This is a genomic window from Luteimonas deserti (assembly GCF_013425765.1).
Taxonomy (GTDB): domain Bacteria; phylum Pseudomonadota; class Gammaproteobacteria; order Xanthomonadales; family Xanthomonadaceae; genus Luteimonas; species Luteimonas deserti.
Genome location: NZ_JACCJZ010000010.1, coordinates 1 through 57,033, shown reverse-complemented (window position 1 = coordinate 57,033; position 57,033 = coordinate 1). Strand labels below are relative to the sequence as shown.

52 protein-coding genes (1 of these 52 only partly in view) are annotated in these 57,033 nt (G+C 70.5%); 22 read left to right on the top strand and 30 right to left on the bottom strand.

The window, feature by feature from the left end; all coding sequences use genetic code 11:
* Positions 1-626, bottom strand: partial view of a LysR family transcriptional regulator gene (locus H0E82_RS03790; protein ID WP_180543960.1) — the 5' portion only. Its footprint begins 430 nt before the window's first position; 626 of the gene's 1,056 nt are visible here — the first part of the coding sequence; its start codon is at positions 624-626; the stop codon falls past the left edge of the window.
* A gap of 277 nt (positions 627-903) precedes the next feature.
* On the opposite strand from H0E82_RS03790, the gene H0E82_RS03785 reads away from it, so the two are divergent.
* From H0E82_RS03785 to H0E82_RS03765, 5 genes are all read left to right on the top strand, one after another.
* On the top strand, positions 904-1,833 hold the full coding sequence (locus tag H0E82_RS03785; protein ID WP_180543957.1) for an SDR family NAD(P)-dependent oxidoreductase: 930 nt from the start codon (positions 904-906) through the stop codon (positions 1,831-1,833).
* Positions 1,830-3,014 carry an efflux RND transporter periplasmic adaptor subunit gene (locus H0E82_RS03780; RefSeq protein ID WP_180543954.1) on the top strand — a complete coding sequence of 395 codons (1,185 nt, stop codon included), beginning with the start codon at positions 1,830-1,832 and terminating at the stop codon, positions 3,012-3,014. The genes H0E82_RS03785 and H0E82_RS03780 overlap by 4 nt, the downstream gene beginning before the upstream one ends.
* A gap of 239 nt (positions 3,015-3,253) precedes the next feature.
* Positions 3,254-6,439, top strand: coding sequence for an efflux RND transporter permease subunit (locus H0E82_RS03775; RefSeq protein WP_180543951.1), 3,186 nt, complete (start codon positions 3,254-3,256; stop codon positions 6,437-6,439).
* 129 nt (positions 6,440-6,568) lie between these two features.
* A complete protein-coding gene (locus H0E82_RS03770) occupies positions 6,569-7,318 on the top strand; it encodes an SDR family oxidoreductase (protein ID WP_180543949.1) in 750 nt (249 codons plus the stop codon).
* Entirely contained in the window at positions 7,318-8,757 is a 1,440-nt protein-coding gene (locus H0E82_RS03765; protein ID WP_180544329.1) for an efflux transporter outer membrane subunit, read from the top strand. Before H0E82_RS03770 ends, H0E82_RS03765 begins: the two co-directional genes overlap by 1 nt.
* A 160-nt stretch (positions 8,758-8,917) precedes the next feature.
* On the opposite strand, the gene htpG is transcribed toward H0E82_RS03765, so the two are convergent.
* The 6 genes from htpG to H0E82_RS03735 form a co-directional block, all read right to left on the bottom strand.
* Entirely contained in the window at positions 8,918-10,816 is a 1,899-nt protein-coding gene (gene htpG / locus H0E82_RS03760; protein WP_180544328.1) for a molecular chaperone HtpG, read from the bottom strand.
* A 579-nt stretch (positions 10,817-11,395) separates the two neighbouring features.
* Positions 11,396-13,300, bottom strand: coding sequence for an SLC13 family permease (locus H0E82_RS03755; RefSeq protein ID WP_180543946.1), 1,905 nt, complete (start codon positions 13,298-13,300; stop codon positions 11,396-11,398).
* Positions 13,301-13,418: 118 nt separating this feature from the next.
* Positions 13,419-13,985, bottom strand: a complete 567-nt coding sequence (locus H0E82_RS03750; RefSeq protein ID WP_180543943.1) for a cytochrome b — start codon at positions 13,983-13,985, stop codon at positions 13,419-13,421.
* A gap of 41 nt (positions 13,986-14,026) precedes the next feature.
* On the bottom strand, positions 14,027-15,112 hold the full coding sequence (locus H0E82_RS03745) for a catalase family peroxidase (protein ID WP_180543940.1): 1,086 nt from the start codon (positions 15,110-15,112) through the stop codon (positions 14,027-14,029).
* Positions 15,113-15,330: 218 nt separating this feature from the next.
* Entirely contained in the window at positions 15,331-15,765 is a 435-nt protein-coding gene (locus H0E82_RS03740) for a hypothetical protein (RefSeq protein WP_219338392.1), read from the bottom strand.
* Positions 15,766-15,972: 207 nt separating this feature from the next.
* On the bottom strand, positions 15,973-16,380 hold the full coding sequence (locus H0E82_RS03735) for a hypothetical protein (RefSeq protein WP_180543937.1): 408 nt from the start codon (positions 16,378-16,380) through the stop codon (positions 15,973-15,975).
* Between the two features lie 1,019 nt (positions 16,381-17,399).
* Here H0E82_RS03735 and H0E82_RS03730 point away from each other — a divergent pair.
* The 7 genes from H0E82_RS03730 (at position 17,400) to H0E82_RS03700 (ending at position 26,796) form a co-directional block, all read left to right on the top strand.
* On the top strand, positions 17,400-20,225 hold the full coding sequence (locus H0E82_RS03730; protein WP_180543934.1) for an ATP-binding protein: 2,826 nt from the start codon (positions 17,400-17,402) through the stop codon (positions 20,223-20,225).
* The gene (locus tag H0E82_RS03725) at positions 20,222-20,608 is read left to right on the top strand and encodes a response regulator transcription factor (RefSeq protein WP_180543932.1); all 387 of its coding nucleotides are present in this window, start codon (positions 20,222-20,224) and stop codon (positions 20,606-20,608) included. Before H0E82_RS03730 ends, H0E82_RS03725 begins: the two co-directional genes overlap by 4 nt.
* Positions 20,605-21,735: a YaiO family outer membrane beta-barrel protein gene (locus H0E82_RS03720; protein WP_180543929.1), complete on the top strand. Its 1,131-nt coding sequence runs from the start codon at positions 20,605-20,607 to the stop codon at positions 21,733-21,735. Before H0E82_RS03725 ends, H0E82_RS03720 begins: the two co-directional genes overlap by 4 nt.
* Positions 21,736-21,738: 3 nt before the next feature.
* Complete coding sequence (locus tag H0E82_RS16980) at positions 21,739-22,815, top strand: HEAT repeat domain-containing protein (RefSeq protein ID WP_180543926.1); 1,077 nt, start codon at positions 21,739-21,741, stop codon at positions 22,813-22,815.
* On the top strand, positions 22,812-24,212 hold the full coding sequence (locus tag H0E82_RS03710; protein WP_180543923.1) for a glycosyltransferase family 2 protein: 1,401 nt from the start codon (positions 22,812-22,814) through the stop codon (positions 24,210-24,212). The genes H0E82_RS16980 and H0E82_RS03710 overlap by 4 nt, the downstream gene beginning before the upstream one ends.
* A gap of 101 nt (positions 24,213-24,313) precedes the next feature.
* Positions 24,314-25,984 carry a GGDEF domain-containing protein gene (locus tag H0E82_RS03705; RefSeq protein ID WP_180543920.1) on the top strand — a complete coding sequence of 557 codons (1,671 nt, stop codon included), beginning with the start codon at positions 24,314-24,316 and terminating at the stop codon, positions 25,982-25,984.
* Complete coding sequence (locus H0E82_RS03700; protein ID WP_180543917.1) at positions 25,981-26,796, top strand: C40 family peptidase; 816 nt, start codon at positions 25,981-25,983, stop codon at positions 26,794-26,796. The genes H0E82_RS03705 and H0E82_RS03700 overlap by 4 nt, the downstream gene beginning before the upstream one ends.
* 188 nt (positions 26,797-26,984) lie before the next feature.
* On the opposite strand, the gene H0E82_RS03695 is transcribed toward H0E82_RS03700, so the two are convergent.
* From H0E82_RS03695 to arfB, 16 genes are all read right to left on the bottom strand, one after another.
* Positions 26,985-27,890 (bottom strand): SDR family oxidoreductase, encoded by a 906-nt coding sequence (locus tag H0E82_RS03695; protein ID WP_180543914.1) that lies wholly within the window; start codon positions 27,888-27,890, stop codon positions 26,985-26,987.
* Between the two features lie 176 nt (positions 27,891-28,066).
* Positions 28,067-28,504: an arsenic resistance N-acetyltransferase ArsN2 gene (arsN2, locus tag H0E82_RS03690; protein ID WP_180543912.1), complete on the bottom strand. Its 438-nt coding sequence runs from the start codon at positions 28,502-28,504 to the stop codon at positions 28,067-28,069.
* 154 nt (positions 28,505-28,658) lie between these two features.
* On the bottom strand, positions 28,659-29,237 hold the full coding sequence (locus H0E82_RS03685; protein WP_180543909.1) for an NAD(P)H-dependent oxidoreductase: 579 nt from the start codon (positions 29,235-29,237) through the stop codon (positions 28,659-28,661).
* 167 nt (positions 29,238-29,404) lie between these two features.
* On the bottom strand, positions 29,405-29,623 hold the full coding sequence (locus H0E82_RS03680; protein WP_180543906.1) for a polyprenyl synthetase: 219 nt from the start codon (positions 29,621-29,623) through the stop codon (positions 29,405-29,407).
* Positions 29,624-29,751: 128 nt separating this feature from the next.
* Complete coding sequence (locus tag H0E82_RS03675; protein ID WP_180543903.1) at positions 29,752-30,102, bottom strand: VOC family protein; 351 nt, start codon at positions 30,100-30,102, stop codon at positions 29,752-29,754.
* A gap of 87 nt (positions 30,103-30,189) precedes the next feature.
* Positions 30,190-30,924 (bottom strand): AraC family transcriptional regulator, encoded by a 735-nt coding sequence (locus tag H0E82_RS03670; protein WP_180543900.1) that lies wholly within the window; start codon positions 30,922-30,924, stop codon positions 30,190-30,192.
* Between the two features lie 283 nt (positions 30,925-31,207).
* Positions 31,208-31,453 carry a hypothetical protein gene (locus tag H0E82_RS03665; RefSeq protein ID WP_180543898.1) on the bottom strand — a complete coding sequence of 82 codons (246 nt, stop codon included), beginning with the start codon at positions 31,451-31,453 and terminating at the stop codon, positions 31,208-31,210.
* Between the two features lie 544 nt (positions 31,454-31,997).
* On the bottom strand, positions 31,998-32,558 hold the full coding sequence (locus H0E82_RS03660) for a YdeI/OmpD-associated family protein (protein WP_180543895.1): 561 nt from the start codon (positions 32,556-32,558) through the stop codon (positions 31,998-32,000).
* Positions 32,559-32,595: 37 nt separating this feature from the next.
* Positions 32,596-33,429, bottom strand: a complete 834-nt coding sequence (locus H0E82_RS03655; protein WP_180543892.1) for a S1 family peptidase — start codon at positions 33,427-33,429, stop codon at positions 32,596-32,598.
* Positions 33,430-33,571: 142 nt separating this feature from the next.
* The gene (locus tag H0E82_RS03650; RefSeq protein ID WP_180543889.1) at positions 33,572-33,913 is read right to left on the bottom strand and encodes a YciI family protein; all 342 of its coding nucleotides are present in this window, start codon (positions 33,911-33,913) and stop codon (positions 33,572-33,574) included.
* 102 nt (positions 33,914-34,015) lie between these two features.
* Positions 34,016-34,303 carry a hypothetical protein gene (locus H0E82_RS03645; RefSeq protein ID WP_180543886.1) on the bottom strand — a complete coding sequence of 96 codons (288 nt, stop codon included), beginning with the start codon at positions 34,301-34,303 and terminating at the stop codon, positions 34,016-34,018.
* Between the two features lie 66 nt (positions 34,304-34,369).
* Entirely contained in the window at positions 34,370-35,059 is a 690-nt protein-coding gene (locus tag H0E82_RS03640; protein ID WP_180543883.1) for a DUF5677 domain-containing protein, read from the bottom strand.
* 283 nt (positions 35,060-35,342) lie between these two features.
* Positions 35,343-37,493 (bottom strand): peptidyl-dipeptidase Dcp, encoded by a 2,151-nt coding sequence (dcp, locus tag H0E82_RS03635; protein WP_180543880.1) that lies wholly within the window; start codon positions 37,491-37,493, stop codon positions 35,343-35,345.
* A 145-nt stretch (positions 37,494-37,638) separates the two neighbouring features.
* On the bottom strand, positions 37,639-38,700 hold the full coding sequence (locus H0E82_RS03630) for a hypothetical protein (RefSeq protein ID WP_180543877.1): 1,062 nt from the start codon (positions 38,698-38,700) through the stop codon (positions 37,639-37,641).
* Entirely contained in the window at positions 38,697-39,305 is a 609-nt protein-coding gene (locus H0E82_RS03625; protein WP_180543874.1) for a lysophospholipid acyltransferase family protein, read from the bottom strand. Before H0E82_RS03625 ends, H0E82_RS03630 begins: the two co-directional genes overlap by 4 nt.
* Positions 39,306-39,339: 34 nt before the next feature.
* Positions 39,340-39,750, bottom strand: a complete 411-nt coding sequence (arfB, locus tag H0E82_RS03620; RefSeq protein WP_180543871.1) for an alternative ribosome rescue aminoacyl-tRNA hydrolase ArfB — start codon at positions 39,748-39,750, stop codon at positions 39,340-39,342.
* A 96-nt stretch (positions 39,751-39,846) separates the two neighbouring features.
* On the opposite strand from arfB, the gene H0E82_RS03615 reads away from it, so the two are divergent.
* Positions 39,847-40,353 (top strand): DUF2059 domain-containing protein, encoded by a 507-nt coding sequence (locus H0E82_RS03615; protein ID WP_180543867.1) that lies wholly within the window; start codon positions 39,847-39,849, stop codon positions 40,351-40,353.
* An 18-nt stretch (positions 40,354-40,371) separates the two neighbouring features.
* Here the strand turns inward: H0E82_RS03615 and H0E82_RS03610 are convergent, their stop codons facing one another.
* Positions 40,372-41,064, bottom strand: a complete 693-nt coding sequence (locus tag H0E82_RS03610) for a pseudouridine synthase (RefSeq protein ID WP_180543864.1) — start codon at positions 41,062-41,064, stop codon at positions 40,372-40,374.
* 91 nt (positions 41,065-41,155) lie between these two features.
* Here H0E82_RS03610 and H0E82_RS03605 point away from each other — a divergent pair, with 91 nt between their 5' ends.
* Together H0E82_RS03605 and H0E82_RS16740 are read left to right on the top strand one after the other, a co-directional pair.
* Complete coding sequence (locus H0E82_RS03605) at positions 41,156-43,906, top strand: M16 family metallopeptidase (RefSeq protein WP_180543861.1); 2,751 nt, start codon at positions 41,156-41,158, stop codon at positions 43,904-43,906.
* A gap of 107 nt (positions 43,907-44,013) precedes the next feature.
* Positions 44,014-44,340, top strand: a complete 327-nt coding sequence (locus tag H0E82_RS16740) for a hypothetical protein (RefSeq protein ID WP_235974160.1) — start codon at positions 44,014-44,016, stop codon at positions 44,338-44,340.
* Positions 44,341-44,466: 126 nt separating this feature from the next.
* On the opposite strand, the gene H0E82_RS03595 is transcribed toward H0E82_RS16740, so the two are convergent.
* The 5 genes from H0E82_RS03595 to H0E82_RS03575 form a co-directional block, all read right to left on the bottom strand.
* Positions 44,467-45,003, bottom strand: coding sequence for a hypothetical protein (locus H0E82_RS03595; RefSeq protein WP_180543859.1), 537 nt, complete (start codon positions 45,001-45,003; stop codon positions 44,467-44,469).
* A 73-nt stretch (positions 45,004-45,076) separates the two neighbouring features.
* Positions 45,077-46,033 carry a 2-dehydropantoate 2-reductase gene (gene panE, locus H0E82_RS03590; protein WP_180543856.1) on the bottom strand — a complete coding sequence of 319 codons (957 nt, stop codon included), beginning with the start codon at positions 46,031-46,033 and terminating at the stop codon, positions 45,077-45,079.
* Positions 46,034-46,661: 628 nt separating this feature from the next.
* The gene (locus tag H0E82_RS03585) at positions 46,662-48,074 is read right to left on the bottom strand and encodes a YfcC family protein (protein ID WP_180543853.1); all 1,413 of its coding nucleotides are present in this window, start codon (positions 48,072-48,074) and stop codon (positions 46,662-46,664) included.
* A gap of 52 nt (positions 48,075-48,126) precedes the next feature.
* Positions 48,127-48,942: an ABC transporter permease gene (locus tag H0E82_RS03580; protein WP_180543850.1), complete on the bottom strand. Its 816-nt coding sequence runs from the start codon at positions 48,940-48,942 to the stop codon at positions 48,127-48,129.
* Positions 48,939-49,910, bottom strand: coding sequence for an ABC transporter ATP-binding protein (locus H0E82_RS03575; protein WP_180543848.1), 972 nt, complete (start codon positions 49,908-49,910; stop codon positions 48,939-48,941). Before H0E82_RS03575 ends, H0E82_RS03580 begins: the two co-directional genes overlap by 4 nt.
* 84 nt (positions 49,911-49,994) lie before the next feature.
* Here H0E82_RS03575 and H0E82_RS03570 point away from each other — a divergent pair, with 84 nt between their 5' ends.
* The 7 genes from H0E82_RS03570 to H0E82_RS03540 all read left to right on the top strand — a co-directional run bounded on the left by H0E82_RS03570 (position 49,995) and on the right by H0E82_RS03540 (position 56,543).
* A complete protein-coding gene (locus H0E82_RS03570) occupies positions 49,995-50,804 on the top strand; it encodes a ferredoxin--NADP reductase (RefSeq protein ID WP_180543845.1) in 810 nt (269 codons plus the stop codon).
* Complete coding sequence (locus H0E82_RS03565; RefSeq protein WP_180543842.1) at positions 50,779-52,020, top strand: site-2 protease family protein; 1,242 nt, start codon at positions 50,779-50,781, stop codon at positions 52,018-52,020. Before H0E82_RS03570 ends, H0E82_RS03565 begins: the two co-directional genes overlap by 26 nt.
* Before the next feature lie 177 nt (positions 52,021-52,197).
* Complete coding sequence (locus tag H0E82_RS03560) at positions 52,198-52,770, top strand: hypothetical protein (RefSeq protein ID WP_180543839.1); 573 nt, start codon at positions 52,198-52,200, stop codon at positions 52,768-52,770.
* Positions 52,771-52,780: 10 nt separating this feature from the next.
* Entirely contained in the window at positions 52,781-52,981 is a 201-nt protein-coding gene (locus H0E82_RS03555; protein ID WP_180543836.1) for a helix-turn-helix transcriptional regulator, read from the top strand.
* Positions 52,978-54,504, top strand: coding sequence for an alpha/beta hydrolase (locus tag H0E82_RS03550; protein WP_180543833.1), 1,527 nt, complete (start codon positions 52,978-52,980; stop codon positions 54,502-54,504). Before H0E82_RS03555 ends, H0E82_RS03550 begins: the two co-directional genes overlap by 4 nt.
* A gap of 111 nt (positions 54,505-54,615) precedes the next feature.
* Positions 54,616-55,362 (top strand): ABC transporter ATP-binding protein, encoded by a 747-nt coding sequence (locus H0E82_RS03545; RefSeq protein ID WP_180543830.1) that lies wholly within the window; start codon positions 54,616-54,618, stop codon positions 55,360-55,362.
* Entirely contained in the window at positions 55,359-56,543 is a 1,185-nt protein-coding gene (locus tag H0E82_RS03540) for an ABC transporter permease (protein WP_180543827.1), read from the top strand. The genes H0E82_RS03545 and H0E82_RS03540 overlap by 4 nt, the downstream gene beginning before the upstream one ends.
* A gap of 184 nt (positions 56,544-56,727) precedes the next feature.
* Here the strand turns inward: H0E82_RS03540 and H0E82_RS03535 are convergent.
* The coding region (locus H0E82_RS03535) for an energy transducer TonB (protein WP_180543824.1) at positions 56,728-57,033 on the bottom strand (306 nt) is incomplete at its 5' end.

The window sequence follows — 57,033 nt, the reverse complement described above, 5'->3', positions numbered from 1 at the left end:
TCGGTGAGCGACCAGACGTAGCGGTTCTGCGGATTGCGGCTCTTGCGCATCACCAGGGTGCGGTGGTGCTGGAGGTCGTCGGGATGCAGCGGCTCGCCGTGCTTCTCGATGTAGGCGGGGCTGGCGAAGACCTGGGTGCGCAGACTGCCCAGCTTGCGCGCGACGAAATTGGAATCGGGCAGCGTCCCGACGCGCAATGCGAGGTCCACCTCGCCGGCGATCAGGTCCAGCTGCTCGTTGCCCATGTGCATGTCGAGCAGGATTTCCGGGTACTGCGCCTGGAAATCACCCAGCAATGGCGCGATCCAGGTGATGCCGATCGAGTAGGGCACGGTGAAGCGCAGCCAGCCACGCGGGCCGCCCTGCAGCTGGCCGACCGCGCTCTCGGCCTCTTCGAGTTCGCGCGCGATGCGCTGGCAGTGCTCGTGATAGATGCTGCCGGCCTCGGTGAGCCCCAGACGCCGCGTGGTCCGGTGCAGCAGGCGCGCACCGAGCCGCTGTTCCAGCTCCTGCACCTTGCGGCTGACGGTGGTCTTGGGCAGGCCCAGCGCGTTCGCGGCTGCGATGAAGCTGCCCTGCTCCACCACCTTGACGAAGATCAGGGTGTCGTTGAGATCGTGCGCCATCGAAGGCCTCCTCGGAGCGCCGGTTCGCGATTGGACCGGACGAGGGACAATTATTCCCTTGAAAGCGGACTAATCAAGTCCGGGTTCGAAGCCTATCGTCTGCGGCCTGTTCCTGATGGACGTCGCCGATGGCTCTCCCCCGCTACCGCCTGCCCGCGCCTGGTCCAGCATCGACACGCCCTGTGCCGAAGCGCCGAGCGCGCATGGAAATCCCTGAAAACCAGTCGAATCGCGCAGCGGCAGGGGCGCGTCGGAAGGTCGCTGGCGGGGCGCCCGCATGGGGCTGGCTCTGGGCCTGGCTGCCGCGGTCATTGGGCGCCGAACGCGGTCCGGACACGGTCGAATCCCGGTTTTCGGGAGAAACAATCCCATGATCGGGACAATTTCTTCGCCCTTGGTCGTCCTCGGGGCGACCGGCACCCTGGGCGAACGCGTCGTTGCGCAGGCCGTGGCGGAACGCCGCCCGGTCATCGCCGTCGCCCGTGACGCTGGGGCCCTGGAGCATCTCGCGGCGCGGCACGCCGGCCTGGCGACCCTCGTCGCCGATATCGCCACCGAGGCCGATGCCGCGGCGTTGGCGGCGCGTCTGCACGCATGGCCGGACGGCCCGCCGGGTGCGGTCGTCGCGGCCATCCGCGGCGCGGCGCAAGGCGGACGCGTGCTCGCCGCCCCGGCCGACTTCCTGCGCAGGCGGCTCGACGAGGATCTGATTCCGCACCTGGTCGCGGCGCGGCACCTGCTGCCGGTGCTGGCACGCCAGGCGCGGGCCAGCTACGTGCTCATCGGCGGGCCCGGCGCGGAGCAGCCCTGGGCCGGCTACGGCCACCATTCGATCGGCGCGGCCGCGCTGCGGATGCTGGCCCGCGTGCTGCACGAAGAGGCGCGCACGCTGCCGGTGCGCGTGCAGATGCTGGCCGTCGACACGCCGGCGCGCAGCGCCGCGAACGCCGGCCACGCCTGCATGCAATGGCCGGACGCCGACGCGATCGCCAGCCATGCCCTGCGTCTTGTCGCCGGCGCTGTGGCCGGCCATGCGGCGCTCGTGCGCTTTCCGCTCGGTGCGCTGAGCCGCCCGCCCGGACTGTCGGACGACCTCGACGTCGGTCCGCCGCCCTGTCCGTCCGACACGAACCACACCGACGATGCCCGCGCGCTGTTGCGGCGGATCAGCGTCGACGTTCCCGCCCCCCAGGAGTTCCGCCCATGACCGTCCATGTTTCCGCGCCCGCTGCGCGCCGCGCCCTCGTCGCGCTCGGCCTCGCCGTCGCGATCACCCTCGTCGTCGCCGGCTGCGACAGCCGCGCCGAGTCCACGAGCGCGCCTCCGCCGCCGGATGTGGGCGTGGCTCCGGTGCTGGTGGAACCGGTGCGCGACTGGAGCGACGCCACCGGCCGCATCGCCGCGGTCGAGAGCGTCGAGCTGCGGCCGCGGGTCAGCGGCTACGTGCAGCGGGTGGCCTATGCCGAGGGCGACGAGGTCGCGAAGGGCGATCTGCTCTTCGTCATCGACCCGCGCCCGTATCGCGCGGCGTTGCAGCGGGCGGAAGCGGAACTGGCCCGCGCCCGCGCCGACGCCCAGCTGGCCACGACGCGTCACACGCGCGCACAGCAACTGATCGATGCCAGTGCGATCTCGCGCGACGATTTCGAGGCACGCAGCGCCGGTCGCGCCGAGGCCGAGGCCGCCGTGCGCGGTGCCCAGGCGGCGGTCGAAACGGCGCGGCTGGATCTCGCCTTCACCGAAGTGCGGGCACCCGTGGCCGGACGCGCCGGTCGCGCGATGCTGACCACCGGAAACCTGGCGCAGGCCGACACCTCGCTGCTGACCACCGTGGTCTCGCAGGATCCGGTCCACGTGTACTTCGAGACCGACGAGCGCACGTTTCTCCGCCACCAGGCGATGACCCGTGACGGCGCCCGCGCGAACGGTCGCAACGCGGTGCGCGTCGGCCTGGCCGACGAGACCGGCCATCCGCACGCCGGCACGGTCGACTTCCTCGACAACCAGGTCGACCCGGCGACCGGGACCGTGCGAGCACGCGCCGTGCTGCCGAATCCCGATCGCCGCTTCACCCCCGGCCTGTTCGCCCGCGTGCAGCTGGAAGGGGCCTCCCAGCGCGAGGCCGTGCTGATCGACGACAAGGCCGTGATCACCGATCAGGACCGCAAGTACGTCTACGTCGTCGGCGATGACAACACCGCGCAGCGTCGCGACATCGTGCCGGGCCGTGTCGTCGACGGTCTGCGTGTGGTCGAGTCCGGGCTTGCGACCGGCGACCGGGTGATCGTCAACGGCGTGCAGAAGGTGTTCATGCCCGGCATGCCGGTCTCGCCGCAGCCGGTCGCGATGCGCGGTGGCCAGCCCGTCGAGGCGGTCGCCGGGCGCTGAGCGATCAGGTGACGCACGCCGCCGGCGCTGGCGTGCGTCAACGACCCGATCCCGCAGCGCCGCCTCCGGCAGCGCGCGGCGCGCCCCGACAGGCGCTGCGCCGGCCCCGTCACCGCTCCTGGAGGGCACCCGCTCCAGCCCGTCCGCCCGCGTGAACCGTCGTCCGTCCGTGGCGGAGCGACGGCCCTGTTCGCACCTGATCCCACCGCGGCCCCCGCGCCGCCCACAAGGATTTTCCCGTGGACTTCTCCCGCTTCTTCATCGACCGGCCGATCTTCGCCGCGGTGCTGTCGATCCTGATCTTCGCCGGTGGCCTGATCGCCATCCCGCTGCTGCCGATCGGCGAATACCCCGAGGTCGTGCCGCCGTCGGTGGTCGTGCGCACCGTGTATCCCGGTGCCAATCCGAAGGTGATCGCCGAAACCGTGGCGACACCGCTCGAGGAGGCCATCAACGGCGTCGAGGACATGATGTACATCAAGTCCGTCGCCGGCTCCGACGGCGTGCTGCAGCTCACCGTGACCTTCAAGCCCGGCACCGATGCCGACGAGGCAGCGGTGCGCGTGCAGAACCGCGTCGCCCAGGCGCAGGCGCGCTTGCCCGAGGACGTCCGACGGCAGGGCGTGACCACGCAGAAGCAGTCGCCGGTGTTCCTGATGGTCGTGCATCTGACGTCGAGCGACGGCCGCTACGACTCGCTGTACCTGCGCAACTACATGCGTCTGCACGTCAAGGACGAGCTGGCCAAGATCACCGGCGTCGGCGATGCGCAGCTGTTCGGCGGCGGCGATTACGCGATGCGGTTGTGGCTCGATCCCGACAGGATCGCCGCGCGCGGCATGACCGCGAGCGACGTGGTGCGCGCGGTGCGAGAGCAGAACGTGCAGGTCTCCGCCGGCCAGCTCGGCGCCGAACCGATGCCCAACGGCAGCGACTTCCTGCTGCCGATCAACGCCAAAGGTCGGCTGGAGACCGTCGAGGAATTCGGCGACATCGTGCTGAAGTCCGGCCCCGACGGTGAGCTCGTGCGCCTGGCCGATGTCGCGCGCATCGAACTCGCCGCCGGCGACTACACGCTGCGTGCGCGCCTCGACGGCAAGAACGCGGCCGCGATCGGTATCTTCCAGGCGCCGGGCGCGAACGCGCTCGACATCCGCGACGGCGTGGTCGCGAAGATGGACGAGCTGCGCCCGCAGCTGCCGCCCGGGGTCGAGATCCAGTCGATTTACGACACCACGATCTTCGTCCGCGACTCGATCAAGTCGGTCGTCGTCACCCTACTGGAAGCGACGCTGCTGGTGGTGCTGGTGGTGATCCTGTTCCTGCAGACCTGGCGCGCGTCGATCATCCCGTTGATCGCGGTCCCGGTCTCCATCGTCGGCACGTTCGCGGTGCTGTACCTGCTGGGCTACTCGATCAATACGCTGACCCTGTTCGGTCTTGTTCTTGCGATCGGCATTGTGGTCGACGATGCGATCGTCGTGGTCGAGAACGTCGAGCGCCACATCGAACTGGGCGCGGCGCCGCTCGAGGCCGCGCACCGGGCCATGCGCGAAGTGTCGGGGCCGATCATCGCGATCACCCTGGTGCTGTGCGCAGTGTTCGTACCGATGGCGTTCCTGACCGGCGTGACCGGCCAGTTCTACAAGCAGTTCGCGGTCACCATCGCGATCGCCACGGCGATCTCCGGCCTCAACTCGCTGACCCTGTCGCCGGCGCTCGCGGCGATCCTGCTGCGCTCGCACGACGCGCCGAAGGACCGCGCCTCGCGGTTGATCGACCGGGCGTTCGGCTGGGCGTTCAGGCCGTTCAACCGCTTCTTCAACCGCAGCTCGCAGCGCTACGAAGCTGGGGTGTCGCGCGTGCTCGGTCGCCGCGGCGCGGTGTTCCTGGTCTACGCGGTGCTGCTGGTCGGCGCGGGCCTGATGTTCAAGGTGGTGCCGGCCGGGTTCATTCCGGTGCAGGACAAGCTGTACGTGATCGCCGGCGTGAAGATGCCGGAGGGCGCATCGATCGAGCGCACCGATGCGGTGCTGAAGAAGATGGCGGCGCTCGCCAGTGAAGTGGACGGCGTCGCCAGCGAGATCGCGTTCCCCGGCCTCAACCCGCTGCAGTTCACCAACACGCCCAACAACGGCGTGATCTTCTTCACCCTCGATCCCTTCAGCGAGCGCGCGCGCAGTGCCGAGGAGATCACCGCCGAGCTCAACCAGAAGTTCTCGACGATCCAGGAAGGGTTTACGTTCGCCTTCATGCCGCCGCCGATCCAGGGCCTCGGCAACGGGTCGGGCTGGTCGCTGTTCGTCGAGGACCGCACGCGTCTGGGCTACGGCGAGCTGCAGGCCGCGGTGCAGGCGTTCCAGGGCGCGGCCGCGCAGACGCCCGGGCTCGGCTACCCGATCAGCAGCTACCAGGCCAATGTGCCGCAGCTCAACGCCGAGGTGGACCGGGCCAAGGCCAAGGCCCAGGGCGTGCCGCTGACCGAACTGTTCGACACGCTGCAGACCTATCTCGGTTCGGCCTACGTCAACGACTTCAACATGTTCGGCCGCACCTGGCAGGTCATCGCCCAGGCCGACGGCCAGTTCCGCGACGAGGTGGGCGACATCGCCAACCTGCGCACGCGCAATGCGGCGGGCGAGATGGTGCCGGTGGGTTCGATGGTGAACGTGCGCCAGACCTATGGGCCGGACCCGGTGATTCGCTTCAACGGCTATCCCGCCGCCGATCTGCTGGGCGATGCCGACCCGCGCGTGCTGTCGTCGGGCGAGGCCATGGCCAAGGTCACCGAGCTCGCCGGTCAGGTGCTGCCGGCCGGCATGGGCATCGGCTGGAGCGACCTCAGCTACCAGCAGTCGAACCAGAGCGGTGCGGCCATGGTGGTGTTTCCCCTCGCGGTGCTGCTCGCGTTCCTCGTGCTCGCGGCCTTGTACGAGAGCTGGTCGCTGCCGCTGGCGGTGATTCTGATCGTGCCGATGACGCTGCTGTCCGCCCTGTTCGGCGTCTGGCTGGCGGGCGGCGACAACAACGTGTTCGTGCAGGTGGGTCTGGTCGTGCTGATGGGCCTGGCGTGCAAGAACGCGATCCTGATCGTCGAGTTCGCCCGCGAGCTGGAGATCCAGGGTCGGAGCATCGTCGATGCCGCGCTCGAAGCGAGCCGGCTTCGCCTGCGCCCGATCGTCATGACCTCCGTCGCCTTCATCGCCGGCACCGTGCCGCTGGTGCTGTCGACGGGTGCGGGCGCCGAAGTGCGCTCGATCACCGGCATCACCGTCTTTGCCGGAATGCTGGGCGTGACCCTGTTCGGCCTGTTCCTGACGCCTGTGTTCTACGTCGCATTGCGCAAGCTCGCGAACGCGCCGGTGGTGTCGCACAAGCAGGCCGTGCCCGCACATGCCGCACCGGACCCGGGGCTGCACGCATGACGCTCCCGGCTGCGACGTCCGGAATCGGCGCGTCACGCCGCGCCGCGCGCACCACACTCCGGGCCGCGCGACCTGCCCCACCGCGTATCGCCCAGGCGTCTTCCTTCCCCACCGATTGAGATCTGACCCATGAACGCAAGCTCCCGAATCGCCCTCGTCACCGGCGCCACCCGCGGCATCGGCCTTGAAACCGTACGCCAGCTGGCCGAGACCGGCGTGCATACCCTGCTGGCCGGTCGCGACCGCGACCGCGCCGTCGCCGCGGCCTTGAAACTGCAGGCCGACGGCCTGCCGGTCGAGGCGATCGCACTCGACGTCACCGATGCCGCGAGCATCGCCGAGGCCGCACGCACCATCGAACAACGCCACGGCCACCTCGACATCCTGATCAACAATGCCGGCATCGTGGTCGACGATGCGCAGCTCGGCGCGGCAGGCCAGTCGCTCCAGACCTGGCGGACGACGTTCGAGACCAACCTCTTCGGCCTCATCGCCACCACCCAGGCGCTGCTGCCGCTGCTGCGCAAGTCGGCGGCCGGCCGCATCGTCAACGTCTCCAGCCTGCTCGGCTCGATCAGCGAGCACCGCAACCCGGACTCCTTCATCTACGACTTCAAGGGCATCCCGGCCTACAACGTCTCCAAGAGCGCGGTGAACGCGTGGACGGTGCATCTGGCCCACGTGCTCGAGGACGCCGGCATCAAGGTCAACACGATCCATCCGGGCTACGTGCGCACCGACATGAACAAGGCCGGCGACGAGCAGAACGGCGAGCTCGAAGTCGCCGACGGTGCGCGCACCAGCGTGCGCCTGGCACTGATCGACGATGCCGGCCCGACCGGCGGCTACTTCTACATGGACCAGGTGCTGCCGTGGTGATGCGCCCGCTGGTGACCGTGCTCGCGGCTGCGCTGCTCGCCGCCTGCGCCGTGGGCCCGGAGCATGTGCGGCCGTCGATGGCCGTGCCCGCGGCGTTTTCCGCCGCACCTGCGGCGGCCGCGCCCGCATCCGTCGACGTCGCCTTCTGGCAGGGCTTCGGCGATCCCCGCCTCACCGCGCTGGTCGCGGAGTCGCTCGCGGCCAATCACGACCTGCGCATCGCGATGGCACGGGTCGACCGGGCCAGTGCCCTGCTGCGCGGCACGCGGCTGGACCGCTGGCCGACCGTGGACGCCAGCGCGCGCGGTGCAAGCAGCCGGGCCAGTGCGGACGAGGCGCCGGGCCTGTCGCGCGACGCCCGCGACAGCGATACGTATGAAGCGGCGATCGGCGCGAGCTGGGAACTCGATCTGTTCGGTCGCGTCCGACGCGGCGTGGAAGCGGGCGAGGCCGACCTCGGCGCCAGCATCGACGACCTGCGCGCCCTGCAGGTGGTCATCGTCGGCGAGGTCGCCACCGCGTACTTCGAGCTGCGCGGCCTGCAGGAGCGGCTGCGCGTGGCGACCGAGAACGCCGGCAACCAGCAGCACACGCTGGCGCTGGTGGACGCCCGGCGCAATGCCGGCCAGGACAGCGACTTCGACAGCGCGCGCGCGTCCGCCCAGGCGGCGTCGACGGCGGCGCGGATCCCCGCGCTGGAAGCGGAGATCCGGGTCGCGGCACATCGCATCGGGGTCCTGACCGGCCGCATGCCCGAAGCCCTGCTACCTGCGCTGTCGACGGCGGTGGCGCTGCCCGAGGTGCCGCGGACGATCGATCCCGGCACCCCGGCGGACGTGCTGCGGGCCCGGCCGGATGTCGCGGCCGCCGAACACCGGCTGCATGCCGCCACCGCGCGCGTCGGCGTGGCCACCGCGGACCTGTTCCCGCGGTTCACCCTCGGCGGGCTGATCGGAAGCCAGGCAGGCGACCTGGGTGATCTGTTCGCGCGCGGGAGCGAAACCCGGCTGGTCGCACTCGGTATCGACTGGTCGTTCCTCGATGTCGGCAGGGTACGTGCACGCATCCTCGCCGCCGATGCGGACGCCGAGCTGGAACTGGCCCGCTACCAGCAGACGGTGCTGCGCGCGCTGGAAGACACGGCGAACGCACTGGCCCGGTTCAACCGGGCGCACGACGAGGACGTGGAACTGGAACGGGCCGCGCGTGACAGTGGGCGGGCCGCGCGACTGGCGCGGCTGCGCTTCGACGCGGGCGCGACGGGCCTGCTCGAAGTGCTGGACGCCGAGCGCACCCAGCTGCAGGCCGAGGATGCCTTCGCCGCCAGCCGCACCCGCACCGTCACCGGCGCCGTGTCGCTGTATCGGGCACTGTCGGGCGGGTGGCCGCAGGTCGTGCCCGAGCGGGAGATGCTCGAGGGCCACGTGTCCGGGCTCTGAGGCCCGGAACGGGACGCGGCTGGACGGTTCGCACCGCTGACGCGCAGCCGGGCACGTGGACCATCCCGGGCCCGGCCTTCCAGTGCGGACCCAGGATACCCTGCGTGCCGGCGCACGCAGAATGTCGGAGGCACACCGGGACAGTGCGGCGCCGCGTAGCTCAGGCGCCCAGCAGCACCCGGTTCATGCGCTGCACGAACGCTGCGGGATCCGGCAGCGGGGCGCCTGCGGCGATCTCCGCCTGTTCCAGCAGCAGCGTGGCCAGGTCGGTCGCCTTCGCATCATCGATCTCGCCGTCGATGCGTTGCAGCAGGGCGTGCTGCGGGTTGATCTCGAGCGTGGGCTTGCTGTCGGGCACGGCCTGGCCGGCCTCGCGCAGCAGGCGGGCCAGATGCGGGGCCATTTCGTAGTCGGCCAGGGCCAGACACGACGGCGAATCGGTCAGGCGCGCGGACACGCGTACATCGCCGACGCGCTCACCGAGCAGACGCTTGATCTTCTCGACCAGCGGCGCGGCGGCGGTCGCGGCTTCGGCCTGCTTCGCCTTGTCCGCCTCGTCGAGCGGCAGTTCGCCCTTGGCGACGTTCTTCATCGACTTGCCGGCGTACTCGTGCAGGCTGCCGAGCATCCACTCGTCGATGCGGTCGAACATCAGCAGCACCTCGATGTCCTTCGCGCGGAAGGCCTCGAGCTGCGGGCTGCCGGCGGCGGCCTTGTAGCCGTCGGCGGTGATGTACCAGATGGTGTCCTGGCCGACCGGCATGCGGCCGACGTAGTCGTCCAGCGACACGGTCTGCGCGGCGCCGTCGCCCTTGGTCGAGGCGAAGCGCAGGATTTTCGCGATGCGCTCGCGGTTGCTCGCGTCCTCGACGATGCCCTCTTTGAGCGTATTGCCGAAGGCCTTGTGGAACGCGGCGAACGTCTCGGCGTCGTCGCGCGCGAGCTTCTCGATCATGTCGAGCACGCGCTTCACGCACGCGCCCTTGATGCGGTCGAGCTGGCGGTTCTGCTGCAGGAGCTCGCGGCTGACGTTGAGCGGCAGATCGTCGGCATCGACGACACCGCGCACGAAACGCAGATAGTTCGGCAGCAGCTCCTCGGCGGCGTCCATGACGAACACGCGCTTGATGTAGAGCTTGAGGCCCTTGCGCTCGTCGCGGCCGCCCATCATCAGGTCGAACGGCGGCTGCGAGGGCAGGTACAGCAGCGTGGTGAAGCTCTGGCTGCCTTCGACGCGGTTGTGGGTCCACGCCGCGGCATCGTTGAAATCGTGGCCGAGCGACTTGTAGAACCCCTGATAGTCCTGGTCGGAGATGTCGGACTTGGACTTGGTCCACAGCGCCGACGCATCGTTCGCGGTCTCCCATTCGGGCGCGGCGTCGGTTTTCTCGTCCTCGCCTTCGGCCGGCATCGGCGCGTCCTTGGGCATGCGGATCGGAAAGGCCACGTGGTCGGAGTACTTGCGCACCAGCGAGCGCAGCTTCCAGCCGTCGAGGAATTCGTCCTCGTCGGCCTTGAGGTGCAGCACGACGGTGGTGCCGCGCTCGGGCAGGGTGACGTCCTCCAGCGAGTACTCGCCGCGACCGTCGCTCTCCCACTTCACGCCGGCCTCGGGCGCGGCGCCGGCATGGCGGGTCAGCACGGTCACGCGGTCGGCGACGACGAAGGCCGAATAGAAACCCACGCCGAACTGGCCGATCAGGCGCGCGTCCGCCTTCTGCTCGCCGCTCATCGCTTCGAGGAACCGGCGTGTGCCGGAGCTGGCGATGGTGCCGATGTTGGCGACCACGTCTTCGCGCGACATGCCGATGCCGGTGTCGCGGATGGTGACCGTGCGCGCGGCCTTGTCCCAGCTCACGTCGATATGCAGGTCGCCGGCGCCGGCCAGCAGGTCGGGACTCGCGATCGACTCGAAGCGCAACTTGTCGCAGGCGTCGGAGGCGTTGGAGATCAGCTCGCGCAGGAAGATCTCCTTGTGCGAGTACAGCGAATGGGTCACCAGGTGGAGGACCTGGGCGACTTCGGCTTCGAACTTGCGGGTTTCGGCGGTCGTGGTCATTGGCGGTTTCAGCAGGGCCTTGGACAGGCGCTGGACATGCGGCGCCCGGCCGCCGTTTTCAAGCGCGGCCGCAGCCCCGCCCCGACCGGACGTGGCCATCCACTGCCGCAGCAGCGCCCGCACGGCGGCGACACGGGCATCCACCTCGGCGCGGTCGGCGGACGCGATCAGCAACGAGGATCGGGAGACTGTTGCCTGCCCGGTCCGGGCGCGCCGGTCCGGCGGCAGTCCTGTGGGGTCTACGAGCGCCGGGCCGTCCACGGGCATGGCGCGGGCGCGCGCGCCACGATGGAACACCCGGCAGAGGCCGCGCCTGGCGCGCGGACGGTGGTGGCGGAGTACCCTGTCGAGCGCCGGCTGCGCGCATTCCATCGGATGCCCTCGCCCACCGCAGGATCGACACCGAGGACGCGCGCGCGCCGGCGCTCCCCGGCGTCGTGGCGCGGGTGATCGAGCGCGGCCAACCAGGGGTCGACGGCCGCCGAGGCATCGGCCGGCGTGGACTGGACAGACCGGATGGCGGACAGCGCGGGCATCCGCAGCCGACGCTCCGGCGGGCCCGGATCGTGCCGGCGTGACCTACAGCGGCCATACCAGCAGCAGCATCGGCAGCGACACCACCAGCACCAGGGCCTGCACGGGCAGCCCGAGCCGCCAGTAGTCGCCGAAGCGGAAGCCGCCGGGGCCCAGGATCAGCGTGTTGTTCTGGTGCCCGATCGGGGTCAGGAACGCGCACGAGGCGCCCACCGCCACCGCCATCAGGTAGGGGTCGGCGCTGACCCCGAGCGTGCCCGCAGCGCCGATCGCGATCGGGCACATCACAGCGGCGGTCGCCGCATTGTTCATCAGGTCGGACAGGGTCATCGTCACCACGAGAATCAGGGCCAGACCGACCACCGGCTGGCCCTGGCCGACGGTCTCGATCAAGACGCGCGCGATCAGGGCCGCGGTGCCGGTCGATTCCATGGCGCCGGCCACCGGGATCAGCGCGGCCAGCAGCACGACAACCGGCCAGTCGATCGCGTTGTAGACCTCACGCGGCGGGACCGTGCGCAACACCATCGACATGATCACGCCGATCGCGAACGCCACCGCCACCGGCACGAGGCCCACGGCCGTGGCGACGATCGCGCCGAGCAGAATGGCCGACGAGATGATCGCCTTGCGACGGTCGGGAATGCGCAGCGCGCGTTCGGCCAGCGGCACGCCGCCGAACTCGGAGGCGAAGCCCGAGATCGCCGCCTGGGTGCCCTGCACCAGCAGCAGGTCGCCATCCTGGAACGGCTGCGAGCGCAGCCGGCTGCGCGAACGGTTGCCCGCGCGCGAGATCGCCAGAACATTGATGCTGTAGCGCGTACGCAGGCCGAGATCGCTGGACGAGCGGCCGGCCAGACTGGAGCCGGGCAGCACCGCGATCTCCTGCAGCACGATGTCGGCGTGGGGCGTCCGCGCGGCATCGGCGCGCTCATCGTCCTCGCCTTCGCCGTCTCCAGTGTCCGACGCCGGCGTGGCCGGCGCGGCGTTGGCGCGTCTGCGGCCCTGGGCATCGTCGGCCTGGGCCGGCGCGTCGGCGTCGTCCTCGACCGCGGCCTCGCGCACATCCTCTTCGAGCTTGGCACCGAGCCGCGACAAGACCTCGTTGAGCACGTCGGCATCCACCTCCACCACCAGCACGTCACCGGCACGCACCTTGCGCGTGGGATTCGGGGCGTGCACGCGGAACTCGGCCTGGACCATGCCGATCACCTGGGCGTCGTACTCGTCGAGCATCGCCTCGATCTCGCGCACGGACTTGCCCACCGCGCGCGCGCCCTCGGGCACCCGCAGCTCGGTGAGGTAGGCGCCCGGATCGAAGCCTTCGACGGCAGCTTCGCGGCGTACGGGCACCAGCTTCCAGCCGCCGAGAACCAGCAGCAGCACGCCCGCCACCGCCACGGTGGCGCCGACCGGGGTGTAGTCGAACATCGCGAAAGGCGCACCGCCCGCCTGCGCGCGGAAGCCGGCGACGATCAGATTGGGCGGCGTGCCGATCAGCGTGGTCATGCCGCCGAGAATCGAGCCGAAGGCCAGCGGCATCAGCACCTGCCCGGGCGCGAGCTCCTGCTTGCGCGCGATCTGGATCGCGACCGGCATCAACAGGGCCAGTGCGCCGACATTGTTCATGAAGGCCGAGAGCAGCGCGGCAAGCCCGGTCAGCGCCGCGATCGACAGCATCGGCCCGGCCTTGCCGGGCAGCACCGCGCGGGTGAGCGCGTCGACGGCGCCGGAGGTCTGCAGGCCGCGGCTGAGCACCAGCACGCAGGCGACCGTGATCACCGCGGGATGGCCGAATCCCGCGAAGGCCTGATCGGCACCGACCAGACCCGCGAGGACACAGGCCAGCAGCGAAGCGCCCGCCACCATGTCGTGGCGCCAGCGGCCCCACAGGAACATGCCCACCGTGCCGGCGAGGATGAGGAGGATCAGGATCTGGTCGATCTGCATGGACGGTGCGGGACGGAAACGGCCTCCAGCCTACGGAGGTGGCGGTCGCGGTGTCATCACGTCCGCAGCCGGGCGCTTGCCCAGGCCGCATGGCCGCGCGCGCGACCGGCACACCGTCTCAGGTCGGCGACGAGCCGCGCCCCGGCGCCATGCTGCGGAAGACCCCGTCGCGGCGCACCCAGGCGTGCATCAAGGCGGCTGCCAGATGCAGCAGTACGAGCGCGAACAATGCGCGCGCCAGCCAGGCGTGCGATGCACGCAGCAGGCTGTACACCAGCGGATCCGGCGGCGCGATCGGCGGCAGGACCAGACCGCCCCACAGCGTGACCGGGTTGCCCGCCGCGGAGACCATCGCCCAGCCGACCAGCGGCATCGCCAGCATCAGCGCGTAGAGCGCCACGTGCGACACCTGCGCGGCCAGGCGTTGCCAGCGCGGGAGATCTGCCGGCAGCGGCGGCACGCGCCGGCGCACACGATGGAGGAGGCGCAGCACCGCGAGCAGCAGCAGGGCGATGCCGATCGGCCGATGCAGGGCCAGCAGGGACGGACGCAGCGTGACCGAAGCGACCATCGCGACGCCGACGAACAGCATTGCCAGGATCAGCGCCGCCATGCTCCAGTGCAGCGCGCGGGCGAACGCGTCGTGGCGCGTCGGACCCGTCCCGGTCGCGGGAGTTCCGGACATGGGGTCGACGGTCACGGACGCGTCCGTCGCCTCGACGCGGCTCATCGGGCGGTCTCCGTCGGCGGGACCGCACCCACGTCGGCGCCGCGCGCCGTCTCGCGTGTGCGCCGGTCGAACGACTGCGCATACACCGCCGCGCGCGCGGCGAGGATCGGATCGTCGGACAGCGCCACACCCGGCGGGACCACGGTCGGATCGAAGTTGAGGTCGCGGCAGGGGCCGTCGGCCTGGTCCTGGGCGCTGTCCAGCACCACGCTGCCCAGCACGACCTGCTCGCGATCATCCGGCCACGGCGTACTCGGATCCGCCGGGTCGTCGCCGGGACCGGCCAGCGTGGCGACCATGTCCCAGCGCAGCGCACCCTCGGCGAGCCGGCGCCGCAGCTCGGTCTGCAGGTAGTCGCCCTCGGCGGCCGCGCGCTGGTCGGGGGTCATTTCGACGAACGGGGCCCGTGGATGCATCGCCCAGCGCACGATGCGCGCCTGGCCGTCGGCGGCGACGAAGCGATAGGCATGGACGCCGTGATAGCGGGTATTGGCGAAACTGTCCGACCAGGGCGCCGATTTCGCCCAGGCCGCGAAGCGCTGCGCGGCCGGGTGCGCGGCGACGAAGGCGGCGACACGTTCCGGATCGGCCTTGCCCGTGGCCGGGTCGGCTGCCGAGGCGCGTGTCTGCTCGAAGAACGCCTCGGCCGACGTGGCACCGAAGAACGGAAAACTGTTCATCGCCATGCGCCACTCGCTGCCGTCGCCGGCGTGCAGGACCAGGGCCATGCTGCGGACCCGCGCCTGTGCGTCGAGCCCGTAGGGCGAGCCGCCGCCGATCGACATGCGACCGACCAGTGGCGTGGTGGGGTCGGCGAAGACCCGCGCCCGGCTCAACATCGCGCCGCCAGGCGCCGCCTCGAACCGCCCGGCCACGCAGACACCCTTGGCGTGCGCGCGGCGGAAGCCGGGATAGGCCGTGGCCGCGGTGGCCTCGATGGCATCGGTCATCCGCGGCGCCGTGAGCCGCTGCGGCGTCAGCCAGCCGGCGGTCCAGGCGAACGCCCCCACGATGGCCGCGACGATGGCCGCGATGGCGAGATAGGCGCCGGCATGCGGCGGCAGGACAGGACGACGGGGCATGGGCGCGACGCGAGCGGGAGCAGACGCGAGGGTACGCCCTCGCCGCCGCGGCCGCTTCCGCGCAGGCGCCGGGCGGCTTCGATCCGCGGCGGCGGCGCCGCGCGGCATGCGACCACGCCACGCGGCCCCGGTATCGTGCGCACTCCGGGACCGCCATGCGGATCCGGTGACCGCAGCACGAGGCCGCGGGTGCGCTCCGCCTGCCCGTCGCGGGTGGCCTACTGCACGGTGATCTGCTCGGCGCGGGTCACCCGCACCTGGGTCTGGTAGTAGTACTTGTCCGTGGCCACGCCGTCGGCGTAGAACACGATCGTGGTGCGCCTGGCCTCGCCGTCGACCAGGATGCGGCGGCCCTTCAAGGCCTCCAGGGGGTCCGCGCCGAGACGCTCGCCGAGCTGGCGCACGGCCTGCGGTTCGAGCGCGATGCTCAGGTTGCGCTGGTCCCGGTAATCGGTCTCTGAGTTGAGATAGGCCATCTCGCCCTGGCGGCCGGTGGCCCGCACCTGCAGCGCGAATACGCCCTTGACCCCGCGCGGCGCGGCGTCCGCGGCCAGCTGCACGGCCTGCGCCGGCGCGAGCCAGCGCGCGTCGACCGGTGCGGTGCCCGATGTGGCGCAGCCGGCGAACGCGATCGCGCCAAGTGCGGCGAGCATGCATGCAAATCCTGTGGTCTTCATCCTGTCGTCCCTGGTCCTGTCATGGGAGGCACGGCGCACGATGCCCGTGCCACGTGGGTTTAGCCGCATCCGCGTTGCCTCACGCGCGTCGCAACCCGCGATCGCGGTCCCCTGTCCCGGCGCGGAACCGCGATGCATCGATCACGCCGGCGACGCACCGCCGACGCACACGCAGGCCGGCGATCAGGGCTGGTAGCACGCGCCCGACGGATCGACCTCGATCTGGATCAGGTCGCCGCCGGCGCCGCCCCAGACGTTGCCACCGGTGAAGATCAGACAGCCCTCGCCGCGGAACAGCGCCTGCAGACGGGTCGCGTCGTTGCCGAAATAGAACGGGATCCATCGCTTGCCCGACTCGTAGGTATGGAAGCGGTCGGGCGCGCGGTCGAGGATCTCCTGCACGTCCTGCATGCTCATGCCGATCTGCAGCTGGGCGAACTTGCTGCCGTCCTCGGGCGTACCGACGATTTCGCCGGTGAACGAACCGTCCTGCGATTTCACTTCGCGGGTCTGCCCGTCATTGGCGGCGGTCGTTCCCGCCACGCCGAACGCCAGCGCCAGTGCGGCGCCGAATCCCAGGCTCTTGCGCATCCACATTCCCCTTCCATTCCGTGGTCGCCGGGTTGGCGACGGCGCGGCGATGCTAGCAGTCCGGCGGGCGTCGGGCGCGTGCCGGGCGGCACGAACGGGCGCCATCGATGGCCACGTCGCCACCGCATGGCCCGCGCCGAGCGTGCGTGGCCCGGTGCCTCGATGTTCCGGCACCCGGCGATCGTGCCCTGCGCGCCTGGCGACGGCAGGCCGTCCGGCCCGACGCGCAACGCGTGCAGGTGATCGTCTCAGGGTGGCGCCACGGCGCGCGCCACGGACCGATGCAGGTGATGCGCAACGAATACTGCGAGCGCGTCCGCGGTGTGGAGTCGGAGGTCGCCGACAGCGCGGCGGTCGCGATCGGCGCGCCGCCGCGCGCGCGAGGCCAGCGCCGGTACGGCATCTACGACGGCGGGTCTCCGGCCCGTCGGCAATGCGCGAAGCAGGCGACGCAGCCCGCCGATGTCGTAACCCGCACACGCGCTGGCAGCCACACCCCGAGAACGGGCCTCGACGGCACCACGGGCCCCGGTGCGCACAGACCGAGGCGGCTCCAGTCGCATCGCCGTGCACGTGCTCGGGATGCCGTTCTTCCGCATCGAGCAGCACTGGCAGCGGCGAGGGCCGCACCGGCGAGCAGCGCGGTCGTCGCGCCGGCGCGCCGGCGCGATCGTTCCAAAGGTCGACATCAGGTCTACGCCCGCGACAGATGCAGCGCTGCGGGTGATCCGCCTGGCCCAGTGCGCGGCGGCGGCGACGGTCGACGATGCATGCGGAGTGCGACTCACGGTCGGCCGGCTGCAGCGGGCGTTTCTTCCATGCCTGTCGCGCTCCATCGGTGGTGCGGGGGCATTGCAGCGTCCGCACCGCGGCATTGCGTGCAACGCATCGCCAGCGCATCCGCGGCCGACGCGGTGATGTGATGCACGTGACCGCGGTCGCAACTGGCGATGCGATCTCACGATCTCTTGCCTGTATGCGACTAGCATCGCAGGCTCATCCATGCTGCGAGGTCGTCCTTGCGCCTGTCCGGCACGACGCTGCACAACCTGGGATTCGCCGCCGCGCTGGGGTTGCTGGTGCTGCTGGCCTGGCAGGGCAAGCGCAGTCAGGAGGTGCTGCTCGATGCCAATGCAGCGGTGACCGAAAGCCTCGAGGTCATCAACCTCGCGCAGGGGATGTTCTCGGTGCTGCAGGACATCGAGAGCGGCTCGCGCGGCTACGTGCTCACCGCCGACGCCGCCTATCTCGCGCCTTACGACAGCGGCCGGGCCGAGCTCGTGCGGCTGCGCGGGGAGCTCGGCCGCACACTCGCCCGGCGCGACCGCGCCGCGTGGCTTGCAGCGCTCGATGCGGGGATCGCCCGCCGCGTCGAGATCGCCAGCGCCAATATCGAGCGCCGCGACCGCCTCGGCCTGCAGCGGGCTGCGGACGTGATGGCGCAGGCCGGCGGCAAGGAGGCGATGGATGCGCTGCGCGCGCAACTCGCGGAACTCGAGACCGACGAGCGCGCACGGCTCGCCGCCGAATCCGCGCGGGTGGATTCGGTGCTGGAGCGCGGGCGCTTCGAAGTGGTCGCCGGCAGCGGCGTCATCGCGCTCTTGATGCTGTGGTTCCTGCTGGCCATGAACCGCGCCCTGCACCGCCAGGCGCGGCTCGCGGATGCGGCGCGTGCGGGCGAGGCACGGCAGTCCGCGCTGCTGCGCGCGGTTCCGGACGATCTCTACGAGGTCCACGCCGACGGCCGCGTCGACGTGCTGTCACGCGGCGCTGCGGCCCGCAGCGATCCCGACGCCGGTCTGTGCGCGGCGTTGACCCAGCGGATCGCGCGGCAGCCGGACCACACCCTGCTCACCTTCGACTGGAGCGACGCCCAGGGACGCGACTTCGAGGTGCGCATCGCCCGGGCCGACGACGGCGACAGCCTGGCCATGGTCCGCGACGTCAGCGAGGCCGTGCAGGCACGCCGGCGGTTGCGCGACCAGCAGGCCTTCCTGCGCAGCGTGGTGGATGCCGACGAGAACCTGATCTTCGTGCGCGACGCCGGCGGGCGCGTGCTGCTGTGCAACGAGGCCTTCTCGGCGCTGTTCGACCTGCGTCCCGGCCAGGTCGAGGGTCAGCGCGCGGAGGACATCGCCGGCGGCGACGGTATCGCGCCGCTGCTCGAGGGTGACACCGCGCTGCTGCGCGAGTTGCCCGAGCTGCGCCGCAACCAGCTGGCGGTCACCGACGTGCGCGGCCGGGAACGCTGGCTCCAGCTGCTCAAGCGGCCGCTGACGCTCTCGGATGGCCAGCGGCTGGTACTCGCGGTGGCCGTGGACGTCTCGGCGCGTCGCCAGGTCGAGCGCATGAAGTCGGAGTTCATCTCCACGGTGAGCCACGAGCTGCGCACACCGCTCACCGCGATCCGCGGCGGCCTGTCGATCCTCACCGGCGATCACGCGGGCGAGATTCCCGAGCCGCTGCGCCCGCTGATCGCGATCGCCTACAAGAACAGCGAGCGGCTGGTACGACTGATCAACGACATCCTCGATGCCGAGAAGCTCGAGAGCGGCCGCCTGGTCATGCACCTGCAGGTGATGGCGCTGCGGCCGCTGGTGGCCCAGGCGATCGAACAGATCGCAGGGTATGCACGCGAGTTCGACGTCCGTCTCGCCTTCGCCCCCGGCGACGACGCCGACGTGGAGATCGACAGCGACCGTTTCGCCCAGATCATGGCCAACCTGCTCTCGAACGCGATCAAGCACTCGCCGCCCGGGGAACGGGTGGATGTGGTGCTGGCGGTGCGCGAGGCCCACGCCGAGGTGACGGTCGCGGACTACGGCGCCGGCATTCCGCAGGCCTTCCGCAGCCGCGTGTTCGAGCGCTTCGCGCAGGCCGATTCGTCCGACGTGCGCACGCGCGGCGGTACCGGGCTCGGCCTGGCGATCACCCGTTCGCTGGTCGAGCAGCTGGGCGGCGAGATCGGCTTCCTGACCGAGACCGACCAGGGCACGCGCTTCTTCGTGCGGCTTCCGCTGGCGACTCGCCGGGCGACCACCACCACCGTGTCGGACGAGCGCGCGCGCGTGCTGATCGTCGACAGCGACACGACCGCAGCCGCGCAGCTGGCCGCACTGCTCGACGCCGACGGCTACGCCAGCGTGGTGGCGGACTCGGCAGCCCAGGCGCGGCGCGTGCTCGCGGGCACGACCGTGCATGCGCTGACCCTCAACCTCGCACTCGCCGACGAAGACGGCCTGGGCTTCCTGCATGCACTGCGCAGCCAGCCCGCCCATCGCCATCTGCCGGTGCTCGCGCTCGGGGTCGAGCCGGCCTCCACGGGCCGCGACGCCGTGATCGGCGGTGCGGTCGGCCTGGTCGACTGGCTGCCCAAGCCGCTCGAGACCGGGCGCGTGGTGGAGGCCGTGCGCGCCTGTCTGCATGGCCGTACCGGGCCGGCCCGTGTGCTGCACGTCGAGGACGACCCGGACCTGCGCACGCTCGTCGGCACGCTGCTCGCGGGCGAACCGCTTCAATTGCACGGCGCCGGCAGTCTGGCCGAGGCCCGCGGCGAGCTCGCGCAGCGCCACCACGACCTGGTGATCCTCGATCTGATGCTGCCCGACGGCGACGGCAGCGAGCTGCTGGCCGAACTGGCCGCGGCCAGTCCGCCGACCCTGGCGATCATCTTCTCCGCACTCGACACCGGCAGTGGCAGCAGCGCCATCGCCCACGACAGCAACGTGGTGTTGCGTCGCCTGGTGAAGTCGCGCCACAGCGGCGCGACGCTGGCGACGGTGATCGCCGACTACCTGCGCAACTGGCCCACGCGCCCCTTTCCCCAGGGAGACCTCCCCCGATGAACACCCAAGCCGCGCCCACCGTCCTGATCGTGGAGGACGAGGAGGACATCGCCTACATCCTGCGCTTCATGTTCGAGCGCGAAGGCTTCTCCGTGGTTCACGCGGCGGACGGACGCCAGGCGATGGCACGGCTCGAGGAGGCGCCGCCGCAGGGCGTCGTGCTCGACATCATGCTGCCGTACCACGACGGCATCGAGATCGTGGAACGGCTGCGCGCCCGGCCCGGCTGGGGCGCGGTGCCGGTGCTGATGCTCACCGCGAAGGCGCGCGAGGTGGATATCGTGCGTGCGCTGGATCTGGGCGCCGACGATTACGTGACCAAGCCCTTCCAGCCCGACGAAGTGGTCGCGCGGATGCGGCGCCTGCTGCGGAAGGCCGCATGAGCGCCGGACGCCTCCTGCTTCCTCTGCTGCTCGCGGTGATGGTCACCCGGGTGTCGGCCCAGGAGACGGACCCGGTGGAGGCGCGGATCGTCGCCGAGGACTACGCCGGTGCCGAGACGCTGCTGCGGGCGCGGCTCGTCGAGGCGCCGGGCGACGACCGGACGCGCTTCCAGCTCGCCCGGGTCCTCGCCTGGCAGCAGCGCGCGGACGAGGCCGTGCCGCTGTACCAGGCCCTGCTCGAGCGCGAGCCTGACAACGCCGACTATCTGTTCGGCCTGGCCCAGGCCCAGCTGTGGTCGGGGGACAGCGCCGGCGGCCGGGCCGGTGTGACGCGCCTGGAACGTCTGGCGCCCGCACATCCGGGGCTGGACGGGCTTCGCCGGCAGGCGGCACCGCCGGTTCCTGCGGGCGGTGGACTGGCGCAGGCGCGCGCCGCGACGCCCCGCACCCGCGAGGTCGGCTATGCGTTCCGCTACGACCGGCTCACCCGGGATCTCGCCGCCTGGCGCGGCGAGCGGATCGACATCGGCGGTCGCGACAGCGACGGGCGCGCCTGGTACGCCGCGGCCGCGCGCGAACAGCGCTTCGGCCTGTCCGACACCGGCATCGAAGCAGGCGTCGCGCTGCCGCTCGCGTCGCGCTGGGCGTTGCAACTCGACGGCGGCGGCTGGCCCGGATCGGACTTCCAGCCGCGCTGGTTCGGCGACATGAGACTGCAGTACGCCTTCGACGGCGGCACCGTGCTCGCGTCCAGCCTGCGCCGCACGCGCTATCCCGACGTGACGGTCGAGCGGCTCGCCCTTGCCGTCGAGCAGTACTGGGGCGACTGGCGGCTCGGTTACACCTTCAATCGCACCGACGTCGCCGGCAATCGCGTGAGCGGCCACGACGTCGCGCTCGACCGCTACTACCGCGACCGGGATTCCATCGGGCTGCGGCTGACCTCGGGCAGCGAGGATGCACTGCAGGGCACCGATGTCGTCGCGACCGAGGTGCGCGCGCTGGGCCTGCAGGGCCGCCACGGATTCGCCGACGACTGGGCGCTGCAATGGGGCGTCGGTTACGTGCGCCAGGGCGCGTTCTACGACCGGCGCTGGGTGCAGCTGGGCCTGCGGCGGGCGTTCTAGGCCGTGCCGGCGTGGTACGCCAGTGCACTGCAGGACCCGGTACTTCGCTGGGCGCTCTACGTGATCGCCGCGCTCGCGGTGGTCACGCTGCTGACGATGGTGCAGGTGCTGGTGCTGTCGGAGCTGGGCGCGCGCCGGCTGGCCCGGCGCCAGCAGTTCGAGGCCGCCTGGCGCCCGCGCCTGGCCGAGGCCACCGCGCACAGCCAGTCGCCGCCGCCGTGGGCGCCGCCGGAGCCGGGCGAACGCCTGTGGTTCCTGCTGCTGTGGTGCCGGACCCAGCGCCAGTTGCGCGGCGAGGCGCATGCCCGGCTCAACCGGCTGCTGGTGGACTACGGCCTGCACCGGGTCGCGCATGCGCTGCTGGGCCGGCGCCAGGTGCATCTGCGGCTGATCGCGCTGGCGGTGCTGCGGCAGGTCGGCGGACCCGAGTCGTGGAACGACGTGGCGCGCTTTCTGGCGCATCGCAATCCGTTCCTGTCGCTGGCGGCGGCCGAAGTGCTGGTCACCCTGGATCCGCATCGGGCCATGGCCGGGGTGTTACCGGTGGTCGTGGTCCGGCGCGACTGGACGCCGCAGCGGATCGCCGCGCTGTGCCGGGTCGCAGGCCGCACGGCGGTGTCCGCGCCGCTGCTGGCCGCGCTGCGCAACGCGGCGCCCGAACGCGAGCACCGTCTGGCCGGGCTGGCGGCGTGGGCGGACCCGGCGCGCCTGGCCGGCTGGGCACGCGACGTGCTCGGCGGGCCGCGCGATCCCCGCGTGCACCAGGCGGCCTTGCAGGTGCTGGGCGAACTGCGCGACGCCGCCGACCGGCCGCTGCTGCTGGCGGCGATCGCCGATCCCGACGCCGACGTCCGACTCGCCGCGCTCAAGGCCCTGCGCAAGCAGGCCGTCCTGGCCGAACTCGACACGCTGTGCGCCCTGCTGCCCGATCCGAGCTGGGCCGTGCGCCAGGAAGCCGCCGACACCATCGCCGCGCAGCCCGGCTTCGACCGCCTGGCGCTGGAGCAGCTGATCGAAACCGTGGACGACCGCTACGGGCAGGACGCGCTGCGCCGCGCGATCGCCGAGCGTCACCCATGAGCGTCGACTGGCTGTGGTGGATGCAGGTCTTCTTCATCGGCTACTTCCTCGCGCTCAACGGCGGCTACCTGGCGCTCAACCTGCTGTCGATGGTCAGCCTGCGCCGCTACATGCGCCAACGCAGCGCGCTCGGCGACGAGGCGCCGTATCTCGGCGTGGAGCCACCCATCTCGCTTCTGGTGCCCGGCTACAACGAGGAAGCGACCATCCGCACATCGGTGCGTTCGATGCTGCAGCTGCAGTATCCGGAGTTCGAGCTGGTGGTGATCAACGACGGCTCGCGCGATCGCACCCTCGAGGTCCTGCGCGAGGAGTTCGACCTGGTGCCGCACCCCGAGCCGATGCGCCGCACGCTGGACCACAAGCCGATCCGCGCGATCTACCGCTCGCGTCGCTACGCCAACCTGCGGGTGATCGACAAGGACAACGGCGGCAAGGCCGATGCGCTCAATGCCGGCATCAACGCCGCGCGGCACATGCTGTTCTGCGCGGTCGATGCCGACTCGATCCTGCAGCGCGACAGCCTGCTGCGCGTGGTGCAGCCGTTTCTCGAGGACGAGCGCACCGTCGCGGCCGGCGGCACGGTGCGGCTGGCCAACGGCTCGGAAGTGCGCGGCGGTTTCCTGGTCCGCGCCGGGCTGCCGCGCAACTGGGTGGCGCGTTTCCAGATCGTCGAGTACCTGCGCGCCTTCCTGCTCGGTCGGCTGGGCTGGTCGCCGCTCAATGCGGTGCTGATCATTTCCGGCGCCTTCGGCCTGTTCAACCGCGAGCGCGTCCTGGCCGTCGGCGGTTACAGCACTACCACGGTGGGCGAGGACATGGAGCTCGTCGTGCGTCTGCATCGCTGGCACCGGGCGCGCCGCATTCCCTACCGCATCCGCTACCTGCCGGACCCGATCTGCTGGACCGAGGCGCCGGAGGATCTCGGCACCCTCGGCCGCCAGCGCAGCCGCTGGCAACGCGGCCTCGCCGAGAGCCTCACCCGGCATGCGCGGCTCGCGCTCAGCCCGCGCTCCGGCGCCGCGGGCCTGCTGGCCTGGCCGTTCATGACGGTGTTCGAACTGGTCGGGCCGCTGATCGAACTCGCCGGCTACGTGGTGATGCTGGGCGGCTTCGCGCTCGGCGTGATCTCGCCGGCGGCGCTGGTGGTGTTCCTGCTGGTGGCGGTCGGGATGGGCATCCTGCTGTCGGTCAACGGTCTGCTGCTGGAGACGCTGTCGTTCCGCGTGTACGGCCGCAAGCGCGACATGCTGCTGATGTTCTCGATGGCGGTGCTGGAGAACCTTGGATACCGCCAGCTCAACACGCTGTGGCGGTGCCGCGGCATGTGGCAGTGGTTCTCGCGCCGCAAGCACAGCTGGGGCGTGATGCGGCGCAGCGGCAGGTGGGGCCAGTGAGCGCGTTGCGCCTACGGTGCGCGCGAACGGAGAACGGACGCTAAACTCCGCCGTTCGGCGGCCGATGCAGCATGGGCGGGACCGGCCGCGACGGGGGATGGATGCGCTGGGGCGTTGTGGGGGCGCTTTTGCTGGCGATGGCACTGTGCGTGGAGGCCCTGGCGGCCACCGCGCCGCTCGTGCGCGTCTCGCGTTCGAGCGCGCTCACCGAGGCCGACGCCATCACGGCGGTGCGCGGATCCCGTGCCTGGCAGCCGGCCGGCACCACGATCCGCCGCGGCCCCGACACGCGCTGGTGGCGCATCGACATCGATGCAGGTCCCGCGCCCGACACCGGTCTGTGGATCGTCGCGATCCGCGAGGCCTACGACGCGCAGCTGGTGGCCTACGCGCCGCCGGACTACCGGCCTCGCCCGCTGGCGACCTTCGACCCCGCGATGCGACAGATCGGCTCGCGTCAACGGTTGACCGTTCCGGTGCCGGCCGCGGCGCTCGACCAGCCGGTGTTCGTCGAGGTGCTGCGCTCCCGGGCACAGCCGATGGGGGTCGAGGCACAGCCCGTCCAGGCCTTCCTCGCGGCGGACTACGCACGCGTGCGGTTCAGCAGCGCGGTGCTCAGCGCCCAGCTGCTGCTGGCGATCGTCGCGGCGATCTTCGCCGTCGCGTTGCGGCGCTGGATGCTGTTGTTGTTCTGCGTCTGGGTGCTCTCGGCCGCCGCCTATCTGGTGGTGATGAGCGGCGAAGTGGTGCCGCTCGCGCCGTGGCTGCCGCCGGAGCAGGCGATGCGCGTGGCCGGGTTGGGCATCAGCCTCGGCCTGCTCTCGGCCTACGGTTTCTTCTTCGTGCTGTTGCGGGTGCGCACGCATTTCCCGCGCATCGCGCGGGTGTACCGGATCATGCTGCTCGGATGCGCGGCACTGCTGGTGATCCTGCCGTTCATCCCGGTCAACGTCGTCGTCCCGCACGTGGTCAACGTGCTGCTCCTCCTGCTCGGCGCCCTGACCCTGGGCATGGGCCTGGCACGTGCACTCGCCGGTGATCGCGAGGCGCTGTACTTCCTGGTCGGCTGGGGTCTGGTGTCGGCGGTGGCGATGATGCGCGCGGTGTATTTCCTGCGCGAGGCCGGCACGCCCGAATGGCTCGGTTATCTGCATCCGGCGGCCGATGCGCTGGCGGCCCTGATCCTGGTCATGGCCACCGCACGCGCGGCGCGCTACGCCGAGCGCGAAATGGTCTCGGCGCGGCACAGCGCGATGACCGATCCGCTCACCGGGCTGCCCAACCGCGCGCAACTCGATGCCGGCGTGGCCGGGCGCCTGCAGGCGGCCGACGGGACTGAGGCACCACTGGCCGTGCTGTTCGTGGATCTCGACCACTTCAAGCAGGTCAACGACCGCTTCGGCCACGACGTCGGCGATGCGTGCCTGCAGGCGATGGCGGGCATCCTGCGCCGCCATGTCCGTGCCAGCGACCTCGTCGCGCGTTACGGCGGGGAGGAATTCGTGCTGGTGCTCGACGGCGCCAGTGCCGCCTCGGCGCTGCGTGCCGCGGACGCCCTGCGCGCGGCGGTGGAAGCCGACGGCCGCGCGGTCGGCGCCCGGACCGTCGGCCTCACCGTCTCGATCGGCGTGGCCACGCGCCGCGCCGGTGACGACGTCGCCACCCTGTTCAAGCGCGCCGACGACGCCCTGTACCGCGCCAAGCGCGAAGGCCGCAACCGCGTCGTGCTCGACGCCGAAGATCCCGTCCGCCCACACCCGGAGCCCGCATGACCCCGTTCGTCGATCCCGCCGCGCTGCGCCCCGGCGATGTCCTGCTGATGCGCGGTATCGGCCCGGTCTCCGACCTGATCGCCTGGTTCGGCGATTCCAGCTACAGCCATGCGGCCGTGATGGTGGAGGACGGCGCCTTCATCGAAGCCGCTGCGCCGGTCTCGCGCCGGGTGATGCTCGCCGATCGCCTCGCGCAGGGCGCGTACTACGATTTCGTCGACGTGCTGCGGCCGACCCGTGCGAACGGCGAGCCGCTGGACGACGCCATGCGCCGTGCGGTCACCATCGGGGCCACCGACTGCCTCGGCACGCCCTATCCACTGGACGCGCTGCTGCAGATGGCGCTGTTCGCCACCCTGCGCAACCGCGTGCCCGCCGATGCGCGGGTGCGCTGGCTGTTGCGTGCGCTGGTGGAGCATCTGATCGACGACGACCCCTCGCACATGGTGTGCAGCGAGCTGGTGTATCGCAGCTTCCAGGTGGCCCACCTGGCACCGGCGATCGTCCTCAGCGCACAGCTCGACCTGCCGTTTCCGCACATCGACATCGCCGAGCTGATCCACGAGTGGCGCGAGGCGGGCGGCAAGACCCGCGTGGCGCCGCCCGACGGGGACGCCGCGTTGCCGGGCGTCAGCGAGGAGGCGCTCGGCGCCGCGTTCGCGCGACTGCGCGCCAGGCGGACGCCCACGGCCGCCACCCTGGGCCTGCCGCCGGTACTGGATCCCAGCCCGCGTGACGTGATGCCGGTCGATCTCGAGACCAGCCCGCAGCTGCGCCGGCTCGGGCGTCTGCCGCTGCGCGCATCGGGCTGACGCGCTCGGGCGGAGCTGGGCTCCGCTCATCACGCGACACCCGAAAATGGATGCGGCGACCGGATGTCCACCCGATCCTCGCACGTGAGGCGCATTCGTGCCCGCCGTGTCACGACGCGAAGCGCGACCGGCACGTTCCATCGCGCGCGCCGGCCATCCACGCTGCGCGCCTCCTGCATGCAGCGTGTTTATGCCGACGGAATGACCTCGCCATCGTCATCCACGCCATAGACCTGCCCGCTCTGTCCCGGCTTGAACAAGGTGCCTTCCGGGCGAAGCGGCGGGGCATCGTGCTCCTGCTGGCCGGCGCGCGCCGCCGACATGCGGTCGGCCAGGCGCGGGAGGATCTTGCTCAGTGCGGTGTTGACGTGCGCGAACGCGCCCACCTTCACGTCTCGGCCACCCTTTTCGGCGGCGTCGAGAATGGCCTCGGCGACGCGATGGGGATCGATCGTCGGCTCGGGCAGCTTGGGCTCGTGTTCGAGATAGTTGCGCGCGTGCTGCGGGAACGGGGTATTCACCGCCGTGGGCTGGATCAGCACGATGGTGACGGGTTGTCCGTCCACGCGTTCTTCTTCGACCCGCAGCGCGTCGGTGAACCCCTTGACCGCGTGCTTGGAGGCGGCATACATGCCCTGCAGCGGGATCACGCCCTCGGAGACCTCACTGCCGAGGTTCACCAGCACGCCCTCGCTCGACCGCAGCGACGGCAGCGCGGCCAGCGAACCGTTGACCACGCCCCAGAAGTTCACCTCGAACAGGCGCCGATGATCGTCTTCGGCCACCTCGTCCAGACGCCCGTAGATCGAGACGCCGGCATTGTTCACCCAGGTGTCGATGCGGCCGTGCGCGGCGAGGATGCGCTCGACGGCGTCGTCGATCTGGTCGCGATCCGCCACGTCCACCCGGAAGGCCTCGGCCTTGCCGCCCTCGGCGCCGATCGCGGCGACCACGTCCTCGAGTGCCTCGCCGCTTCGCGCCAGCAGCACGACCCGGGCACCGCGTTCGGCGGCGAGCAGGGCGGTACACAACCCGATGCCGCTCGAGGCACCCGTGATGACGATGACCTGCTCGTCCAGTGGCTTGTGTTTCATCGATCGGCGCTCCGACAGGGGGGCCATCGACGCTAGAGCGGCATCGATGGTCGGGCTGTGAACATGCGCGCTCGTGCCGTCATCCACCGCGAAGACCGCGCGCGCGTCGTCGGGTCCGCATGCGCATGCGGCCCGGAAATACCGCGCGGCGCCGGCCGGCGGCCGACCGCTGCCGCTCAGTGCGCTGCAAGGACCTTCGACATGAACGCCGAGGAGGCCGGGCACAGACCCGCGAACTGCGGAGTCGCGGCGATGGCTGCAGGGGCGAGGCCACGATCCGCGTGACGGTACCCGTGGCGCGCGAAGAATGCGGCGGCGGACGTGGTGAGCAGATACACGGTCCGGACGCCCTGCGCGGTCGCGTGCCGCTCGGCATGCGCCACGAGCGCCGCACCCAGGCCGGTGCCCCGCGCACCCTCCGCGACCGCCAGCGAGCGCAGCAGGGCCGACGGACCGTGGATCTCCAGCCCTACCACGCCCTCGAGCCGATCACCGTCGACATGCGCGAACAGGGTCACCGCGCCGTCGCGCAGGTCGGACACCGGCAGGCCGCCGGCCGTCAGCAGCGCCTCGACCCGTGGTGTGAGCTGGACGGACTGGATCGCCTGCGACATGGGGTGGGGTCCGGGGAGCCCGCGGCTACGCAGGCGGATGCCGCCAGCGTGCCACAGCAGATGCCCGGGCACCCCGGACCCCGTCGGGCCATCGCCTGCGACCCACCGCACCCGGGCGCCGCCATCGCGCCGTCCACCACGCCCGGACGCGTCGCTAGGCCTCGGCGCCGGCCCGGCGGGCAGCCCCGAGCCAGCGCTCGATCCGCCGCGCGGACGCCTCCTTGACGCGTCCCACGCGCGTGACCCGGACGGGGCGCACGCCGCAGTACTCGAGCACCGCGTGCCTGAGTTGCCGGATGCCCGCGTCCCCGTAGCGCAGGCGGTAGTACCAGGGCGGCGTGTCCATCGTGGTGATCACGTGCGCGGACCGGCCGGTCAGAAGGCGGTCCCACCACGGCGAACCGGCGCGGTATTTGAAGGCGAAGCCCGGAAGCAGTGTCCTGTCCAGAAAGCCCTTCAACAGCGCGGGCGTGCCGCCCCACCAGGTCGGATAGACCAGGACGATGTGGTCGGCGCCGACAATTGCCGCCTGCGCCGCCACCAGGTCGGGTTCCAGCGGCTGGAGCGCAGCGTAGCCCGCATGCAGCACCGGGTCGAAACGCATCTCGCGCAACCGCAACGTGACCACGCTGTGGCCCGATTCACGCGCGCCCTGCGCATACGCCGAGGCCAGCGCCTCGCACAGGCTGTCCGACGCCGGATGCCCCTGCACGATGAGGATCTGTTTCGACATGGTGGGCCCAGTAGGAGCGCGCTCGGGCTATTCCAGCGCGACCGGCGCGGCAGGTCGAGTGCCGGCACGGTGGACCGGCACGCCCGGGACGAGCGGGCGCCGGCGTCGGTGCGCGGCCTCGTGCCCGGACGCGCCGGCACGCGCGGCCGCGGCATGCTCGCGACCGCTCAGCGCCTCAGCCCGGCCACGATCTCGGACACATTGAGGCCGAGCTCGAGCTGCAGGCGCACGTATTCGCGCTCCTTGCGCGACAGGGCGCGGCCCATCTCGATGCGCACGTCCTCGGCCTGCAGGATGCGCAGGATCCGCGGCATGGCCGACCCGATCGCGTCCGGCCCGTAACCGGCCTCGCGCAACGCGGCGTGGAGAAGCGATTCGGCATCCATGGCTGGTCCAGCGGCATACGGGGCGGGCATTGTGCGCCACACGGCGATCTCCACCGCACGCCTCGCCGTGGCCGCGGACCGGGTGCGGCCGGGGCGACGCGACGCGAAGGGGGTGCGCGGCGCCGGGCTCAGGCCTGCGACCAGACCGCGAGTTCGTAGCCGTCGGGATCGGTGAAGTGGAAGCGACGACCACCGGGAAACTCGAAGACCGGCCGGGTGATGCGTCCGCCCGCCCGCGACACGGCGGCTTCGCTGGCCCCCAGATCGTCCGAGTACAGCACCACCAGCGCGCCGCCGGGAGTGGGGTTTCCGTGGAAGAAACCGCCGGTCAGGCGGCCGTCGCGGAACTCGCAGTAGTCCGGGCCGTAGTTCTCGAATGTCCAGCCGAAGGCCGCGCCGTAGAAGCGCTTGGCGGCGTCGATCGAGGCGACGGCGTACTCGAGGTAGTCGATGCGATGGTGGGCGTCGGGATGGGTCATGGCATGGCCTGGAGGGACGATGCCGCCATTGTCGTCCCGGCCCGGGCGCCCCGCTTGCACGAATCGGACAGTCGGCAGCGCCTGCGCTCAGCGGCCGTGCTCGCGGACCAGCACGGTCGGGGTGAGGCCGGTGAGCCGGCGCACGTCGTGCGCCAGATGGGTCGCGTCCGCGTAACCGGCGTCGAGGGCGGCGGCGGTCAGGCTCGTGGTGCCGGGCGACAACGCCAGGAGGCGCTGGAGGCGCAGTATCCGGTCGAGCACCTTGGGGCCGTAGCCGAAGGCCTGAAGACAGTGCCGCTGCAGACTGCGCGCGCTGACGCCGAGTGCGCCGGCCAGCACGGGCACGCGCGCAGGCGGGCCGCCCGCGAGCTGCGCGAACAGCCAGGCCATCGCCGGATCGGGCGCCGCGCACCCGGTCTCCATGGCCGCGAGCAGGGTAGGCCCCGGATCGGCCCCGTCGGCGAGGCGCTGCTGCAGCGCGTACCCGGCTCGGCCGAGCACCGCTTCGGCGTCGACACGCCGGTCCGTCAGCGTGTGCATGGACGCGGCGCACAAGCGATGGGCCACACCGGGCGCGAGGCGCAGGCCGGTGAGCCGGGCACCGGCCCCCAGCGTCACGGTGGCCGCGTGCTGGTCGGGACCCGCGACGAACAGGCGCGTCCCGTCCCAGATCAGATCCACGCAGCCGTCCGGCAACACCCGCGTCGTCGACGCCGTCTGCGGATCGGCCTGGTACTGCCAGATGCAGCGAACGCGATCGCGCAGATGCACGGGCGGACGCGCTTCGCGGTACGGGCCCGACGGCGGCGGTGTGCGTGGCATGGCGCGATGATGGCACTGCCGGTCGCGCCCGGCGATGCGCGTCTTCAGCTTTGCGGCGCAGACCCGGCACCGGAAGGAGCGTGCCGAACACTTGCGACCCGGTTCGATCGGACAGCCTGCCGATATCGGCACGCTCGCGAGCCCGTCCACGTCTGAAAGGCAGCGATCAACGCGTGCGCGATTTCTCCACCAGCGAAGGTCCTCTCGTCACCCGACCGGAACATCGCGGAGCTAGACCGGTACTACCCGCGCCATAACCCCCCTACCCAAAGGATCGCTGGGCTCAGGGCCGCAGTTCGGGTGGGTTGAAGCGGTTCCTCAACACGACTTCGAATGCTTCGCGGGATCGTTCACCCACGATTTCGACGGCTTCGGCATCCCTGCAGACGCGAATCGGCCTGTTGCTGCCCACGGGTTTTTCTCGCGTACAGATCTGTTTCGGCTCTTCGGCCGCCGGCTTCTGCACGACCTCTTCCGCAATCGCAGCCTGCGTAACGAGCAGTGCCGCGGCGCACAACGCAATCTTCATCATGGTGTCCTCCTGGAAAGATCTCACCGCTCCTCCGCGGCGCGACGCCCGTGTGATCGGGCCATTGGGTCGAACCCGCCGCACGGCTCGAACGAGGCGGCGGAACATGGGTCCAGCCCGGGCGGGGCGTTGCAGATAGACGACGATGGGAACGTCCAAGCGCATTTCACGGCCTGGGCGGCATGTCTAACACTCCCCAAGCCTTGCGTCCATCCCGTCCATGCAAGCGGACGTACGGGAGCGAAGGGCCGCACCCACGCCACACATTCCAAGCGGACCCCGCAGCGCGCGGCAGATTGGCACGAGGATATGCGAGCTGACCGACGATCCACGTACATAGACTGCTCGCAGCCACGCAGGACGGCTGCTGCTGCAGATGCCCGTTCGGGGGGCCGCATCAATGGGTTTGTCCGCAGCGGATGGTTGCCCGTCGTCTTGAGACGGGTGGGCCGGCGGCAAGAAGGCGACGCTGCGATACGTGCCGCTGCGGGCGCCCACCAGCATCTGGTCTGCCTTTCCATGCCGGCGCCGCGAAAGACCCCCGCTAGCTCAGGCGCCGCTGCGCGGCGCAGGCCTCGATCAGGCGGGCGAGCCGGCGCGCGCGCGTGTCGGGCCGCTTCGCGCTCACGATCCAGTGGGTCATGACGTTCCGGTAGCCCGGCGGCGACGCTGCGAAGTATTGCCACGCGATCTCGTCGCTCTCGAACGCGCGCATCTCCTCCGGCGCGAGCGCGGCCGGCTCCGAGCGTTCGAACGCGTAGACGCCGGATCTCTCGGCCTTGCGTGCCGCATACGCCGCGAGCCCCGCCGGCTGCATGCGCTGCTGGGCGATCAGCGCTTCGACCTTCGCGAGGTTCACCCGGCTCCAGATCGAGCCCGGGCGTCGTGGCGTGAAGCGGATCCGGTACGACGTCGCGTCGATGCGCCGGCGCACGCCGTCGATCCAGCCGTAGGCGAGCGCTTCGTCGACCGATTCCGGCCACGTCATGCTGGGCCTGCCCGAGCCCACCTTGTGGAAACCCACGTCCAGCTCGCTCGCCACCGCGTGGTGCTCGGCCAGCCAGGCGCGGAATTCCAGCGGCGTTTCGAAGAAGCGTGCGGTCATGCGCGTCCGCCCCCGGCGGGCAACGGGTCGCGCACGTTCACGGCGTCGGTCCCGAGGCCGGCGGCGGCGAAATCTCCCGTTTGATCCAGTCCGCGTAATGGCTCAGCCGCACGTTGCAGGCCGTCTGTCCGTAGCGTCCCGGCCGCGCCGTCCGGACGTCTCCCGACACCACCTTCCATGCACCCAGGCCCGCGACCCTCCAGTCATCGTCCACTTCGACCAGCAGAGGGCCGCCGCTGTCTCCATTCCCGAGCGTTCCCTCGAGCGGCAGCGCCTCGGGCGGTGCATCGAACACGTAGCAGAGCCAGCGGTCCCAGGCACTGGAGACGGTATTGAACGCGCGCCGCAGCTCGGTCCGGTTGGGGCCGTTGGGGCTGTGTCCGGTATCGCCGGTGCCCGCTGCACCTTTGCCGACCAGCTTGATGGTCCGGCCGGCTTCGTCGCCGGTCCTGTGGAGTCCGACAGGTGCGACATCGGTGACGGAATGTTGCAGCTTGATCAGGGCGATATCGTCCGTAGCGGCCAGGAACACGACGATCAGCATCGCCTCGCCACTGGCCGTCGCCTGATCGATCAGCGGCTGCGGAAGTGTCCTGTAGCCGGGATGCGTGACGACGCGCTCGACCTGTCTGGATCGCCCGTTGATCTCGACCTCGCCGAGTTCGGAATGCATCGGAAGCGTATGGGCAGCCGTCACGACCCACCGGGGTGCGATCAGGACGCCGTGCCCCTCGCTAGGCATGTCGACGAGCGCAGGAAAGTCGGAACCGGCAATCCGATAGCGTGCGTCGTCCACGTCATGCCGGCCGACGACCGCACTGGCGGCGAATGATGTCGTGACGAGGCCGAGGAGGCACCAAGCGCGGAGCATGTCTGACGTCCTGATGTGCGGGATCACAGAAGGTTGGTGACTGCGGCTCTCCTGGTGAGCTCGCAGGAAACCTGGATCTGGTGCCACCGTCAACTGCGGCGATGCGCGGGTCGGTACACCTGGCACCGTGATCCTGTGCGTATCACGACGCCGGATCGAAGTGGAAAACGCGCAGTTCCTGATCGCAGCGGCAGGCGGCGGCGAGCCGCGCGGCCCATTCGACCGCTGCATCGCGCGACGGAAGCTCGAGCACCGCGAACCCACCGTCGAGTTCCGGCCCGGATGGATAGCCGCCTTCGATGACGGTGCCATCGCCCGACACGCGCACCACCGGCACGCCCGCATTGATGCCCCCGCCGAACACATAGACGCCGGCGGCTTTCGCCGCTTCGATGACGGCATGGGAATCGCGGCTCGCGCGTTCCAGCTCGGCGTTGCGCACCACCATCGCGGCGGCAGGGAAGGAGATCAGGTACTTGGCCATCGGGATCCACCTTGCAGAAGGCCGGCGTCGCCGCGGGACGTGAACCATCCACCGTTATCCACTCGGAGGGCGAGCAGTCGTGCCGCTGCTTCAGTCCCCACGTCAGAACAGCAGTGTGCCGATGACGAAGACGGCCGGAATCGACAGCACGCCATAAGCCACCAGGGTTGCACGATAGCTCGACGTGCTCGGAACAAGTCGCTTGCCCCAGGCCCGCATCGCCAACGCAACCACCACCAGGGCCGGCAGAAAAAGCAGTGCCGACAGGTACCCGGCGCTCCCTTCGAACTTCGATGCGCCTGCGATGTAGGGGACGAAGAACGCAATCGCACCTGCCACTGTCATTGCGGCCAATCCTGAAAAACATCGATGCACGGCGTTCGTTTTCATAGAACCTTCTGGACGACGTAGCGCTGCGCACCTCGGTGTTGATGCAGAGCGGCGCTTGCACATCAGTTAAATGAACCTGACCCCGTTATCCCCATTAGCACCCAACCCGAGCAGCAATCGAATCTCCTCATTGTCTGGTCGGCTCCGATGCACAAGCCAGCGAACCCCCAAGTGCCCGAGCAAGATGGAGAAGACACCAACCACGCCCAATGTACTGGGCGTGGTTAGCGCGCTTGAGCCAGAAACGCTGTTGCCGTGGGAGTGCATAGATTGAAACCGGTAGAACAGGTTGTATATCCCATGCAACCCAGATTGTTGCGCCATAACCTCAAGCGACACCTGCTTTTGTCCACGCTCTGCGCGCCCGCTGGCAAGGAACTCGGCAGTGAAGTCGTTTCCTTGACGATCAACGATCTTCGCTATTCCAGTTTGTGCATTGGCTCTGAAGATCGTCTTTATCTGCTCTGTAGAGAGAGCCAAGAGATGCTTTGCATTGTCGGAGGAAAGTGTGGCCCAGTGCACCTTGAGCGATAGCTCAATGATGGATCGCACAAGGACATTAACAGCAAGCTCGTTGGGGCCAACAGCGAGACTTGCGCATGAGGCCATAAGCTGACTTCCGGCCTTCAGTGACTCCCGAACAAAGGCATCAATTTCCGGATGAAGTGTGTCTTTCGCATCAATTGATGCTCCGGCCGACATCGCGCCCGACCGTAGCATCAGATCTTTCGCTATGGCCTCAACGTTACTTTCCATGGACCCCTAACAAGATATAGCGCCCGAAAAGCGCGATATGAACATCCTGTCCCGTGACCGTCCTAGGGTCAATCGGTTCCGTTCCGCCTTTTCCATCAGGCACCTGCGGAACGCGCGCCTGCTCGATCCGCGTTTGGTTCGCTGTGCATATCGAAAATTCTGGGCGATAAAATTTTATTCGCTCGAATATTCGATATGCACGCCCCAACGAACCGGGGCGCCCCGAAGGCCGCCCCGATCCGTGTTGCTTCTGTAAGCCCGCGCCTCGCGCGTCAGCCGTGCGTCACTTCAACCCACGGTGCTCCAACAACGGCTCCACGCTCGGCGCCTTGCCGCGGAACTCCCGATACGCCACCGCCAGATCACGCGAGTGCCCGATCGACAGGATCTTGTCGCGGAAGATCTGGCCGTTCTCGCGGGTCAGGCCGCCGTTCTCGCGGAACCACTGGAAGGCGTCGTGGTCGAGGACTTCGGCGCCGAAGTAGGCGTAGTAACCGGCCGCGTACCCGCCGCCCCAGATGTGGCTGAAGTAGCTGGTGCGGTAGCGCGGCGGGACGGCGGCGAGGTCCACCTTGTACGTCTCGAGCGCCTGCTTCTCGAAGGCGTCGACGTCCTGCCTGGCTTCGCCGGCGGGCAGCGTGTGCCAGGCGAGGTCGAGCAGGGCGGCCGAGAGGTATTCGGTGGTCGCGTAGCCCTGGTTGAAGGTGCGGGCGGTGACGATCTTGTCCACCAGCGCCTGCGGCATCGCTTCGCCAGTCTGGTAGTGCCTGGCGTAGTTGGCGAAGACCTTGGGGTCGAGCGCCCAGTGCTCGTTGAACTGCGAGGGAAACTCGACGAAGTCGCGCGGGGTATTGGTGCCGGCGACGCTCGGATACGTGGTTCTGGAGAAGAAGCCGTGCAGGGCATGGCCGTACTCGTGGAACAGCGTGGTCACGTCGTCGAAGCTCAGCAGTGCGGGCTGTCCCGCTGCCGGCTTGGTGAAGTTCTCCACGTTGTAGACCACCGGAATCGCACCGGTCAGGCCGTTCTGCTCGACGAAGTTGCCCATCCACGCGCCGCCCTGCTTGCTGTCGCGCTTGAACGGATCGAGGTAGAACAGCGCGATCTGGGTGCCGTCCTCGTCCTTGATGTCGAACACGCGCACGTCCGGGTGATAGACCGGAATGTCGGTGCGCTCGGTGGCGGTGATGCCGTAGAGCTGGTTGGCGGCGAAGAACACGCCGTCCTTGAGCACGCGGTCGAGCTCGAAGTAGGGCCTGATCTGCGACTCGTCGAGATCGAACTCGGCCTTGCGCACCTGCTCGGCGTAGAAGTCCCAATCGGCGGCGCCGGCGGTGAAGCCGCCGTTCTGCGCATCCACCACGCCCTGGATCTTGGCGAGCTCGGCGCGCGCGCGCGCGGTGGCGGCGGGCACGGTATCGGTAAGCAGCTTGAGCGCGGCGTCCGGCGTCTTCGCCATCTGGTCGGCGATGCTGTAGGCGGCGTAGTTCGGGAAGCCGAGCAGCTGCGCCTGACGCGCGCGGATCTCGGCCAGGCGCTGGATGGTGGCGCGAGTGTCGTTGGCGTCGCCGCGCTCGGCGCGGCCGGTGGACGCGGCGAGCACACGCTCGCGCAGGGCGCGGTTCTTCAGCGAGGCGAGCACCGGCTGCTGGGTGGTGTTCTGCAGGCTCAGCAGCCACTGGCCGTCCTTGCCGGCGGCCTTGGCGGCATCGGCGGCGGCGGCGATCGCGCCCTCGTCCAGACCGTCAAGTTCGGCGACATCGGTGACGAACACGCCGCCGGCGTTGCCCGCCGCCAGCAGCTTGTTGCCGAACGCGGTGGACAGGGTGGACGACTCCGAATTGAGTGCGCGCAGCTCGGCCTTGTCGGCGTCACTCAGCAGGGCGCCGGCGCGGACGAAGCCGTCGTAGGTGTGCTCGACGACGGTGGTCTGCTCGGGCGTGAGGCCCAGCGTGGCGCGCTGGTCGTAGATCGTCTTGACGCGCGCGAACAGCGCGGGATCCAGGTAGATCGCATCGCTGTGTTCGGCGAGCTTGGGCGCCAGCGCTTCCTCGGCGGCCTGCAGGGTGGCGTTGGTGTGGGCGCCGGTGAGCATGAAGAACACGTTGGCGCTGCGCTTGAGCAGTTCGCCGCTGCGCTCCATGGCCTCGATGGTGTTCTCGAAGGTCGGGCCGTCGGGGTTGTCGGCGATGGCGCGGATCTCGGCCAGGTGCCGGCGCATGCCTTCCTCGATGGCCGGCTGGTAATCCGCATCCTTCAGCCGGTCGAAGGGCGGCGCCTGGAACGGCAGGGTGCTGGCGGTGAACAGGGCGTTGTCGGCGGGTTCGGCAGTGCTGGCGGCGGTCTCGGGCATCGTGGACTCGGAGGCGGTGTGGTCGCCGCAGGCGGTGAGCGCCAGCGCGATCGCGGAAGACAGGAGCAGGGTACGCAACATGGGAGTGGACTCCGGAAAGACAACGCGGTGATGGCGTCGGTCGCGTCGCGCGGCCCGCCAGCCGCGCAGCGTGCGCCTGTCGCGAAGGCCGGGGAATAGGCCGTTGGTTGGCCGGCATCCAATGCCCGGGATCGGCAAAGTCGGTTCAGGCGCCGGCGAAGCGGGTGTCCGCGCAGGCGACCGGGTCGAGGTCCTGCACCGCCCCGGCACCGCCGGCGAGCCGGCGCATCGGCGGCATTTCGTCGTCCACGCGATCGTGTGCGTGCGGGTAGCGGGCGACGAGGCGCGCCGCGGACTCGCGTTCGGCGGGGCTGGCGGCGGCCTCCACGCCGGCGCGTCCGCGCGCGATGGCCGTGCGCAGCGGGTGCTGTGGGTCCAGCGCGACGATGTCGGGATGCGTGTCGAGCAGCCGGTACCAGGCCAGCGCGTGGCCGAGGTCGGGCACGACCACCTGGGCGAGGAAGGTGCGGAAGCGGCCGTCGCCGCTGTCGGAGTAGGCGACCGCGAGTGCGCGCATGGTCTCGATGTCGCCGTGCGCTGCGGCCCGGATGGCGATGGCTTCGGCCTCGCGGCGGTAGTCCTGCAGCGCCGGCAGCGCATCGAGCAGATCGTTGTGGCGGAAGGCGTTGCCGCTGGCGTAGTGGCGCATCGACGGCAGATGCCCGGCCAGGGCCGCCTGCCGCCACAAGCGGGCGCGGGCTTCGGCGCTCAGGGTCGGTGCGCCCTCGCAGCGCGCGAGAGCGGCACCGAGCTCCTCGCTGCGCGCGCGCTGGGCCGCGTGCTCGGCGACAAGCCGGACGCGCAGAGGTTCGGCCAGGTCGCTGCGCGCGAGCGTGGCGTCATGCCCCTCGATGAACACCTGCAGCCCGCGATGCTGTTCGCGCATGCCGTCACAGCGTTCGAATTCGGCGGCCAGCCGGCAGGCTGCGCGCGCGTCGCCGGAAGTGGCCCGGCTGCGCAGTTGCTCATGGATCAGGCGCAGCGGCTGGCCCGCGTCCGGCAACGGTTGTTCGGCGAGGCGACGGGCCTGTGCGCCGGCGGCCCGGAGGTCCGCATCGGGCCGCGCCCGTGCCTCATCGACGGCGGACGGTGGCGCACCAGGCGAGGGCGTGTCGGCCCCGCGCTCCCGCATCAGCATCAGGCCGAGGCCCGTCGCGGTGACGAGGGCGAGCGCACCGAGGAGGACGACGCGCCCGCCGCGTTTCATACCGTGCCGCGGTTCTTGCCCATCCACGGCGCATACCACTCGCGGATCTGCGCCATGTCGGCATCGAGGTCGTCGCCGGGATGGAACATGGGACCGAAGCCGATGACCTTGTCGGGATAGTGGAAATACATGCGCAGGATCGGAACGTCGGCGGCCTTGGCGATTTTCCAGAAGCCGGTTTTCCAGCGCTCCACCCGTTTGCGCGTGCCCTCCGGGGCGAGGCCGTACCAGAACGGCTCGGGACCATGGATCGCGGCGGCCGCCTGCTCGATCACCCGTGAGGCGCGGCTGCGGTCCACGGGGATCACCCCGAGCCCGCGCAGGGCCCAGCCCAGCACCGGCACGCGGAACAGCGAATCCTTGCCCAGCACGCGGATGTCGAGTCCCAGCGCCGCCTTGGCCGCGAAGCCCCACACGCCGTCCCAGTTGGACGAGTGCGGCGCACCGATCAGCACCAGGCGGGGCTCGTCGGGCAGCTCGCCGATCAGGCGCCAGCCACCAAGGCGCAGGATGGTGCGGCCGATCCAGCGCGCCAGACGGCTGGGCTTGACGCGCGGCGCGCGCGGCGGAACAGGGATCAGGAACGGGTACTTCGATGTGCTCATGCGTCCTCGGCGCAGGGGGCCTGCAAGGGGCGGGTCAGTCCCAGTCGCGCACGGCGCGACCGCGTTTGATGGTACTGCGTTCGCGCTTGGCCCCCAGGCGACGTTCCTTGGCGCCGCGCGTGGGCCGGGTGGCGATGCGCGCCTTGGGCACCTCGTAGCCGGCGGCGATGAAGGCCGCGAGGCGTTCCCGCGCATCCTCGCGGTTGCGCTCCTGGGTGCGGAAGCGCTGCGCGCTGATCACCAGGACGCCGGCATCGGTGAGCCGGCGGTCGCGCCGGGCCAGCAGCCGCGCGCGCACCGCTTCGGGCAGTGAAGGCGATCCGGCGATGTCGAAGCGCAGTTCGACCGCGGTGGCCACCTTGTTGACGTTCTGGCCGCCGGGCCCGCTGGCACGCACGAAGCGCTCGACGAGTTCGTCCTCGGGAAGGGGCGGCGGGGTGGACATCGGCGGCGATTGTAGTCGCTGGCCGCAGGCGCGCCGGTGATCCCGCGCGACGGAGCGGCTAGAGTGGCCGGCCACCCATGGACGAGGGAGACACCAATGACCCGAACCTTCCGCCTCGCCGCGCTGCTGGCGCTGGCCTTCGCCGCACCGGCCGCGCTCGCCGCGCCGCCCAGCCCGGCCCGGATCGATCGCCTGCTGGAGGTGATGCGCGCCGAACAGACCGTCGCCGCGATGATGCCGCAGGTCCTGGCCTCGCAGCAGCAGATGGTCGCCCAGCTCACCCGCGACGCGGATCCGCAGCAGCGCGAGGCCGCGATGCGGGCGGTGACCTCGTCGATGCGGGCGGTCGAGTCGGCCCTGTCCTGGGACGCGCTGCAGCCGATGTACCGCGACATCTACGCCCGGACCTTCACCGCCGAGGACACCGACGCGATGATCGACTTCTACAGCAGCCCCGCCGGCCAGAACCTGCTCGACAAGATGCCGCTGCTGATGCAGAACACGATGACCGCGGTGCAGGGCCTGGTGGTTCCGATGCTGCAGCAGCTGGAACGCGATTTGCGCTCGCAGCTCGATACGGATGCGCCCGCGGCGGCCGACTGAGTCGCAGGCACGCCGGTACTAGGGCGCCGGCGTGCCCGGAAACAGCACCAGTGCGCGGGCGAACTCGTCCGCCGGTGGCACCTCGATCGACAGCCGCTCGCCGGTGCGCGGATGCGTGAATCCCAGCCGTTCGGCATGCAGCAGCATGCGGTGGATGCCCAGCATGCGGAACGTGCGGTTGTGGCGGCCGTCGCCGTGGCTGGTGTCGCCGATGAGGTGATGCGAGAGATGCTTGAGATGCCGGCGGATCTGCCGGAACCGCCCGGTCAGCGGCTCGGCCCGCAGCAGCGCGTAACGCGAGGTGGCGAACCCCGATGAGGGCAGCGCGAGTTCGGTGGTCGCCAGGCGGGTGAAGCGGGTCTGCGCCGGCTTCTTGGTCGGTTTGCCTGGACCGCCGTCGAGCGGATGGTCGACCAGCAGCTCCGCCGCCGGCCAGCCGCGGCAGATCGCGAGATACCGCTTGTCCACGCTGCGCGCCATCAGCTGCTCGCCGAGCGCGGCGGCGGTGTCGCGATCGAAGGCGACGAGCATGCAGCCGCTGGTGGCGCGGTCGAGGCGATGGGCGAGGAAGATCGGGCGACCGAACTGCGCGCGCAGCCGGTCGGCCAGGAAGTCGTGCTCGTCGCGCGCCAGCTTGCTGTCGTGGACCATCAGACCGGCCGGTTTGTCGACCACCGCCAGCCACGCATCCACATAGCGCACCTCGATCATCACGCGTCTCCTGCCGGTGTGGGCGAACGCCCGGACCACCGCGCGCGATCTGTTATTTTCCGCGATCGTCTCCGCGAATGGAAAAGACCGCATGCATCGTCGGTTGGGCGCCGTGCTGCTGGCACTTTGCATGGCGCTCGGCGCCACGATGGCGGCGCAGGCACAGGCGCCGCGGCTCGAGGCGCCGGTGCACAGCGCCGAGGGCATCGACGAGTACCGCTTCGACAACGGGCTGCGGCTGGTGCTGTTTCCAGACGCCAGCCGCCCGGTGACGACGGTCAACGTGACCTACCGTGTCGGCTCGCGCCACGAGGGCTACGGCGAGACCGGGATGGCCCATCTGCTCGAGCACCTGGTGTTCAAGGGCACGCCGACCCATCCCGACATCCCCGGTGCCATGCGCGCACGCGGCATCCGCTTCAACGGCACCACGTGGTACGACCGCACCAACTACTTCGCCAGTTTCGCCCGCGACGACGACACCCTGGCCTGGCTGCTGCGCCTGGAAGCCGACCGCATGGTCAACTCGCGCATCGCGCGCGCGGATCTCGACAGCGAGATGACCGTCGTGCGCAACGAGATGGAATCGGGCGAGAACAATCCCGCGCGCGTGCTGATGCAGCGGGTGATGGGCGCGGCCTACCAGTGGCACAACTACGGCAATGCGACCATCGGCGCGCGCAGCGACGTGGAGAACGTGCCGATCGAGCGCCTGCAGGCGTTCTACCGCACGTGGTACCAGCCCGACAACGCGGTGCTGGTGATCGCCGGCGACTTCGATCCCGCGCAGGCCCTGGCCCTGGTCGACCGGCACTTCGGCGCGCTGCCCAGGCCGCAGCGCGCGTTGCCAGTCACCTACACGCGCGAGGCGCCGCAGGACGGGCCGCGGCACGTGGTGGTGCGGCGCGTCGGACGCACGCCCTATCTCGCCGCGGGGTATCACGTGCCCGGCGCGCGCCATGCCGACGCTGCGGCGCTGTCGGTGCTGGCGCATGTGCTCGGTCAGACCCCGGGCGGCCGGCTGCATCGCGCGCTGGTCGAACGCGGCCCGGCCACCGGCGTCTCGGCGACCCACTACAGCCTGGACGAGGCGGGCTATTTCAGCGTGCTGGTCCAGGCCCAGGAAGACGCCGACCTGGACGGACTGGAAGCGACGCTGCTCGGCGCCATGGAGCGCGCGGGCGAGACACCGTTCACGCAAGCCGAGGTGGACGAGGCGCGACAGGCCCAGCTGGCCGGGTTCGAACGCGCCATGCGCGACCCCAACGCGATCGGCATCGCGCTCTCCGAGGCCATCGCGCAGGGCGACTGGCGCCTGTGGCTGCTGGCCCGCGACCGTCTGGAATCGGTGACCGTCGACGACGTCGCGCGCGTCGCCGGTACGTATCTGCGGTTGGACAACCGCACCAGTGGCCGCTTCGTGCCGACCGACGCCAGCGACCGGGTGACGGTACCCGAGGCGCCGGCCGCCGAGGCGCTGCTGGAGTCGTACACCGGCCGCGAGGCGCTGATGGCCGGCGAACCCTTCGACCCGTCGCCGGCCAACATCGATGCGCGCACCCGCACCTGGACCCTGTCCAACGGTGCCCGCCTCGCGGTGCTCGACAAGCGCACCCGCGGCGGCGCGGTGCAGGTGCGCATGACCCTGCGCCTGGGTGACGCCGACAGCCTGCACGGCCTCGCGGAGAGCGGCGCGATGACCGGCGCGATGCTGATGCGCGGCGCCGGGCGTTACGACCGTGCGGCCCTGTCGCGCGAACTCACCCGGCTGCGCTCGATCCTGTCGGTCGGCGGCAACGCGACCTCGATCAACGTCGGCGCCACCACGGACCGCACGAACGTCGACGGCCTGCTCGAACTGCTGGCCGTCGTCCTGCGTGAGCCGACGTTTCCGGCCGAAGAATTCGAGCAGCTGCGGATCCAGTCGATCACCGGCATCCGCGGCAGCATGAGTGAGCCCGGTGCGGTCGCCAACCAGGCGATGGCCCGGCATTTCGATGTCTTCACCCCCGGTCACCCGTACCACAGCCCCAGTTTCATGGCCCGCATCGCGGCGCTGGAGACCCTGGATGTGGACGACCTGCGCGGCTTCCATCGACGCTTCCACGGCATGGGCCCCGGCGCGACCATCGCGATCGTCGGCGACGTCGATGCCGAGGCGGTGCGCGCGCAGCTCGAACGCCTGTTCGGGGACTGGGCGCAGGCCACGCCGTTCACGCGGATTCCGTTTCCGCCCACCGCGCCCGCGCCCGCGCACGTCCGGCTGCACACGCCCGACCGCGCCAACGCGGCTTTCATGGCCCGTCAGCCGCTGGCACTCGACCAGGACCACCCGGATTTTCCGGCCTTGCTGCTCGGGAACGAGATCCTCGGCGGCGGCGGCATGACCTCGCGCCTGGCCGACCGCATCCGCCAGCGCGACGGACTCAGCTACACCGTCAGTTCGAGCCTGACGGCCAACGTCTTCGATCCGGTCGGCAGCTTTTCCGGGTACGCCATCGCCGCGCCGGACAACATCGACCGGGTGGAACAGGCCTTCCGGGAGGAACTGCAACGCCTGATCGAGACGGATATTCCCGCCACCGAGCTGGGCGACACCCTCGACGGCCTGCTCCGCGCACGGCGCGCCACGCGCGCCAGCGACATCCAGCTGGTCGGCATGCTCAACGACAACCTCTACCTCGGGCGCGACCTCGCGTTCTCGGCCGCATTCGAAGAGCGTCTGCGCGCCCTGACCCCCGAGCAGGTCCGCGCCGCGATCGCACGGCACCTGGATCCTGCGCAGCTGAGCGTGTTCCTGGGGGGTGACTTCGGGGCGGCCGAGACGCCAATGGTGCCCTGAGTCGCCCGGCAGCGCCGGTGCCCCGTGACCCGATGGCGCCTGCGACAGCAGGCGCCCAGAAGCCTCGTCCGTCGTCCAGCGCGGCGCGGACAGGTCGCCGGCCGCGCGTGACGCCTTCCGGCGGCGTCACGCTGCGCAGGTGCGGCATTGGCGCGCCCGTGTTGCTGCGATGCCCGGTTCGGGTGACGCGCCGGGTTCAGCCCGCCGGTGGCGGGGCCTGGCCCGCCATCGCCTGCAGCATCGCACTCGGATTCGCTGCCGATTCCAGCTTCCGTGCACCGATGGCGATCGCGGTCATCGGAGGTCTCGTCACGTCGACAGTGCTCAGCCTCGGCGTCATCCCGGCCGCCTTCACCCTGGTGGACGACATCGAGCAGCGTGTGCTGCGACGGTTTCGCCGTCCGAGGGGCGACGGCGTCGCGGCGCCCGCATGAGGACTCCGGCCGTGGCCTCGCCGTGTCGGGCGTCGGTCCCGGGTGATGTCCACCGCCGGGCACGATCCGCGAGGTGCCGCCTCAGCGCGGCCACGTCCGGCGCCCCGAAGCGCGCCGGAGCGTCGCTCAGTTCGGCTGCGGTGGCGGGGCCTGGCCCGCCATCGCCTGCAGCTCGGCGCACATCTGCGTCTGCTGCGACGGCGTGGCGCTGGTGTACTGCTGACGCACGCGTCCGTGGGCGGTGGTGAATTCCTGTTCGAACACGCCAGCATCGCCTCCGAGACGCACGAACTCCTGTTGCTGCCGCTCGCGTGCCTGGGCCAGCTGCGCGGCACTGATGTTCGGGTCACAAAGCTCAACGGCGGCATGCATCGCGCCGCCCAGGCCTGCCAGCTGGTTGAGCATGGCCGCCTGCGGCTCGGCCGGGGCCGGCTCCCCCATGGGAGTGCCGTAGCTGTCATCGGGACCCGGCGAAGCCTCGCCTGCCTGCTGCGCACGCGCGGCTTCGGAGGGTTCGGTGCGCGTCTCGTCGATCGCCCCGGTCTGCGCACCGGTGGCGGTGTCGGCGGAGGCTGCCGGGGTGCGGTCGGCGCAGGCAGCCAGGCCGAGGGCGAGGGCGAGGACGGCGAGGCCCGCGAGGGGGGTGTGGCGTGGACGGGACATGGACGACTCCTGCGGACGGTTCGCGCGACCCTAGCAGCCCGCGCGGGAACCGGCAGTCACGGCGTCCGATCCCTCAGGGCGTATCCGGGGTCGCGCGCCGGCTGCGGTAGCACTGAAGATGGATCCATGCCGCTTCCAGCTGCGGCGACGCGTGTCCGGCGCGCCGCGCGCGCGTCAGCATGTCGCCGACGATCTGCCCCGCCTCCACCTCCTGGCCGGCTTCCAGATCGCGCAGCATCGAGGCGGTGACCGTGGATCCGGGCCGGGTGAGCAACGCGCGCGCCTGCTGCGCGGCCTCGCCGGGCACCGCATGGCCCTGCGCAGCGGCGACGGCCAGGCATTCGTCGTGCAGCGCGGCCAGAAACGCCGCGCCGCCATCGGCCGCGACGATGCGGCCGATGCTCGCGCGCATCAGGCAGGTGGCCGCGGCCAGCGCGGCGAGAAAGGTGAACTTGTTCCATGCCGCCTGCATGAAGGCATCACTGCAGACGCCGTCGAAGCCTCGGGCCGACGCGCAGACCGCCTGCAGCGCCCGGGTTCGCGCGCTCCCGTTGCGGCCCGCGTCGCGCTCGCCGAACGTCATCGACGGCGGCGACGGCAGATGCACCACCTCGCCATCCTCGCCTTTGACCGCGCTGATGAAGCACAGCCCGCCGAGCACCGCATCGGCGCCGAAGCGCGCATCGAGCGCGGCGTAGTGCAGCAGCCCGTTGAGGATGGGCAGCACCGTCGTGCCGATGCCGACCGCCGGGGCGATCGCCTCGATCGCACTGTCGAGGTCGTAGGCCTTGCAGCTCAGCAGCACCAGGTCGAACGGGGCCCGCGCCGCGAGCGCGGGCAAGGCATCGGCGGTGATGTGGGAGACGGGCAACTGCGCATCGCCCAGTGCACTGCGGATGCGCAGGCCGTCGCGCACCAGCTGCGCTGCGCGCGCCGGGCGTACGAGAAAGGTGACGTCGACACCGGCCTGCGCGAGGCGGCCGCCGAAGTAGCCGCCGGTGCCGCCGGCGCCGAGAACGAGGATGCGCATGCCCTGATGGTAGCGGGCGGTGCAGGACTGCGTCAGGCCCGTTGCGGCGCTGCCGAGATGGTCGGCGCGATCGTGCGTCGGCGGTCGCCTGCGCGACCGGCTCCCGTCATCGACCAGGAGTCACCGTGACCGATTCTTCTCGCCAAGCTCCGTTTTCCTGATTGGCGGCCTGGCTTGGGCGACGGCCGTATGCGACCGCTCGGCACGTGTCGGGCGGGAAGCCTCGGCGACATTGCCACCGCAATGCCCGACGCAGCGCCGCCCGCTCCCGCCGAGGGCGACACGCGCTCGCCAGACGCCTGGAGCGAGCAGGCAAGCCGGACGGCGGCCGCGACCACGCCGGACGACATGGCCGCCGAAGGCACCGCCGCCGCCCGCGCGATGGCCGAGACGTGCGGCTTCACGGAAGCCGAGTTGCAGCGGCTCATCGCGCTTGCGAACACCGAGGGCCGCAGTCCGGGATTCGAGGCGCGCGTCGCGGCGCATCCGCCGCGCCTGCGCCAGGCGCGGCAGGCCCAGCGGCGCGAGAACGCCGCTGCCTATCAGGACACCTGCGGGTTCCTGCGCTTCATGCAGGACGGACGCGGCGGAGAGATCGCCTGCAACGCGGCGCGCGTTCCGCTCGGCGTCAGGCGTAGCCGATCCACACCGCGATCACCAGCGCGATCGACGCGGCCGCCATCAGCTTCAGCATCAACGGCCAGGCGAAGCGGAACCAGCGGTCGTAGGGCACGCCGGCCATGCCGAGGATCGCCATCAGCACGATGTTGGTCGGCAGGATCAGATTGGCGAAGCCGTCGCCGAACTGGAACGCGAGCACCGCGACCTGACGCTCGACGCCGGCGACGTCGGCCAGCGGCGTCATGATCGGCATCGTCGCGAACGCCTGGCCGGAGCCCGACGGGATGAAGAAGTTGATCAACGTCTGCATCAGCAGCATGCCCACGGCCGACAGCTCCGGCCCCAGCCGCGACAGCGGCATCGACGCCGCGTGCACGATGGTGTGCAGCACCTGGCCGTCTTCCAGAATCAGCGCGATCGACCGCGCGAAGCCGACCAGCAGCGCGACCACCGCCAGTTCCGCCGCGCCTGCGGCGAAGCGCCGCGCGGTCTCGTCCACGCCGAGCCGGCCGATCAGGCCTGCGGCCAGTGCGACCACCAGCCACAGCGCGCCGAGTTCGGTGAGATACCAGCCGCGCTGCGAGATGCCGTACACCATCAGCACGACCGCGGCGATCACGACGACGGCGATCGCCGCATGGCGCCGGTCGAACGGCGAATGGTCGGCGGCGGCGGCCGGCGCTGCGCTGTCGACACCGACCATCAGGCTCGCGCCGGGATCGGCGGCGACGCGGCGTGCGTAGCGCCACACGTGATGCGCGGCGATCAGCACGAACGGCAGGAACAACGCCAGCCGGAAGCCGATGCCCGAGGTCGGCGGCAGTTCGGCGATGTCCTGCGCGACGAGCACGGTGTACGGATTGGTCCAGGCCACGCCGTAGCCGACCACGTAGCCGCCGATCATGATGCCCATCGCGGTCATCGCATCCAGGCGCATGGCCAGGCACAGCGCCACCAGCACCGCCGCGAACGGAATGTATTCGGTGGACACGCCGAGCGTGCCGGAGCCGGCCGCGAACGCAGCCGTGCCGAACAGGATCAGCAGCGCCGGATGCCCGCCCAACGTGCGCAGCAGCCAGCCCAGCAGCGCATCGATCAGGCCGGTCGCGCGCAGCACCGCGATCGCGCCGCCGACGATCAGCAGGAAGAAGATGATCGCCTGCGCATCGGCCAGCGCGCGCGGCACCGAGGTGAACAGCGCAGCGGGGCTGAGCCAGACGCGTTCGGCATGCACCGCATAGGTGCCGGGCACGACCATCATCCGGCCCGCTTCATCGGCCTGCGTGCTGAAGCTGCCCTGCGGCAGCAGCCAGGTCGCGACCAGCGCCGCGATCATGATCAGAAACAGCAGGACGAGCGTATGCGGGATGCGGAAGCGCGTGGTCACGGGCGCGGTCACCGGCAGCGAGTGACCGGCCATGCTACCGCACGCGGTTTCCGGCGCCGCGCGGCCTGCGGGCCGCGCGCGCCACTCAGCTGCGCAGACCGATTCCGCGCTTGAGGAGCCACAGCGCCAACGTGCCCAGTGCGATGACGAAGCCGATCATCAGCGCGAACGACACGCCGAGCGAGACGTCGCTGACGCCGAGCAGGCCGTAGCGGAAGGCGTTGACCATGTAGAAGATCGGATTGGCGTGCGTCGCGGTTTCGGCCCAGCCGGGCAGCAGCGAGACCGAATAGAACACGCCGCCCAGATACGTCAGCGGGGTCAGGATGAAGATCGGCACGATGGCGACGTCGTCGAACTTCTTGGCGTAGACCGCGTTGACGAAGCCGGCCAGGGCGAAGATCGTCGCGCCCAGCAGCACGGTGGCGAAGGTGATCACCGGATGCGGAATGCGCACGGTGGTGAACAGCATCGCGATGCCGAGCACGATGACGCCGACGGCGAGGCCGCGCGCGACCGCGCCGATCACGTAGCCGCCGAGGATCACCCAGCTCGGCATCGGGCTGACCAGCAGTTCCTCGACGTGCCGGCCGAACTTCGCGCCGAAGAAACTCGACGAGATGTTGCCGTAGCTGTTCTGGATCACGCTCATCATCACCAGGCCCGGCACGATGAAATCCATGTAACGGATGCCGTCCATCTCGCCGACACGCGCGCCGATCAGGCCGCCGAAGATCAGGAAGTACAGCGTCATCGTGATCGCCGGCGGCACCAGGGTCTGGCCCCAGATGCGCAGGATGCGGACGATCTCGCGGCGCGCGATCGTGTACAGCGCGACCCAGTGGCGCTGCGCGGTGCCTTCGACCGCGGCGACGTCGGTGTGTGTGGTCTGCGTGCTCATGCGGCGGCCTCCTGTTGCGAGGCGGCATTGGGGCCGGTCATGCGCACGAACAGTTCCTCCAGCCGGTTGGACTTGGTGCGCATCGAGCGCACGCGGATGCCGGCGCCGTCGAGCGTGGCGAAGACGCGGTTAAGATCCATCGCGCGTGGCATGTCGAGTTCCAGGGTGTGGTCGTCGGTGGCGTGCAGCACGGCGCCGTCGATCGGCGGCAGCGCCGACGGCAGCGTGCCGTCGATGTCGAAGATGAAGCCCTCGACGTCGAGCTTGGACAGCAGCGCACGCATCGGGCCCTGCTCGACGATGACGCCGCGATCGATGATCGCCAGATTGCGGCACAGGCTTTCGGCTTCTTCGAGGTAATGCGTGGTCAGGATGATCGTCGTGCCGGCGGCGTTGATCTCCTTGAGCGTCTGCCACATGCCGCGGCGGATCTCGATGTCGACGCCGGCGGTGGGCTCGTCGAGGATCAGCAGGCGCGGGCGCGTCATCATCGCGCGGGCGATCATCAGCCGGCGCTTCATGCCGCCCGACAGCGTGCGCGACATCGTCTTCGCCTTGTCCCACAGCTGCGCGCGCTTGAGTTCCTCTTCCGCGCGCACCATCGCCTCGGCACGCGGGATGCCGTAGAAGCCCGCGTAGTTGACGAGGATGTCGAAGGGCTTTTCGAAGAAGTTGAAGTTGATCTCCTGCGGCACCAGGCCGATCAGGCGCATCGCCTCGTCGCGCCGGGTGTGCAGGTCGGTGCCGAACAGCCGCACCTCGCCCGAGGTCTTGTTGACCAGCGAGGAGATGATGCCGATCAGCGTGGATTTGCCGGCGCCGTTGGGACCGAGCAGGGCGAAGAAATCGCCGGGCGCGACGTCGAGCGAGATGCCCTTGAGCGCCTCGACGCCGCCGGCGTAGGTCTTGCGCAGATCGCGCACCGACAAAGCCGGCGCAGTGGCCGGCGGAACAGGGTGTTGCGTCATGGTCCGTGGAATCCGCGCGCCTGGGTCCGCGGGGGCCGCGGCCGAAGGCGCTAGTATAGGCGCCCGGTCGCGGGCGGCCCTGCGATGCAGTGTTGCGCCGCGTGGGTGCCCGGCGGCCGTTTCCCTTCCAGACCGGTTCAATTCGTGGCCATCCAGCAGTTTCCGCTCAAGCTCACGGGCCGGCGCATGATCGCGCCGACCGTCGCCCATCTGAGTTTCGTCCGCGACGACGGCCAACCGCTGGATTTCATCCCCGGGCAGTTCATCCAGGTCCATTTCGAATACGCCGACGGCACCGCGACCAAGCGCTCGTACTCGCTGGCCACGATCCACGACCACGCGATCGGGCCGGGCGAAGCGGTGGACATCGCGGTGAGCTACGTGCCCGGCGGCGCGGCGACCGCCCTCTTCGAGGGCATGGCGCTGGGCGAGCGGGTGCAGGCCAGCGGCCCGTTCGGCCGCTTCTGCCTGATGCCACAGGACGCCAATCGCCGCTATCTGCTGGTCGGCACCGGCACCGGCGTCACCCCGTACCGGGCGATGTTGCCGCTCTTGGCCCAGGCGATGGCGACGCGCGACGTGGAGGTGATCCTGCTGATGGGCGCGCGCACGCCGGAGGAACTGCTCTACGGCGACGACTTCGGCGCGTTCGCGCGAGCGCATCCCCGCTTCCGGTTCGTGCCGTGCTTCTCGCGCGAGCTGCCGGCCGATCCGCACCCCGATGTGCGTCACGGCTACGTGCAGCAGTTCCTCGGCGAATTCGCACCGGGCGAGGGCGACATCGCCTATCTGTGCGGCAATCCGAACATGGTCGACGCCACGTTCGAGGCGCTCAAGGACGCCGGTCTGCCGATCCCGCTGATCCGGCGTGAGAAGTACGTCAGCAGCAAGTAAACCGGCGCTGGTGGCCGGGGCGGATTTCGCCGCGCACGCGCATCCCGGTGCGCGGATCGAGGCGCTGATGCCCCCGCCGCTGGATGTGAGGACGGAGACGCGCCCCTGGTGGCGTCGCGCGCTGCTGGCGGCGCTCCCGTTCGTGGTCGGCGCGGCGGTCGGGGTGGGGCTCGCCCGGGTCGGCGTGCCCGCGCTCGATGCCGTGCCGCCGCGCGAAGCCCTTGCGCTGCTCGCCGGTTTCCTCGTGTCGCTGTGGCCGCATATCGTGCTGCACGAGGCCGGGCATGCCGTGGCAGGCGTGATGCGCGGGATGCAGGCGATCGCGTTCGGCGTGGGTCCGTTGCGCGCCGAGCGCGGCGGCGACGCGCGCTGGCGCTGGCGGCACGGCGGCGGGATCGCCGGAATCGGCGGATTCGCCGCGCTGCTGCCGCGGGCGGAGCGCGGGCATTCGCCTCTTGACCAGGCGGTGTTCCTGCTCGGCGGCCCGGCAGCGAATCTCGCGACCGCGGCGATCTTCGCCGCGGTCGCGACGTGGGCCCCGCTGTCGGCTCTACCTGCCGCGGCGTGCACGGGGATCGCGCTCGCGGCAGCACTGCTCGGCCTGGGCAACCTCGTGCCCCTGCATCGGCAGGGCTGGCGATCGGACGGCCGCGGCCTGCTGGATCTAGTGCGCGGCACGCCGGATGCCGCGCTGCAGGTGCAGATCAACCAGCTGGTCGCACTGGGTCTGGCAGGCGTGCGGCCGCGCGACTGGCCCGAAGCGTCGATGCCGGCGATGGATGAGGCGGTCGCCAGTTCGGGGCTGCAGTCCAGCGGCCGGATGTTGCGACTGTCGCGCGCGGTCGACCGGCGCGATGCCGAGGCGGCATGGCCCGATGCGCTGGCGCTGACCGCGGGGTTCGCCGCCGCCCCCGCGGTCGTCCAGGGCGCGATCGCCGTCAGTCTCGCCAGCCACGCCGCGTTGCTGGTCCGCGACCGCGCGCTGGTCTCGGCCTGGCGTCTGCATTGCCACGGCGGACTGATGGACCTGTCGCCCTATCGCGCGTGGCTCGATGCGGAAATCGCCGGTCTCGATGGTGATACCACTGCGGTCGCCACCCACGTGGGTCACGCACGCGCGCTGGCCGACCGGATTCCCGACACCGCGAGCCGACGCGTGTTCGACGAGCGACTCGACGCGCTGCTGGAACACGGCTCGACCGACGGCATGCCGTGAACGCGCGCGCCGGGCGGTACGTGTTGGCGCGCGCCGAGGCGCTGACATCGGCAACCGCCTGGGCGGCCCCGTCCTGCGTCCCCAACGCGCGTGGCTGCATGCCGCTGTAAAGCACGCTTGACAGGCGGCATCGGCTGCGCCACCTTGTGTGTCAAGCCTCCTTGACACGGTACCGCCATGCCCATCGCTCACGTTCGCAATCCGCTGTTCGTCGCTGTCCTGCTGGTGTTGGTCGCAGTCGCGCTGCGTCTGCTGGTGCCTGCCGCGCCCGATTGGAGCGCAGCCCTGTTGCTGCTCTCGGCCGTGGCGATCGGCGCGGTCGCCGTGGCGCGGCGCGAAGCCGTCTGCACCGCTGCACCCTCCGGAGTGCGGCGGCGCTACACACGCGACGTGCTGGTTGCCACGGGCGCATACGTGGTCCTGCTCTTCGCGTCGTTGCTGTTGCTGCGCCACTTCGAGGGCCCGGCACTGCGTGCGCTCCTTGCGCTGCTGCCGGTCGTTCCGATCGCATTCGTACTGCGCGCGATGGTCCGCTACGTACGCGGTGTCGACGAGCTGCAGCGGCGCGTCGAACTCGAGGCGATCTGCATTGCTGCGGCGCTGGTCTCCTTTCTCTACATGACGGCCGGCTTCCTGCAGACGGCGCGGGTCATCGACGTTCCGTCAGGCGTGGCCATGCTGTGGGTCTTTCCGCTGGTCTGCGGCACTTACGGCATTGCAAAATCGATCGTCGCCCGGCACTACCAGTGAGGGCGCCGGTATGAAGAGCCGGGTGCGGGAGCTGCGGGAAGCCTGCGGATGGTCACAAGCACAGCTCGGGGAACGTCTTGAGGTGTCGAGACAGACGATCAACGCGATCGAGACCGGAAAATACGATCCCAGCCTGCCGCTGGCGTTCCGGATCGCGCGCGAGTTCGCCGAGCCCATCGAATCCATTTTCCTGTTCGAGGACGTTCCATGAGGACACCGAGGTTTTCCCTGCTGGCGCTGGCCGCAGGCATCGCGCTCGCCGGCTGCAACGCCGGCGCGCCGTCGCCGGCCGAGAGCGGCACGGCACGACCCGTGCGGATGTACGGCCAGATCCCGTTCCATGCGTGCACGCTGGACGGCGGCAACGCCGCAACGCGGGTCGAGGCACAGTGCGCCACCTTCGAAGTGCCCGAGGACCCTGCCGCGCCGGATGGCCGCCACATCGCGCTCAACATCGCGTGGCTGCCGGCCGATGCCACGGATGGCGGCGCCGAAGATCCGGTGTTCTTCCTGGCCGGCGGTCCGGGACAGGCCGCCACCGAAACGGCGGCACACATCAACGGCGCGTTGCGCGAAGTGCGCCGCCAGCGCGACATCCTGCTGGTGGACCAGCGCGGCACGGGAGGTTCGAACCCGCTCGACTGTGTTGACGCCGAAGGCGAGGCACTGGCGCTCGACCCGCTCACCGTTCCCGACGACGCCGAGGTCGACGCATTCGTCCGACGGTGCCTCGCCGGACTGAGTGGACGCGCCGATCCACGCTTCTACACCACCGCCAATGCGATCCGCGACCTGGACGCTGTGCGCATCGCGCTCGGTGCCGCGCAGCTCAACCTCGTCGGAGGCTCCTACGGAACACGGGTGGCGCAGCAATACGCAGCGGCCTATCCGCAGCAGGTGCGCAGCCTGGTGCTCGACGGCGTGGCGCCGAACGATCTGGTGGTGGGCGGCGAGTTCGCGCACACCTTCGAGAACGCGCTCGGCCTGCAGGCGGCGCAATGCGCGCAGGACACGCGCTGCAGAAGCCGGTTCCCGACCGACCTGCAGGCGCAGCTGCGCCAGGTGCTCGCGACCCTGCGCGACGCGCCCGCGCCGGTGACCTACCGCGACCCCACCACCGGCACCGAACGGGAAGGCAGCATTACCTCCGATACCGTCACCGGTCTCGCGTTCCTGTTCTCGTACGCACCGCAGACGGCCTCGCTGTTGCCGCTGATGCTCGACGAAGCGGGCCAGGGGCGCTACGGGCCATTGATGGCACTGTCGCAGTTGATGAACCGCAACGTGGGCGGGCAGATGACCCGCGGCATGCAGTGGTCGGTCATCTGCGCCGAGGACGCGGGCCGCTACCGGGAAGACGGGCGTGCGCAGAACACGGTGCTGGGGCCGGACGTGGCGCGGATGTTCTTCAGCGCCTGCCGCACCTGGCCGACCGGGTCACCGCCGGCGAACCACACCGTGGCGTTGCAGTCCGAAGTGCCGACGCTGCTGCTGTCGGGCGAGCTGGATCCGGTGACGCCGCCCGCGTACGCCGAACGCGTGGCGTCCGGGCTGCCCAACGGTCGCCACCTCGTGCTCGCCGGACAGGGCCACGGCACGCTGGCGCTCGGCTGCATGCCCAAGCTGCTCGCGCAGTTCATCGAGTCCACCGATGCCCGTGCGCTCGACGCCGGCTGCTTGGATGCGATGCGCGCCGTGCCTCCCTTCACCAGCTTCAACGGGTGGGAGCCGTGAGTCGCGCGCGGTGATCGGCGCACGGCCCGGCGACTGCCGGTCCGATCGATCGCCGCGCCGCGCGCGTGCACCGGCGCTCTCCAACCACGCACTCCACATCATGGATTTCCGATGATCACTGCCCACCAGTTGCACAAGGCATTCAAGACCAAGACCGGCACGGTCCAGGCGGTCGACGGTGTCGACTTCACCGCCGAGGACGGCCGCATCACCGGCCTGCTCGGCCCCAACGGCGCCGGCAAGACCACCACACTGCGCATGCTCTACACGCTGATGAAACCCGACCGCGGCGAAGTCCTCGTCGACGGCATCGATGCGGCGAAGGATCCTGCCGCCGTGCGTCGCGTGCTCGGCGTGCTGCCCGACGCCCGCGGCGTCTACAAGCGCCTGACCGCGCGCGAGAACATCCGCTATTTCGGCGAGTTGCACGGGCTGACGAAGGCGCAGATCGCCGAGCGCACGCGCGTGCTGAGCGACCAGCTCGACATGGGCGACATTCTGGATCGCCAGACCGAAGGCTTCAGCCAGGGCCAGCGCACCAAGACCGCGATCGCGCGCGCGCTGGTGCACGACCCGCGCAACGTGATCCTCGACGAGCCGACCAACGGGCTCGACGTGATGACCACCCGCGCGATGCGCGAGTTTCTCTTCAAGCTCCGCGACGACGGCCGCTGCGTGATCTTCTCCAGCCACATCATGCAGGAGGTGGCAGCGCTCTGTGACCGGATCGTCATCATCGCCAAGGGTCGCGTGGTCGCGTCCGGCACCGCCGACGAGCTGCGCGCGCGCTTCGGCACCGAGAACCTGGAGGACGCCTTCGTGCATGCGATCGGTTCGGACGAGGGCCTGCTGGCATGAGCGCGACGATGCGATGGATGTGGAGTGTGGCGCGCAAGGAGCTGCTGGACATCGGCCGCGACCGGCGCACACTGTTCATGGCCCTGCTGCTCGGCCCGCTGATGTACCCGCTGCTGATGCTCGGCATGCAGTACATGGCCGAGAAGCGCATGAAGACCGAACTCGACCGGGTGCTGGAGGTGCCGGTGATCGGCGCCGAGCACGCCCCGAACCTGGTGGCGCACCTGGAAACGCTGGGCATCCGTGCGGTCGATCCGCCGGCCGACCTCGACGCGGCGATCGGCGCGCAGCAGGTGGACGTGGCGATCGAGATCCCGGCCACGTTCGCCGAGGACTGGCACGCCGGCCGCCCGGCGACGGTCGAGATCATCAGCGACAGCACGCGGCGCAACGCGCAGACCCCCGCGTCGCGCGTGCGCGCAGCCGTGGCGGGCTACGGGCAGCAGGTGGGTGCGCTGCGCCTGCTCGCCCGAGGGGTGGACCCGGCGGTGGTGCAGCCGGTGGCGGTCGGCACCCGCGACGTCGCGACGGAGGAAGCCAAGCGCGGCGTGATCCTGTCGGTGTTGCTGCCGTACCTGCTGATCCTGTCGAGCTTCATCGGTGGCTCCTACCTGATCCTCGATGCCACCGCGGGCGAGCGCGAACGCCAGTCGCTGGAACCGCTGCTGGCGACACCCGCCGCGCGCGGGGCGATCGTCAGCGGCAAGATCGCGGCGGCCTGCGTGATCGGCATCACCTCGTTGTTGCTGACCATGCTCGCCTTCAAGATCAGTGCACAGATGGGCACCGGCGCGGCGCGGATGCTCGACGTCAGCTTCCCGGCGATCGGACGCATGCTGCTGGTGCTGCTGCCGATGCTGTTCATCGGCACCTCGCTGCTGACGTTCCTGGCGGCGACCGCCAAGAGTATGAAGGAGGCGCAGAGCCACATCGTCTGGCTGATGCTGCTGCCGATGGTGCCGAGCTTCGTACTGATGGTGAATCCGATCAAGACCGAACTGTGGCAGTTCGCGGTGCCGTTCCTGGCCCAGAACCAGCTGCTGCTGAAGGTGATCCGCGCCGAGGCCATCCCGCTGCAGGTCTGGGCGCTGTATCTCGGTGCGAGCCTCAGCCTCGCGGCGTTGCTGTGGTTCGCCGCGGTGAAGCGCTATCAGCAGGAGCGCCTCGCGGTCGCCGGCTGATCGACCAGCGGCGCGCGGCGCATGATGCCCGGGCGCCGCGGGCAGCGGGCGCGGATTGGATTCCGGTCGAGACCCGGCGGATCGGATCCGGGCGGCCCGTGGAGCCGCGCCTGCAGACGCGATCCAGGGCGCACCAAACGCGAACGCCCGGCCTGAGCCGGGCGTTCGCGGTTCCGCGGCTGGATCAGTTGCTCTGCGGTGAGAACCCGATCGTGCGGCGCGTGGTCACCGGTGCAGGCACCGGCTCGAAGCGCCAGCGGCGCACGGCCGCGAGCGCCTCGCGGTCGAAGATGCGCGGCGGATCGGCGCGCACGACGCGAGCACTGGTCACCGAACCGTCGACCCCGACGGTGAACTCGACCTGCACTTCACCCGAAGAGCCGGCGCGCAACGCATCGGCGGGATAGCGCGGCGCGGGCGTGCTCAGCGGCCGCAGCTGGGCCTGCGCTGCAGCGGGGGCCGGTGCGGGGGCCGGCGGCGGCGCGGCCGC

Coding starts and splice junctions, on each gene's coding strand:
- H0E82_RS03585 (WP_180543853.1), bottom strand. CDS start 48,074: ATGGCCGGTCACTCGCTGCCGGTGACCGCGCCCGTGACCACGCGCTTC.
- H0E82_RS03550 (WP_180543833.1), top strand. CDS start 52,978: ATGAGGACACCGAGGTTTTCCCTGCTGGCGCTGGCCGCAGGCATCGCG.
- H0E82_RS03725 (WP_180543932.1), top strand. CDS start 20,222: ATGAACACCCAAGCCGCGCCCACCGTCCTGATCGTGGAGGACGAGGAG.
- H0E82_RS03570 (WP_180543845.1), top strand. CDS start 49,995: ATGCAGTGTTGCGCCGCGTGGGTGCCCGGCGGCCGTTTCCCTTCCAGA.
- H0E82_RS03680 (WP_180543906.1), bottom strand. CDS start 29,623: ATGGATGCCGAATCGCTTCTCCACGCCGCGTTGCGCGAGGCCGGTTAC.
- H0E82_RS03695 (WP_180543914.1), bottom strand. CDS start 27,890: ATGAAACACAAGCCACTGGACGAGCAGGTCATCGTCATCACGGGTGCC.
- H0E82_RS03685 (WP_180543909.1), bottom strand. CDS start 29,237: ATGTCGAAACAGATCCTCATCGTGCAGGGGCATCCGGCGTCGGACAGC.
- H0E82_RS03575 (WP_180543848.1), bottom strand. CDS start 49,910: ATGACGCAACACCCTGTTCCGCCGGCCACTGCGCCGGCTTTGTCGGTG.
- H0E82_RS03740 (WP_219338392.1), bottom strand. CDS start 15,765: ATGCTCGCCGCACTTGGCGCGATCGCGTTCGCCGGCTGCGCCACATCG.
- H0E82_RS03720 (WP_180543929.1), top strand. CDS start 20,605: ATGAGCGCCGGACGCCTCCTGCTTCCTCTGCTGCTCGCGGTGATGGTC.
- H0E82_RS03650 (WP_180543889.1), bottom strand. CDS start 33,913: ATGGCCAAGTACCTGATCTCCTTCCCTGCCGCCGCGATGGTGGTGCGC.
- H0E82_RS03705 (WP_180543920.1), top strand. CDS start 24,314: ATGCGCTGGGGCGTTGTGGGGGCGCTTTTGCTGGCGATGGCACTGTGC.
- H0E82_RS03665 (WP_180543898.1), bottom strand. CDS start 31,453: ATGAAGATTGCGTTGTGCGCCGCGGCACTGCTCGTTACGCAGGCTGCG.
- H0E82_RS03580 (WP_180543850.1), bottom strand. CDS start 48,942: ATGAGCACGCAGACCACACACACCGACGTCGCCGCGGTCGAAGGCACC.
- H0E82_RS03645 (WP_180543886.1), bottom strand. CDS start 34,303: ATGAAAACGAACGCCGTGCATCGATGTTTTTCAGGATTGGCCGCAATG.
- H0E82_RS03545 (WP_180543830.1), top strand. CDS start 54,616: ATGATCACTGCCCACCAGTTGCACAAGGCATTCAAGACCAAGACCGGC.
- H0E82_RS03770 (WP_180543949.1), top strand. CDS start 6,569: ATGAACGCAAGCTCCCGAATCGCCCTCGTCACCGGCGCCACCCGCGGC.
- htpG (WP_180544328.1), bottom strand. CDS start 10,816: ATGACCACGACCGCCGAAACCCGCAAGTTCGAAGCCGAAGTCGCCCAG.
- H0E82_RS03555 (WP_180543836.1), top strand. CDS start 52,781: ATGAAGAGCCGGGTGCGGGAGCTGCGGGAAGCCTGCGGATGGTCACAA.
- H0E82_RS03540 (WP_180543827.1), top strand. CDS start 55,359: ATGAGCGCGACGATGCGATGGATGTGGAGTGTGGCGCGCAAGGAGCTG.
- H0E82_RS03655 (WP_180543892.1), bottom strand. CDS start 33,429: ATGCTCCGCGCTTGGTGCCTCCTCGGCCTCGTCACGACATCATTCGCC.
- H0E82_RS03785 (WP_180543957.1), top strand. CDS start 904: ATGGGGCTGGCTCTGGGCCTGGCTGCCGCGGTCATTGGGCGCCGAACG.
- H0E82_RS03595 (WP_180543859.1), bottom strand. CDS start 45,003: ATGTCCCGTCCACGCCACACCCCCCTCGCGGGCCTCGCCGTCCTCGCC.
- H0E82_RS03755 (WP_180543946.1), bottom strand. CDS start 13,300: ATGCAGATCGACCAGATCCTGATCCTCCTCATCCTCGCCGGCACGGTG.
- H0E82_RS03630 (WP_180543877.1), bottom strand. CDS start 38,700: ATGAAACGCGGCGGGCGCGTCGTCCTCCTCGGTGCGCTCGCCCTCGTC.
- dcp (WP_180543880.1), bottom strand. CDS start 37,493: ATGTTGCGTACCCTGCTCCTGTCTTCCGCGATCGCGCTGGCGCTCACC.
- H0E82_RS03745 (WP_180543940.1), bottom strand. CDS start 15,112: ATGCCCCGTCGTCCTGTCCTGCCGCCGCATGCCGGCGCCTATCTCGCC.
- H0E82_RS03640 (WP_180543883.1), bottom strand. CDS start 35,059: ATGGAAAGTAACGTTGAGGCCATAGCGAAAGATCTGATGCTACGGTCG.
- H0E82_RS03670 (WP_180543900.1), bottom strand. CDS start 30,924: ATGCCACGCACACCGCCGCCGTCGGGCCCGTACCGCGAAGCGCGTCCG.
- H0E82_RS03610 (WP_180543864.1), bottom strand. CDS start 41,064: ATGATCGAGGTGCGCTATGTGGATGCGTGGCTGGCGGTGGTCGACAAA.
- H0E82_RS03735 (WP_180543937.1), bottom strand. CDS start 16,380: ATGCGCAAGAGCCTGGGATTCGGCGCCGCACTGGCGCTGGCGTTCGGC.
- H0E82_RS03710 (WP_180543923.1), top strand. CDS start 22,812: ATGAGCGTCGACTGGCTGTGGTGGATGCAGGTCTTCTTCATCGGCTAC.
- H0E82_RS03675 (WP_180543903.1), bottom strand. CDS start 30,102: ATGACCCATCCCGACGCCCACCATCGCATCGACTACCTCGAGTACGCC.
- panE (WP_180543856.1), bottom strand. CDS start 46,033: ATGCGCATCCTCGTTCTCGGCGCCGGCGGCACCGGCGGCTACTTCGGC.
- H0E82_RS03660 (WP_180543895.1), bottom strand. CDS start 32,558: ATGACCGCACGCTTCTTCGAAACGCCGCTGGAATTCCGCGCCTGGCTG.
- H0E82_RS03560 (WP_180543839.1), top strand. CDS start 52,198: ATGCCCATCGCTCACGTTCGCAATCCGCTGTTCGTCGCTGTCCTGCTG.
- H0E82_RS03780 (WP_180543954.1), top strand. CDS start 1,830: ATGACCGTCCATGTTTCCGCGCCCGCTGCGCGCCGCGCCCTCGTCGCG.
- H0E82_RS03700 (WP_180543917.1), top strand. CDS start 25,981: ATGACCCCGTTCGTCGATCCCGCCGCGCTGCGCCCCGGCGATGTCCTG.
- arsN2 (WP_180543912.1), bottom strand. CDS start 28,504: ATGTCGCAGGCGATCCAGTCCGTCCAGCTCACACCACGGGTCGAGGCG.
- H0E82_RS03765 (WP_180544329.1), top strand. CDS start 7,318: ATGCGCCCGCTGGTGACCGTGCTCGCGGCTGCGCTGCTCGCCGCCTGC.
- H0E82_RS03605 (WP_180543861.1), top strand. CDS start 41,156: ATGCATCGTCGGTTGGGCGCCGTGCTGCTGGCACTTTGCATGGCGCTC.
- H0E82_RS03625 (WP_180543874.1), bottom strand. CDS start 39,305: ATGAGCACATCGAAGTACCCGTTCCTGATCCCTGTTCCGCCGCGCGCG.
- H0E82_RS03750 (WP_180543943.1), bottom strand. CDS start 13,985: ATGTCCGGAACTCCCGCGACCGGGACGGGTCCGACGCGCCACGACGCG.
- H0E82_RS03615 (WP_180543867.1), top strand. CDS start 39,847: ATGACCCGAACCTTCCGCCTCGCCGCGCTGCTGGCGCTGGCCTTCGCC.
- arfB (WP_180543871.1), bottom strand. CDS start 39,750: ATGTCCACCCCGCCGCCCCTTCCCGAGGACGAACTCGTCGAGCGCTTC.